At 60.2% G+C, this 54,772-nt stretch carries 61 protein-coding genes and 3 tRNA genes (2 of these 64 cut by a window edge); 52 read left to right on the forward strand and 12 right to left on the reverse strand.

The annotated features are described in order from the left end of the window. The 5 genes from trfA to VMV64_RS00650 all read right to left on the reverse strand — a co-directional run. Positions 1 to 303: the 5' portion of a plasmid replication initiator TrfA gene (trfA, locus tag VMV64_RS00630; RefSeq protein WP_325328009.1), read on the reverse strand. 582 nt of this gene lie to the left of the window's left edge; the window shows 303 of its 885 coding nt (coding positions 1–303); the start codon lies at positions 301 to 303; its stop codon lies beyond the left edge, outside the window. Further along, positions 300 to 614: a hypothetical protein gene (locus tag VMV64_RS00635; protein WP_325328010.1), complete on the reverse strand. Its 315-nt coding sequence runs from the start codon at positions 612 to 614 to the stop codon at positions 300 to 302. Before VMV64_RS00635 ends, trfA begins: the two co-directional genes overlap by 4 nt. A gap of 497 nt (positions 615 to 1,111) precedes the next feature. Beyond that, positions 1,112 to 1,187 (reverse strand) — tRNA-His (locus VMV64_RS00640). 21 nt (positions 1,188 to 1,208) lie between these two features. Beyond that, positions 1,209 to 1,285: transfer RNA gene (locus VMV64_RS00645), tRNA-Arg, on the reverse strand. A gap of 16 nt (positions 1,286 to 1,301) precedes the next feature. Continuing rightward, positions 1,302 to 1,378: transfer RNA gene (locus VMV64_RS00650), tRNA-Pro, on the reverse strand. A gap of 133 nt (positions 1,379 to 1,511) precedes the next feature. On the opposite strand from VMV64_RS00650, the gene VMV64_RS00655 reads away from it, so the two are divergent. From VMV64_RS00655 to VMV64_RS00695, 9 genes are all read left to right on the forward strand, one after another. Further along, positions 1,512 to 2,162, forward strand: a complete 651-nt coding sequence (locus VMV64_RS00655) for a TetR/AcrR family transcriptional regulator (protein ID WP_325328011.1) — start codon at positions 1,512 to 1,514, stop codon at positions 2,160 to 2,162. 29 nt (positions 2,163 to 2,191) lie between these two features. Next, positions 2,192 to 3,475, forward strand: a complete 1,284-nt coding sequence (locus VMV64_RS00660) for a TolC family protein (RefSeq protein ID WP_325328012.1) — start codon at positions 2,192 to 2,194, stop codon at positions 3,473 to 3,475. Continuing rightward, positions 3,472 to 4,527 (forward strand): efflux RND transporter periplasmic adaptor subunit, encoded by a 1,056-nt coding sequence (locus VMV64_RS00665; protein WP_325328013.1) that lies wholly within the window; start codon positions 3,472 to 3,474, stop codon positions 4,525 to 4,527. Before VMV64_RS00660 ends, VMV64_RS00665 begins: the two co-directional genes overlap by 4 nt. 3 nt (positions 4,528 to 4,530) lie before the next feature. Continuing rightward, positions 4,531 to 6,438: an efflux RND transporter permease subunit gene (locus VMV64_RS00670; RefSeq protein WP_325328014.1), complete on the forward strand. Its 1,908-nt coding sequence runs from the start codon at positions 4,531 to 4,533 to the stop codon at positions 6,436 to 6,438. Next, entirely contained in the window at positions 6,359 to 7,636 is a 1,278-nt protein-coding gene (locus VMV64_RS00675; protein WP_325328015.1) for an efflux RND transporter permease subunit, read from the forward strand. Before VMV64_RS00670 ends, VMV64_RS00675 begins: the two co-directional genes overlap by 80 nt. Further along, a complete protein-coding gene (locus VMV64_RS00680) occupies positions 7,620 to 8,786 on the forward strand; it encodes an efflux RND transporter periplasmic adaptor subunit (RefSeq protein ID WP_325328016.1) in 1,167 nt (388 codons plus the stop codon). The genes VMV64_RS00675 and VMV64_RS00680 overlap by 17 nt, the downstream gene beginning before the upstream one ends. Continuing rightward, on the forward strand, positions 8,783 to 9,979 hold the full coding sequence (locus VMV64_RS00685) for an ABC transporter permease (RefSeq protein ID WP_325328017.1): 1,197 nt from the start codon (positions 8,783 to 8,785) through the stop codon (positions 9,977 to 9,979). Before VMV64_RS00680 ends, VMV64_RS00685 begins: the two co-directional genes overlap by 4 nt. After that, positions 9,979 to 10,704 carry an ABC transporter ATP-binding protein gene (locus VMV64_RS00690; protein ID WP_325328018.1) on the forward strand — a complete coding sequence of 242 codons (726 nt, stop codon included), beginning with the start codon at positions 9,979 to 9,981 and terminating at the stop codon, positions 10,702 to 10,704. The genes VMV64_RS00685 and VMV64_RS00690 overlap by 1 nt, the downstream gene beginning before the upstream one ends. A 114-nt stretch (positions 10,705 to 10,818) precedes the next feature. Beyond that, a complete protein-coding gene (locus VMV64_RS00695) occupies positions 10,819 to 11,334 on the forward strand; it encodes a hypothetical protein (protein ID WP_325328019.1) in 516 nt (171 codons plus the stop codon). Between the two features lie 54 nt (positions 11,335 to 11,388). On the opposite strand, the gene VMV64_RS00700 is transcribed toward VMV64_RS00695, so the two are convergent. From VMV64_RS00700 to VMV64_RS00710, 3 genes are read right to left on the reverse strand one after another with little or no spacing between them, the layout of a single operon-like run. Continuing rightward, the gene (locus VMV64_RS00700) at positions 11,389 to 12,741 is read right to left on the reverse strand and encodes a sigma-54 dependent transcriptional regulator (RefSeq protein WP_325328020.1); all 1,353 of its coding nucleotides are present in this window, start codon (positions 12,739 to 12,741) and stop codon (positions 11,389 to 11,391) included. Beyond that, entirely contained in the window at positions 12,738 to 14,186 is a 1,449-nt protein-coding gene (locus tag VMV64_RS00705; protein ID WP_325328021.1) for an ATP-binding protein, read from the reverse strand. The genes VMV64_RS00700 and VMV64_RS00705 overlap by 4 nt, the downstream gene beginning before the upstream one ends. A gap of 1 nt (position 14,187) precedes the next feature. Then, a complete protein-coding gene (locus tag VMV64_RS00710) occupies positions 14,188 to 14,994 on the reverse strand; it encodes a PhnD/SsuA/transferrin family substrate-binding protein (RefSeq protein WP_325328022.1) in 807 nt (268 codons plus the stop codon). A 389-nt stretch (positions 14,995 to 15,383) separates the two neighbouring features. Here VMV64_RS00710 and VMV64_RS00715 point away from each other — a divergent pair, with 389 nt between their 5' ends. The 12 genes from VMV64_RS00715 to VMV64_RS00770 all read left to right on the forward strand — a co-directional run bounded on the left by VMV64_RS00715 (position 15,384) and on the right by VMV64_RS00770 (position 26,737). Next, positions 15,384 to 16,091, forward strand: coding sequence for a 4Fe-4S dicluster domain-containing protein (locus VMV64_RS00715; protein WP_325328023.1), 708 nt, complete (start codon positions 15,384 to 15,386; stop codon positions 16,089 to 16,091). Positions 16,092 to 16,100: 9 nt separating this feature from the next. After that, positions 16,101 to 16,961, forward strand: a complete 861-nt coding sequence (nrfD, locus tag VMV64_RS00720; protein ID WP_325328024.1) for an NrfD/PsrC family molybdoenzyme membrane anchor subunit — start codon at positions 16,101 to 16,103, stop codon at positions 16,959 to 16,961. Positions 16,962 to 16,980: 19 nt separating this feature from the next. Then, on the forward strand, positions 16,981 to 19,617 hold the full coding sequence (locus VMV64_RS00725; protein WP_325328025.1) for a molybdopterin-dependent oxidoreductase: 2,637 nt from the start codon (positions 16,981 to 16,983) through the stop codon (positions 19,615 to 19,617). A gap of 216 nt (positions 19,618 to 19,833) precedes the next feature. Further along, the gene (locus VMV64_RS00730; protein ID WP_325328026.1) at positions 19,834 to 20,613 is read left to right on the forward strand and encodes a molecular chaperone TorD family protein; all 780 of its coding nucleotides are present in this window, start codon (positions 19,834 to 19,836) and stop codon (positions 20,611 to 20,613) included. Continuing rightward, positions 20,610 to 21,008, forward strand: coding sequence for a hypothetical protein (locus VMV64_RS00735; protein WP_325328027.1), 399 nt, complete (start codon positions 20,610 to 20,612; stop codon positions 21,006 to 21,008). Before VMV64_RS00730 ends, VMV64_RS00735 begins: the two co-directional genes overlap by 4 nt. Then, positions 21,008 to 21,700 (forward strand): hypothetical protein, encoded by a 693-nt coding sequence (locus VMV64_RS00740; RefSeq protein WP_325328028.1) that lies wholly within the window; start codon positions 21,008 to 21,010, stop codon positions 21,698 to 21,700. Before VMV64_RS00735 ends, VMV64_RS00740 begins: the two co-directional genes overlap by 1 nt. Further along, entirely contained in the window at positions 21,697 to 22,149 is a 453-nt protein-coding gene (locus VMV64_RS00745) for a hypothetical protein (protein ID WP_325328029.1), read from the forward strand. Before VMV64_RS00740 ends, VMV64_RS00745 begins: the two co-directional genes overlap by 4 nt. Before the next feature lie 3 nt (positions 22,150 to 22,152). After that, a complete protein-coding gene (locus VMV64_RS00750) occupies positions 22,153 to 23,334 on the forward strand; it encodes a 4Fe-4S dicluster domain-containing protein (RefSeq protein WP_325328030.1) in 1,182 nt (393 codons plus the stop codon). Between the two features lie 60 nt (positions 23,335 to 23,394). Further along, positions 23,395 to 24,369, forward strand: coding sequence for a GTP 3',8-cyclase MoaA (moaA, locus tag VMV64_RS00755; protein WP_325328031.1), 975 nt, complete (start codon positions 23,395 to 23,397; stop codon positions 24,367 to 24,369). A gap of 5 nt (positions 24,370 to 24,374) precedes the next feature. Continuing rightward, a complete protein-coding gene (moaD, locus tag VMV64_RS00760) occupies positions 24,375 to 24,629 on the forward strand; it encodes a molybdopterin converting factor subunit 1 (RefSeq protein WP_325328032.1) in 255 nt (84 codons plus the stop codon). A gap of 51 nt (positions 24,630 to 24,680) precedes the next feature. Further along, positions 24,681 to 26,312 carry a methyl-accepting chemotaxis protein gene (locus VMV64_RS00765; protein WP_325328033.1) on the forward strand — a complete coding sequence of 544 codons (1,632 nt, stop codon included), beginning with the start codon at positions 24,681 to 24,683 and terminating at the stop codon, positions 26,310 to 26,312. Between the two features lie 17 nt (positions 26,313 to 26,329). Continuing rightward, the gene (locus tag VMV64_RS00770) at positions 26,330 to 26,737 is read left to right on the forward strand and encodes a hypothetical protein (protein WP_325328034.1); all 408 of its coding nucleotides are present in this window, start codon (positions 26,330 to 26,332) and stop codon (positions 26,735 to 26,737) included. A gap of 150 nt (positions 26,738 to 26,887) precedes the next feature. Here the strand turns inward: VMV64_RS00770 and VMV64_RS00775 are convergent, their stop codons facing one another. Next, the gene (locus VMV64_RS00775) at positions 26,888 to 28,288 is read right to left on the reverse strand and encodes a hypothetical protein (protein ID WP_325328035.1); all 1,401 of its coding nucleotides are present in this window, start codon (positions 28,286 to 28,288) and stop codon (positions 26,888 to 26,890) included. Positions 28,289 to 28,593: 305 nt separating this feature from the next. Between VMV64_RS00775 and VMV64_RS00780 the strand changes: the two genes are divergently transcribed. Beyond that, positions 28,594 to 28,797, forward strand: a complete 204-nt coding sequence (locus VMV64_RS00780) for a hypothetical protein (RefSeq protein ID WP_325328036.1) — start codon at positions 28,594 to 28,596, stop codon at positions 28,795 to 28,797. A gap of 39 nt (positions 28,798 to 28,836) precedes the next feature. On the opposite strand, the gene VMV64_RS00785 is transcribed toward VMV64_RS00780, so the two are convergent. Then, positions 28,837 to 29,208, reverse strand: a complete 372-nt coding sequence (locus tag VMV64_RS00785; RefSeq protein ID WP_325328037.1) for a ribbon-helix-helix domain-containing protein — start codon at positions 29,206 to 29,208, stop codon at positions 28,837 to 28,839. Between the two features lie 110 nt (positions 29,209 to 29,318). Here VMV64_RS00785 and VMV64_RS00790 point away from each other — a divergent pair, with 110 nt between their 5' ends. The 11 genes from VMV64_RS00790 (at position 29,319) to VMV64_RS00840 (ending at position 34,758) form a co-directional block, all read left to right on the forward strand. Then, entirely contained in the window at positions 29,319 to 29,846 is a 528-nt protein-coding gene (locus tag VMV64_RS00790; RefSeq protein WP_325328038.1) for a YeeE/YedE thiosulfate transporter family protein, read from the forward strand. A 3-nt stretch (positions 29,847 to 29,849) separates the two neighbouring features. Beyond that, positions 29,850 to 30,479, forward strand: a complete 630-nt coding sequence (locus VMV64_RS00795; protein WP_325328039.1) for a YeeE/YedE thiosulfate transporter family protein — start codon at positions 29,850 to 29,852, stop codon at positions 30,477 to 30,479. Positions 30,480 to 30,542: 63 nt separating this feature from the next. Next, positions 30,543 to 30,851, forward strand: coding sequence for a sulfurtransferase TusA family protein (locus VMV64_RS00800; protein ID WP_325328089.1), 309 nt, complete (start codon positions 30,543 to 30,545; stop codon positions 30,849 to 30,851). 3 nt (positions 30,852 to 30,854) lie between these two features. After that, positions 30,855 to 31,064, forward strand: coding sequence for a hypothetical protein (locus tag VMV64_RS00805; protein WP_325328040.1), 210 nt, complete (start codon positions 30,855 to 30,857; stop codon positions 31,062 to 31,064). A 102-nt stretch (positions 31,065 to 31,166) separates the two neighbouring features. Next, complete coding sequence (locus tag VMV64_RS00810; protein WP_325328041.1) at positions 31,167 to 31,442, forward strand: hypothetical protein; 276 nt, start codon at positions 31,167 to 31,169, stop codon at positions 31,440 to 31,442. 2 nt (positions 31,443 to 31,444) lie between these two features. Then, positions 31,445 to 32,398, forward strand: a complete 954-nt coding sequence (locus VMV64_RS00815) for a rhodanese-like domain-containing protein (protein ID WP_325328042.1) — start codon at positions 31,445 to 31,447, stop codon at positions 32,396 to 32,398. Continuing rightward, entirely contained in the window at positions 32,398 to 32,688 is a 291-nt protein-coding gene (locus VMV64_RS00820) for a hypothetical protein (protein ID WP_325328043.1), read from the forward strand. Before VMV64_RS00815 ends, VMV64_RS00820 begins: the two co-directional genes overlap by 1 nt. Before the next feature lie 11 nt (positions 32,689 to 32,699). After that, positions 32,700 to 32,990: a hypothetical protein gene (locus VMV64_RS00825; RefSeq protein WP_325328044.1), complete on the forward strand. Its 291-nt coding sequence runs from the start codon at positions 32,700 to 32,702 to the stop codon at positions 32,988 to 32,990. Positions 32,991 to 33,000: 10 nt separating this feature from the next. Further along, positions 33,001 to 33,186, forward strand: coding sequence for a hypothetical protein (locus tag VMV64_RS00830; protein WP_325328045.1), 186 nt, complete (start codon positions 33,001 to 33,003; stop codon positions 33,184 to 33,186). Positions 33,187 to 33,196: 10 nt separating this feature from the next. Then, the gene (locus VMV64_RS00835) at positions 33,197 to 34,129 is read left to right on the forward strand and encodes a sulfurtransferase (protein ID WP_325328046.1); all 933 of its coding nucleotides are present in this window, start codon (positions 33,197 to 33,199) and stop codon (positions 34,127 to 34,129) included. Beyond that, positions 34,078 to 34,758, forward strand: a complete 681-nt coding sequence (locus VMV64_RS00840) for a cytochrome c (protein ID WP_325328047.1) — start codon at positions 34,078 to 34,080, stop codon at positions 34,756 to 34,758. Before VMV64_RS00835 ends, VMV64_RS00840 begins: the two co-directional genes overlap by 52 nt. Positions 34,759 to 34,896: 138 nt before the next feature. Here VMV64_RS00840 and cysB read toward each other — a convergent pair whose 3' ends face one another. Then, the gene (gene cysB / locus VMV64_RS00845) at positions 34,897 to 35,838 is read right to left on the reverse strand and encodes an HTH-type transcriptional regulator CysB (RefSeq protein WP_325328048.1); all 942 of its coding nucleotides are present in this window, start codon (positions 35,836 to 35,838) and stop codon (positions 34,897 to 34,899) included. A 109-nt stretch (positions 35,839 to 35,947) separates the two neighbouring features. On the opposite strand from cysB, the gene VMV64_RS00850 reads away from it, so the two are divergent. The 9 genes from VMV64_RS00850 (at position 35,948) to VMV64_RS00890 (ending at position 45,099) form a co-directional block, all read left to right on the forward strand. Further along, positions 35,948 to 36,739: a sulfite exporter TauE/SafE family protein gene (locus tag VMV64_RS00850; protein ID WP_325328090.1), complete on the forward strand. Its 792-nt coding sequence runs from the start codon at positions 35,948 to 35,950 to the stop codon at positions 36,737 to 36,739. A 40-nt stretch (positions 36,740 to 36,779) separates the two neighbouring features. After that, positions 36,780 to 38,897, forward strand: coding sequence for a nitrite/sulfite reductase (locus VMV64_RS00855; protein WP_325328049.1), 2,118 nt, complete (start codon positions 36,780 to 36,782; stop codon positions 38,895 to 38,897). A 14-nt stretch (positions 38,898 to 38,911) separates the two neighbouring features. Beyond that, complete coding sequence (locus tag VMV64_RS00860; RefSeq protein ID WP_414718803.1) at positions 38,912 to 39,616, forward strand: phosphoadenylyl-sulfate reductase; 705 nt, start codon at positions 38,912 to 38,914, stop codon at positions 39,614 to 39,616. Positions 39,617 to 39,704: 88 nt separating this feature from the next. Next, positions 39,705 to 40,193, forward strand: coding sequence for a sulfurtransferase TusA family protein (locus VMV64_RS00865; RefSeq protein ID WP_325328051.1), 489 nt, complete (start codon positions 39,705 to 39,707; stop codon positions 40,191 to 40,193). 5 nt (positions 40,194 to 40,198) lie between these two features. Beyond that, positions 40,199 to 40,573: a DUF3579 domain-containing protein gene (locus VMV64_RS00870; protein WP_325328052.1), complete on the forward strand. Its 375-nt coding sequence runs from the start codon at positions 40,199 to 40,201 to the stop codon at positions 40,571 to 40,573. 105 nt (positions 40,574 to 40,678) lie between these two features. Beyond that, positions 40,679 to 41,584, forward strand: a complete 906-nt coding sequence (gene cysD, locus VMV64_RS00875; protein ID WP_325328053.1) for a sulfate adenylyltransferase subunit CysD — start codon at positions 40,679 to 40,681, stop codon at positions 41,582 to 41,584. A gap of 2 nt (positions 41,585 to 41,586) precedes the next feature. Further along, a complete protein-coding gene (cysN, locus tag VMV64_RS00880) occupies positions 41,587 to 42,837 on the forward strand; it encodes a sulfate adenylyltransferase subunit CysN (RefSeq protein ID WP_325328054.1) in 1,251 nt (416 codons plus the stop codon). Positions 42,838 to 42,907: 70 nt separating this feature from the next. Beyond that, positions 42,908 to 43,912 carry a class 1 fructose-bisphosphatase gene (locus tag VMV64_RS00885; RefSeq protein ID WP_325328055.1) on the forward strand — a complete coding sequence of 335 codons (1,005 nt, stop codon included), beginning with the start codon at positions 42,908 to 42,910 and terminating at the stop codon, positions 43,910 to 43,912. 152 nt (positions 43,913 to 44,064) lie between these two features. Then, positions 44,065 to 45,099 (forward strand): thioredoxin family protein, encoded by a 1,035-nt coding sequence (locus VMV64_RS00890; protein ID WP_325328056.1) that lies wholly within the window; start codon positions 44,065 to 44,067, stop codon positions 45,097 to 45,099. Between the two features lie 85 nt (positions 45,100 to 45,184). Here the strand turns inward: VMV64_RS00890 and VMV64_RS00895 are convergent, their stop codons facing one another. Beyond that, positions 45,185 to 45,508, reverse strand: a complete 324-nt coding sequence (locus VMV64_RS00895) for a helix-turn-helix domain-containing protein (RefSeq protein ID WP_325328057.1) — start codon at positions 45,506 to 45,508, stop codon at positions 45,185 to 45,187. Positions 45,509 to 45,735: 227 nt separating this feature from the next. Between VMV64_RS00895 and VMV64_RS17310 the strand changes: the two genes are divergently transcribed. The 10 genes from VMV64_RS17310 to VMV64_RS00940 all read left to right on the forward strand — a co-directional run. Then, a complete protein-coding gene (locus VMV64_RS17310; protein WP_414718801.1) occupies positions 45,736 to 45,882 on the forward strand; it encodes a helix-turn-helix domain-containing protein in 147 nt (48 codons plus the stop codon). 103 nt (positions 45,883 to 45,985) lie between these two features. Then, positions 45,986 to 46,417: a cytochrome c gene (locus VMV64_RS00900; RefSeq protein WP_325328058.1), complete on the forward strand. Its 432-nt coding sequence runs from the start codon at positions 45,986 to 45,988 to the stop codon at positions 46,415 to 46,417. A gap of 2 nt (positions 46,418 to 46,419) precedes the next feature. Beyond that, positions 46,420 to 47,343 (forward strand): MBL fold metallo-hydrolase, encoded by a 924-nt coding sequence (locus tag VMV64_RS00905; RefSeq protein WP_325328059.1) that lies wholly within the window; start codon positions 46,420 to 46,422, stop codon positions 47,341 to 47,343. A 121-nt stretch (positions 47,344 to 47,464) separates the two neighbouring features. Further along, complete coding sequence (locus VMV64_RS00910; protein ID WP_325328060.1) at positions 47,465 to 48,646, forward strand: MFS transporter; 1,182 nt, start codon at positions 47,465 to 47,467, stop codon at positions 48,644 to 48,646. Then, the gene (locus VMV64_RS00915) at positions 48,643 to 49,548 is read left to right on the forward strand and encodes a sulfite exporter TauE/SafE family protein (RefSeq protein WP_325328061.1); all 906 of its coding nucleotides are present in this window, start codon (positions 48,643 to 48,645) and stop codon (positions 49,546 to 49,548) included. The genes VMV64_RS00910 and VMV64_RS00915 overlap by 4 nt, the downstream gene beginning before the upstream one ends. A 740-nt stretch (positions 49,549 to 50,288) precedes the next feature. Then, a complete protein-coding gene (locus VMV64_RS00920) occupies positions 50,289 to 51,797 on the forward strand; it encodes a TolC family protein (RefSeq protein ID WP_325328062.1) in 1,509 nt (502 codons plus the stop codon). After that, positions 51,794 to 52,798 carry an HlyD family secretion protein gene (locus VMV64_RS00925; protein ID WP_325328063.1) on the forward strand — a complete coding sequence of 335 codons (1,005 nt, stop codon included), beginning with the start codon at positions 51,794 to 51,796 and terminating at the stop codon, positions 52,796 to 52,798. The genes VMV64_RS00920 and VMV64_RS00925 overlap by 4 nt, the downstream gene beginning before the upstream one ends. After that, entirely contained in the window at positions 52,795 to 53,658 is an 864-nt protein-coding gene (locus VMV64_RS00930) for an HD-GYP domain-containing protein (protein ID WP_325328064.1), read from the forward strand. Before VMV64_RS00925 ends, VMV64_RS00930 begins: the two co-directional genes overlap by 4 nt. After that, positions 53,655 to 54,590 carry an ABC transporter ATP-binding protein gene (locus VMV64_RS00935; RefSeq protein ID WP_325328065.1) on the forward strand — a complete coding sequence of 312 codons (936 nt, stop codon included), beginning with the start codon at positions 53,655 to 53,657 and terminating at the stop codon, positions 54,588 to 54,590. Before VMV64_RS00930 ends, VMV64_RS00935 begins: the two co-directional genes overlap by 4 nt. Next, positions 54,587 to 54,772, forward strand: partial view of an ABC transporter ATP-binding protein gene (locus VMV64_RS00940; protein WP_325328066.1) — the start only. The gene runs 771 nt beyond the window's last position; 186 of the gene's 957 nt are visible here — the first part of the coding sequence; it begins with the start codon at positions 54,587 to 54,589; its stop codon lies beyond the right edge, outside the window. The genes VMV64_RS00935 and VMV64_RS00940 overlap by 4 nt, the downstream gene beginning before the upstream one ends.

The raw sequence follows: 54,772 nt of genomic DNA on the forward strand, positions 1-54,772 counted from the left end.
TTCGATGCCAGTGAAGACGATCGACACCGTTTCATGGAGATGAAACAGTTGCTCGTGCTGCAGCATTCTGCGCGGCTTACTCTTGTTGCGAGCGGTGAACAGCGAACTACGAGCGTAATCGTTGGGAATGACGCGCTGACTTTGGTGAAGCGTCTCAGGAAAAAGTAGGTCGAGCTGGAACGGCTTGGCCGGGTTAATTCCCTTGCTATGGAGGTACGCCAGGCGCCAGGCCTTGTCACACTGATCGGTGGGGAGCGGTGTTCTCTTGCGCGCTGCGTCCTTTTCCTCTTTTGGGGTACTCATGCCTTGCCACCCATTGATAACTTGGTGGCCTGCTGCCGCCTAACACGTTCAGCCTTGGTCGGCGCGCCTCGTTTGCTTTTCGGCTTTGCCGGGCATTGAAGAGGATCAGGATCGGGGATGATTACAAGCGACGCGAGCCAGGCATCAACGTCCTGGGGGCGCCAAAGGTTGCGATTCGTGCCTGGAATGGCGCAGCGCGGCGGCAAGCTGCGTGGATTGCGGGTGAGATCGTGGCGAATGGTATGAACAGACTTGCGCATGATGCGCGCGAGGTCGTCCGTAGTGAGTAATTCACTTAGCAAAGCAGACATTTAGCACCTCAATGAATGCTCCTCCCACCAGTCGGTGGAGCAGACGAAGCGCTAAATAAAGATTTCGCGGAAACACCCCAGTGCGACCGTAATCCGCGTTTCCGGATCGCCTTTCAAGGGGATGCCGTTCATCCAGTCTCCCTGAGCAGGGAGAGCCGACATACTAGGCTGCGTACACTGAATACGCCAATGAGATTTAGAGGGACCATCCTTTATCCACGCCGTGGAGCCCTCTTTCACGGTGCAGCTATTCTCAGCTGCGGAGACTGGTCACGCAGCGCTGGATTGGCTTCAAACAGCATCCATCCTATGGCGGTAATTTGTCGATGTCAATACCAGAGTGCCAAAAGCACCAGAGCGTTAACCAGAGTACGCCAGCATTTGGCACAAATCCGGCACACTCACTGTGCCGGATAGTGGTTAATTGTGGTTAATTTTGGTTAAGGCTGTACAATAAAAAAAGCCCGCTAACTTAATGAATTAGCGGGCTTAATGCTTGGGGTGGCTGATGGGGCTCGAACCCACGACAACCGGAATCACAATCCGGGACTCTACCAACTGAGCTACAGCCACCACTGAAGAAACGGACCTAACTGGCCTGCCCGACAGGAATCGAACCTGTAACCCCCAGCTTAGAAGGCTGGTGCTCTATCCGGTTGAGCTACGGGCAGATTGTCGGACAAATCCTGGTCGGGGTGGAGAGATTCGAACTCCCGACATCCTGGTCCCAAACCAGGCGCGCTACCAGGCTACGCTACACCCCGAAGAGGCCGCATTCTACTTGGACCATGCGAAAAGGTCAATTGCAATCCGTTTTAAAGTTTGCCGTGTCATAACTTGACATGATGTTCTCCACCCACTAAGATAGTGACTGATTACTATCTTAGTGGGTTAAAGATGCCAAAGAATATCCCGATAGACAGTACTGAAAAACCCCGCAAGCGCCGCATGGGCGCGGAGGAGCGTCAGGAGGAGATCGTCCAGGTGGCAATCGACCTGGCTGCAAAAACCGGGGTGGAGTCGGTGACCACGCAAGATATGGCGGATGCGATGGGCTTGACCCAAGGTGCAATATTTCGCCATTTCCCGACCAAGGATGATATCTGGGTGGCGGCAATTAACTGGGTGCGCCGCCGCTTGATGAGCGTAGTGGAGGTCGCTGCAGCGCGTAGCGAGAATCCATTGGAGGCGCTGGAACGAATTTTTCTTGCCCATGTGTCGTTCATCGCCAAGCATCCGGCCATTCCGCGTTTGGTGTTCTCGGATTATTTGCTGCGCCGGGATGCCAGGCTGAAGCAGTTGATCCAGGAAATCATCACTGGCTACGAGTCCAGGGTTGCGGGTTTGCTTGGTCAAGCAAAAGCCGCTGGTCTTGCCCGGTCCGACCTCGATGAAGATAGCGCGGCAACCCTGTTTATCGGCATGATTCAAGGCTTGGTGCTGCAGTCCAACATATTTGGCGGTCGGCGTTCCCTGCTGGACGAGGCTAAGAAGGTTTTCCCGATTTACCTGAATGGAATCCGGTCATGGAATCCGGTCAAGGAATAATGAGGAACAAGTTTAATTGTGAGGAAGGCATGAAAATCCGGATAAAGCACTATCTCGTCCCCGCCGGTCTGGCCTTCCTGATTCTGGGGCCAGCAGTGCAGGCGGGCGAGTTGGGCGATCTGCTGCAGGCTGCCCTGCTGCATCCCCAGGCGCGCGCGGCAACCAGCCAGGCCGAGGCGGCGCGGGCGCAGAAGGATGCCGCGACCGGTCGGTATTTCGGCAGCGCTGCGCTGTCAGCCGGGTGGCACAATTATGAAGGCCAGCGCGTGGTGGGGGTTTATACCCCCGGTACGCCCGCCGTTCCTCTCATCTCCGACAGGATCAGCCAGACCGGGCTGGCCTACAGCTTGCCGGTGGACCTGTTCGGCGTGATCGCCGCAAACCAGGAACGAGCACAGTACGACCTGGATGCAGCCGAACTGCTGGCGCGCCAGCAAACCCTGCTCAAGCTGCACCAGACCGCCAGTGCCTATCTCACCCTGCAGGCGCTGCTTAAACAGCGCGAGGCGCTGGCCATTTACCGCCAGCGGGTCGAGGCCACCCACCAGCGCATCAAGAAGGAAGTGGATCTGGGCAAGGCGGCGGGTGTCGATGCCCGCTATGCCGAAAGCGAACTGGCTCGGCTGGTTGCCGACGAGGCCGTGCTCAACGGCGCGCTGATCCAGGCGCAGGCCGATCTTGAAGAAGCCGCCAGCCGCGAAAAATTCCTGCCGACTCGTGCCGATATCCATGTCCCTACCTGGGAAGACGCCATCCCCGATACCACTCTTCCAGCGCGGATCGCGCAGGCCCGCAGTGAGGCGGCGCGTGCCCAGGCCGATGAAAACCGCCGGGCGCTGCTGCCCGCGCTGAGCCTGGATGCCAATTATTTTCGTAATGTCGGCGGCGGCGACTACCGTGATACTTGGGCGGTGGGCGGCGTGGTGAGCCTGCCGCTGGGCGTGACCCAATACCGTCAGGCGGATGCGCAACGGCTTAATGCCCGGGCCGCCGCCGAGCAGAGCGAGGCCGCCGCGCGCGACAGCGCTCGCCAGTTGGAGAACCTGCGGGCCGCTTACGATGCGGCAGCCGCGGATGCCCTGGCGATGGAAAAGGAAGTGGCCTACCGCGAGCAGGTGGCAGCGGTGCAGCGGGAAATGCAGCGTCTCGGCAGCCAGACCCTGGAAAACCTGTTCAGCCACGAACGAAACCTGATCGACGCCCGCTACCGCCTGGCGCAAGCCAAGGCGCGCGCCGGGGCTGCCTGGTCTGCGGCCCAGGTGCTGACCGGATTGCCGACTGAAAACTATATTGCCCGAATGGATGCAAAATGAAAAAGAAAGCCGTCGTAGTGCTGATCCTTGTTGCCGTGGTGGGCGCCGGGGTTGCGCTGATCATGAAGAAGCGCCACCAGCTCGCCCAGGAAACAACCCCGCAGACGCTGCCGGTGGTGGTGACGACCCAAATCCTGCAAACCGGGCCGGTGGCGCTGACCCTGCGTACTACCGCCGATGTTCAAGCGGTGCGCGATAGCATGGTGGCGAGCCGGCTGACAGCCTACGTGACTGCCTTGCCGCTGTTTGAGGGCGAGCTCTTCAAGCGTGGCGACCTGCTGGCGCGGCTCGACATGAGCCCGCCAGGCCAGGGGCAAGCACAGGGTAGCTCGCTCGATGCCGATCTGGCTGCCGCCGAAAGCAACCTCAAGGCCGAGCAGGAACGCCTGCGCCGCTCCCAAGCCCTGTACCCGATCCAGGGCATCTCCCAGGAGCAGCTCCAGTCGGCCGAGGCCGCCTTTGCCGCTGCGCGGGCCCGCCATGCGGCGGCCAGGGAAAACCTGCGCAATGCCACGGTGATCGCGCCCTTTGCCGGCGTGGTCAGCCAGCGCCTAGTGCAGCCGGGCGACTTGGCCACGCCCGGCAAACCCCTGCTGAAGATCGTCGATACCACCTCCGGCAACCGTTTGCTGGTCAGCGTGCCGGAAACCGTGCAGCCGACGGCGCTGCGCGTCGGCGGCCAGACCCTGCCGCTGCGCCCGTGGCCGGAAGCCGGCCCGCAAGGCTTGCGTCGCTACGAAGCACGCACCCAGGATAGCGCCTTCATTCCCGGCGCGCGCATTGAAGTCCGGACGGTGGTGTTCGAGTCCAGTCAGGCCCTGTTCCTGCCCCGCGCCTGCCTGTTCAATGACGACGGGAAGTCCGCTACCGTGCTGAGGCTGCCGGACGACAAGAAGGTGGAGCCGTTGCGCATCGCGCTGGCGGCAGCGGGGGAGGAGGGCGCCGCCACGCTGGATAAGCGGCTCGCCGGCCAGCGCGTGGCCTGCGCCAGCCCCGATATCCTGACCCGGCTGGCTGCCGGGGTGTCGTTCCGCGTTCTGGGCGGGAAGTAAGCCATGCTGTTCAAATTCTTCCATGGCCGCCCTCTTCTGCTGAAAATGATTCTGGCGATTACCTCGCTGCTGGGCGTGGTCGGCTACCTGAACATGCCGCGCAACATGTATCCCGATGTGGAGCGGCCGCAGGTCACGGTGATCACCCAGTTGCCCGGTGCATCCGCGCTGACCGTGGCGCAGAAGCTGTCGCGCCCGATCGAGCAGGAGCTGTATGCCATCTCTCACGTGCGTGACGTGCAGAGCACCAACAAGAATGAAGTCTCGATCGTGCGCGCCGAGTTCAATTACGAGAAGGGGTTGGATGCGGCGCTGCTGGACGTGAATAACGCGCTCTCCAGGGTGCGCGGCAAGCTGCCGCCTGATGTGCCGCCTTCCAGCGTCTATGCGGTGGGCGGCTTCACTTCGCCGGTAATGGTGCTGGCGCTGTCGCCTAAGGCGGGCAGCGGCCTGACCCTGGCCCAGGTGCGCCTGCTGGCGGAAAACGATATCCGCACCGCCCTCGTCACCCAATCGGCAATTGCCAACGTGGAAGTGTTCGGCGGCTACGAGCCGGCGGTGCGGGTCGAGTTCGATCCCCTCAAGCTTGCCCGCTACCGCATTTCCCAGGCGCAATTGCAGGATCTGCTCAACAAGCTCAATCGCGACTGGCCGCTGGGCACCGCCCAAGGCAAGGACAGCAGCCTGACCCTCACGATCTACGGCGAGCGCGCCGATGTTGAAGCGTTGCGCCTGCTGCCGCTGATCCATGGGCTGACGCTGGGCGATGTGGCGGAGCTGAGCCTCGGCCATGCCGAACGTTATTCCGCCTACCACGGCAACGGCAAGCAGGCCATCGCGGTGGCGGTGATGCGCGCGCCGGGCGGCGCGGTACAGGCGACGATCGACGATATCGAGGCGCAACTGCCCGGCCTCAAGGCGCGCTACCCCAATATCGAGTTTGCCATAGCCGACACCCAGGGCGAGTTGATCCAGACCTCCAACGCCAACATGGTGGAGGCACTGCGCGACGCTATTCTCTTCACCAGCGTGGTGATCCTGTTCTTCCTTGGCAACTGGCGCGCGGTGGTGACGGCGCTGGTGTCGATCCCCCTGGTATTCCTTTCCACCCTGGCTATCCTGTGGCTGACCGGTAAGGAGCTGAACATCCTGGTCATGACCGGGATTATTCTGGCACTGGGGATGCTGGTGGACGACGCCGTGGTGGTGCTGGAAAATATCGAGCGCCATCTGGGCGAGTTGCATGAAGACGTGCAGACCGCGATCCGCAGGGGCACCGAGGAGGTGTTGTTCCCGGTATTCGTCGGCACCCTGGCCACGGCGGTGGTGATCGCGCCGCTGATGTTCGTCGGCGACTTTTCCCAGCAGATCTTCAAGCATCTGATCCTGGCGGTGGTGATCGCGGTATTCACCTCCTATTTCGTAGCGGTGACCTTCATCCCACGTCTTTCCGCTTTCTGGTACCGCAACGGCCTGCCGCCCAAGAACCGCCTCGAACTCTTTATGGAAAGACTTTACCAGCGCACCCTTGCGCCGGGGGCGGGACTCTATGCCGGTATGCTGCGTTTTGCCTTCAACGGCGGCTTTTTTCGCCGCATGATTCTCGTTATTCCCGCTTTCATGCTGCTAGTGTTCAGCTTCAAGACCATCATTCCGCTGATCGGCAGGGACGCGCTGCCGCCAATGGATACCGGGATCGTGCGGGTGCATGCGAAATTCAGTGCCAACGAGCCGGTGGATGTGGCGGAGAACCGGCTTAAGGAGTTTGAAGCACGCCTGATGCAGGACAAGAGGGTGCAACGGGTGCACCACCTTCGGCTCCGAAGCGGGGGTGATTTCCCTCGGCTCCGGCCAACTGCCGGCGGAGGCAACTCTCACCATCACCTATGTCAACCGTCTGGAGCGCAATGAAAGCAGCTGGCAGATCGAGGCGGACTTGCGCCGCCAGCTTGAGGCCCTGCCGGGGGTGACCATTGCCGATGCCTACGATTTCGGGGCGACCGCTCTTTCCACCATCAAGGCGCCGGTCGATATTCGCCTCTCCGCCGAAGACTGGCGGCTGTTGCCGGCTGCGGCAGAACGCGTCACAGCGGCTCTGCAAAAAGTCCCCGGATTGTCCTCGGTTTCAGTGAGCTGGGATGCCAACACCACGGAAGCCAGCCTAGTGCTGAACGAGGACAAGCTGCGCACGCTCGGCCTGACCCCCGATGTAGTGCTGGCCCAGTTGCCTCTGAAGGGCGCGGCCGTGGCCAGCATGAGCAAGCTGCCCACGGTAGGCGCCATCCCCGTTCGCAGCTATTTCAGCGAACCCTATCGATCGAACCCGGCCACCTTGGGCCTGCTGCCCATTCCCTTGCCGGATGGCAGCACGGTGAGCCTGGGCGAAATTAGCACCATCGTTAACCAGCCCGGGCTTTCCCTGCTCACCACCAATGGCAACCGCTACAGCCTGGATGTGCTGGGCTATCGCAATACGGCGCCGATAAGCGTGCTGAGCGAGAAATCCCTGGCAGCGGCGCAGAAAGTGCTGCCGCCGGGCGTGGAAGCCAGCGACAAGGGCGATAACGCAGCGGGATCAGATTCAAGCAAGCGTATGTTGACGGGTTTGGGGATGGGCATCTTGCTGTTATTTGGTGTGCTCGCCCCGGCCTACGGCAGCGTTGCCCTGGCCCTGTTGTCGATCATTATTCTGCCGCTTTCAGCCATCGGCGCGGTGTGGGGGCTGCTGGCCTTCAATAAAGCGCTGGCCTTGCCCGCCATTCTCGGCATCGTCCTGCTGTTTTCCATCATCATCAAGAATTCCATCCTGATGGTGGATTTCATCCAGGAGCGTCGCCGAGAGGGCAGCGGCGCATTCGAGGCGGCGATGGAATCGATCCGGCTGCGCTATCGCCCGATCCTGATGACCGCCTTCGGCACCATCGCCGGCATGATCCCGATCGCCATGCAGCGCGCGGTAGGGCTGGAGCGCCTTTCGCCGCTGGCCGATGCGGCGATCGGCGGGTTGCTGCTGGGGACAGTGCTTTCCCTGTTCTACCTGCCGATGTTCTATGTGTGGGTGTCTGAAAAAAGCGTTTCAAGAGAGGCAGAACATGAAAGTGGGCTTTAAGCGTTATCTCGTTCCCGCCGGCGTGGTGGTGGGCCTGCTCGCCGTTGCCTGGATCGCCATGACGTATGGGCCGATGGCGGTGCCAAAGGTGAAAACGATCGAAGCCGGTTTGGGTGATTTGCACCCGTCGGTATTTGGTGTCGGCACGGTCGAAGCGCGTTTAGCCTACGCCATCGGCCCGACTCAGGCCGGGCGGGTGTTGAGCGTACGGGTTGATCATGGAGACAGCATTAAGGCCGGTCAGATTTTGGCAGAGATCGATCCTGTCGATCTTGACGAACGCATGAAAAGCGCTGGTCTGGCGGAGCAGCGGGCGCGGCTCAATGTGCAATCGGCCGAGGCACAAATCAGGGAAGCGGCGAGCCGCCACAAACAGGCGCAGGCCAATGCGCAGCGCTATCAGGATCTGGTGGCGAAGCATTTCGTCAGTCAAGAGGCGGCGGAGTCGCGGCGCAACGACGCGGATATCGCCCAGGCCGCGCTGGATGCGTCGAAATCCAATCTGGAAGCCATACGTCGCGACATGGCCAAGGCCGGATCGGAGCGGGATGGCGTGGCGCTGCAACGCGCCAACCTCAAGCTGGTCAGCCCGGTTGACGGCATCGTCATCGCCCGCGAGGCCGAGCCCGGCAATACCGTGGTGGCGGGGCAGGCCGTGCTGCGGGTGATCGATCCCGCCAGTCTGTGGGTGAGGGCGCGCATGGATCAGTCCAGTTCGCGCGGCCTTCAGCCAGGACTTCCGGCGGAAATTGTGTTGCGCTCGCGTCAGGGCGTTGTCCTGAAAGGGCGGGTGGCACGGGTCGATATCCAGAGCGACAGCCTGACCGAGGAGCGACTGGTGAACGTCGTCTTCGACCAGAAGCCAGGCGAGATTTTTGTCGGCGAACTGGCCGAAGTCACGGTGAAGATGGCCTCCTTGAACAATGTACTGTTCGTGCCCAGCGCCGCAGTCAGGCGGGTGGAGAATAAAAACGGCGTGTGGCGGGTGGAGGCTGGCAAGGTGCGGTTCTCCCCGGTGACCATCGGAGTGCAGACTCTGGACGGTCGCACCCAGATTCTGAACGGACTGAAGGCGGGTGACGCGGTGATCGTATACAGCCCGGTGGACCTGGAAGAAGGCAAGAAAGTGAAGGCAGGCAAGGCGGCATGATCAACCTTGCCTACCGCGACATCGCCAATGGTTTTGGCCGCTATCTACTCACCAGCTTCGGGCTGGGGCTGCTGATCGGCGCGACCCTGACCATGGCTGGGGTTTATCGGGGCATGGTGGACGACGCCAAGGCGCTGATCAATGGCAGCGCCGCCGATATCTGGGTGGTGCAGCGCTATACCCTTGGGCCCTACGCTGAATCCTCCACCCTGCACGACGATGCCTGGCGTAGCATCGCCGGCTTGCCCGGGGTGGCGGAGGTGGGCAATGTGGCCTATCTCACCATGCAGGTGAAGCACAAGGACAAGGATGTGCGGGTGATGATCGCCGGCTTCGAATCGGGCAAGCCGGGCGAGCCGATGCGGCTAGTGGCGGGCAGGCCGGTGACACGCTCTCATTATGAAGCGGTGGCGGACGTCAAGACTGGCTTCCAGGTCGGCGACAGGGTGCGCATCCGCCGCCACGAATACATCGTGGTGGGGCTGACCAGCCGGATGGTGTCGTCGGGCGGCGACCCGATGCTGTTCATTTCGCTTAAGGATGCCCAGGAAGTGCAGTTTCTCAAGGATAACGACGCCATCGTCGGCGACCGCGAACGGCTGGCTGCCAACCCGCAGTTGAATCGTCCTGGCATACCCGGCTTGCTCGGTGCGCTGGAGGCCGACCGGTTTTCCAACCATAACGTCAATGCCGTGCTGGTGCGCGTAGCGCCCGGCACGGACGCGCGCCTGGTGGCAGACAGCATCCTGCGCTGGAAGCGTCTGCAGGCTTACACCCGCGCAGACATGGAGCAAATCCTGGTGGCCAAGCTGATCGCCACCTCGGCCAAGCAGATCGGCCTGTTCCTGGTGATCCTGACGGTGGTGAGCACCGCCATCGTCGCGCTCACCGTGTATACCATGACCATGAGCAAGATCAAGGAAATCGCCGTGCTCAAGCTGATCGGCGCGAAAAACCGGGTGATCGTCTCGATGATCCTGCAGCAGGCGCTGGGGCTGGGCGTGATCGGCTTTGTCATCGGCAAGACGGTGGCGACCTTCTGGGCGCCGATCTTCCCGAAATACGTACTGCTGGAAATGGGCGATGCCGGCCGCGCCTTTGCCATCACCATGGTGATTTGCACTCTGGCGAGCATCCTGGCCATTCGCGCCGCGCTCAAGGTGAGCCCGGCGACGGCGATCGGAGGCGGTTGATGGCTGAGCATACAGAGAAGCCCGCAATCAAGTTGGAGGGACTGGTCAAGCGCTACGGCAGCGGCAGCGCTGCGGTCGAGGCGCTGAAAGGGGTGGACATGGAAGTCTATCCCGGCGAAGTGGTCGGCCTGCTCGGCCCCAGCGGTTCCGGCAAGACCACTCTGCTGCAATGCCTGGGTGCGGTGATCGACCCGACTGCTGGGCGCATCACGCTGGGCGGCGATGTTACCTTCGACGACGGCTGGAAAATTTCCGATCTGCGCGAATTGCGCCGCGACCGCATCGGCTTCATTTTCCAGGCGCCGTATCTGATCCCCTTTCTCGATGCCACCGAAAACGTTTCCCTGTTGCCGATGTTGGCAGGCAAGCCGAACGGCGAGGCGAACGCCCGCGCTCTGGATCTGTTCAAAGTGCTGGATGTGGCGCACCGCGCTGGGGCGCGCATTTCCGAGCTGTCCGGTGGCGAGGCGCAGCGCGTGGCGATCGCCCGCGCCCTCGCCAACAACCCGCCGATCATCCTGGCCGACGAACCGACTGCGCCGTTGGACAGTCAACGTTCCCTGACGGTGATGCGCATGCTTAATGAATTGGCGGCGCAGTATCGAACCGCAATCATCGTCGTCACCCACGACGACAATATTATCCCGACATTCAAGCGCCTCTACCGCATCCGCGAGGGCAAGGCACACGAGGAAGCGGGGGAGGGAAGGGCGTTCGACGTGTAGTACTGAAAAGGCGATATCCGTGCGAGATAAAAAGGAGGAGTAAACAAGTTGAAGGGGTGAGCAAGACCAGAGGAAACATCGATTGACAATTATCTGACGTAACCAGGAGAAAATATGCATTCATCATTTATCAAGGCAATTCGCCTCGTGGCAGCAACCGGGATCGTACTGAGCTTGACCGTGGCGGGCCGGGCGGCGACGGCGCAAGACCACGACCATGAGCAAGGCGCATCGTCCGGTGCGCCGTCGGTCCTTTCGCTCAATCAGGGCAGGAAATGGCCGACCGATGCCAATCTGCGCCAGGGCATGGGCCGCATCCGTGATGCGATAGAAGAGCCGATGCCGGCCATTTATGCCGGCAAGGCCGATTCCGTCCAGTTCGAAATCCGGGCCAGACGGGTAAATGAACAGATCGCCTTCATGGTGCAGAATTGCAAGCTGGACAAGGAAACCGATGCCATGCTCCATCTCGTGCTGGCGGAGATCATCGCCGGCGCGGAGGCGATGGAGGGAAAAAACAAAGAATTGGATAGGCGCGGCGGCGCCGTGAAGGTGATGCATGCACTGGAAAACTACGACCGCTATTTCGATCATCCTGGCTGGCGGCCATTGACACCGGGCAAATTCTGACCATCACGATAGCGCCTTTAACATGCACGACCACGCAGGTTAAAGGCGTATCGATCAATCCCCGTCTATGCCCTTGATGTCTGCCTGAATCTCCAGCTTCTTTATTTTTTCCCACAAATTCTTGCGGCTGATACCGAGTGCGGCGGCGGTATTTCCCATATGCCACTGGTGGCGGTCAAGCGTGTTCACGATGTAACGGCGTTCACAGGCTTGCAGGTATTGATTGAGGTCGGCTTCGGGCACGGCGGCGAGGCTTGGGGGCAGCAGGCCATCTTCGAACAAGTCGTCAGCCTTCAATGTCTCGTCATTGTTCAGGATGTAGGCTCGTTCAATGGCGTGCTTCAGTTCGCGCACGTTGCCGGGCCAGGGGTAATCCAGCAGTGCCAGTTCGGCGCTGGGCTGGAGGGATTTCTTTTTTACCGCATGCTGTGCCGCGAACTGCTCCAGGAACAGATCGGCAAACCACAGAATGTCTTCCTTGCGCTCCCGCAAGGGTGGAATCCTGAGCTGGATCACGTTGATGCGGTAAAAGAGATCTTCGCGGAATGTTCCCTGTTGTACCATCTGCTTCAGATCCCGGTGGGTGGCGCACACCAGGCGCAGATTGACGGGAATCGGTGCCTCGCCGCCGACGCGCACGATGTTTCGCTCCTGGATGACGCGCAATAGCTTGACCTGCATTGCCAGCGGCATTTCGCCGATTTCGTCGAGGAACAGCGTGCCGCCGTCGGCCTGTTCGAACAGGCCCATCTTTGTGCGGGCGGCGCCGGTGAAGGCGCCTTTCTCATAGCCGAACAGCTCGGCTTCCATCAGGCTTTCCGTGATCGCGCCGCAATTGACGGCGACAAAGGGTTTTCCGGCGGCTTTGGGGTCGCTGTTGTGCAGCTCCAGCGCCACTTTCTCCTTGCCCACGCCGGATTCTCCCGCAATCAGGATGGTGCTGGCGTGCAGTGCCAGGCGTGGCAGCATGTCGGTGATGCGGCGCATTGCAGCGGACAGCCCCAGGCCCGGTTTTGTGCTTCGGGAAGGGCGTGCCGATGTGGCCAGGACGCGGATCTTGTCCATCAGTTGGTCGAGGTCGAACGGCTTGGTGACGTAGTCCGCCGCTCCCTGTTTGAGCAAGCTTACCGCGGTGTCGATCGAGCCGAAGCCGGTGATGAAGATGAAGGGCGGCAGCGTCACGCCCGATTTGAGCAGGCGGGCAAACATCGCGTCGCCGGAGAGGTCGGGCAGGCGGATGTCGCTGATCGCCACGGCATAATTCTTCTTGCCCAGGCTTGCCAGGGCGCTTGCCGCAGTCTTGTGCCAATCGCAGGTGTAACCTTCCAGTTCGAAGCGGTCGCACAGGGATTCCCCCATGATCTCGTCGTCCTCCACCAGGCACAGGCGGGGCAGCTCGGCGCTCATGCCGCACGCTCTTCCAGCGGCAAGGTCACGATGAACCGGGTTTCCCCGGGCTGGCTTTGCACCATGATTTCTCCCTTCAGTTGCTGCACGATCTGGTAGGTGACCCACAACCCCAGGCCGTGCCCACCCTCGCGACCGGTGGCGAACGGCTCGAACAGATATCCCAGCTGTTCGGCCTCGATATGCTTGCCGTCGTTCTCGACCAGCAAGGTCAGTCTGCTGCTGTCCCGGTAAATATGGCAGTGCACGCGGCCCCGTAGTTCCACCGCCTGAGTCGCGTTGAGCAGCAGGTTAATCAGGATTTGCCGCACCAGGGTCGAGGGCAGCGGCAGAGTGTCCAGAATGTCGTTTTCCCACGCCAGTCCGGCCGTTTTTCTGTGGACATCGGGCAGCACCAGGGTGCGGGTATCCTCGATGTCCTGTACCGTGAGGGGGTGGCCCTGGAATTTGGCCTCCACCAGCAGGGCGGCAATAATGTCCTTGATCTGGAGCAGACCCCGTTCCAGCAGCGAGATGGTTTTTGCGGTCTGGGGGTCGGCGTTGTCGTGCTTTTTGAAGGTGCTGATCGCATTCAGCATGCCGCCCAGGGGGTTGTTGATCTCGTGGGCGATGCCCGCTGCCAGCCGCCCCACCGCCGCCAGCCGCTCGGAAAAGAACATCTGCTTTTCCAGGTTCTCTTTGTGCTTCAGTTCGCCCAGCATGCGCCTGAAAGCCACGCCGACCTGGCCGATCTCGTCCCTGGATTCATACAGGTTGCATTCCAGGCTGTCAGGCAGGGTTTGCCCCACCTTGCCCATGCACTTGGCAAGTTGGGTCAGGGGGGCCGCCATGCGCCAGGCCCAGTACCAACTCATCGGCAACAGCACGGCCAGTGCCAGCAGTGTCATGATCACGGCGCGCCGGGCGATGTCATAGAAGCGCGGCAGGAACATCGACCTGGAATACCCCATCACCAGCGAACCGAGCGCCACGCCATCGGAAATGATGGGGGTCACCATGTAAAATTTGTCCGATCCGGCCAGTTCCACCGCTTTCGGCTCGGTGCCGCGATAATCGGTGATCGCCTGCTGTAGATGGGCAAGGTCCGGGCTGACGCGGGCAGGGTCGGAAAGCATGGGGTATTGCATGGGATGGGTGGAAACGTAAACCTGCTGGCGCGCATCCAGCACCAGGATTTCTTCCGCCTGATTGACGTTCGCATGCGGTGTAGCCTGGAACGGCGAATTGATGATTTCATAGGCGCGCCATACATCGTCATGCACGATGGCCGGGGTGAGCGTGTGGGCCAGCGCCCGTCCCATGCTCCCGGAATTCAGCAGCACATCCCGCTTCAGGTCGTCGTAGGCGCGGAACATCAGGGAGGCGGTGACCACCAGCGCGGTAAAGATGATCAGCACGCTGCCGCGCAGGGGGATCTTGTAGTTGAAGCTGAGATCGCGAAACATGTCACTTCTCCGCAATAGCGCGCATCATTCGGGCGATGCTGTCGTACATGTGCTCGTCCCCCGCCACGAAACCGTCCAGGTGCAGGTTCCGCAGCAGTTTCGCCCCTTCTTCGTCCTGCGGCATGGCGAGCAGCGTTTTGCGCATCGCCGCCGTATCCGCCGGCGCAACCGTCTTTCCTACCACGAAGGGCGGGAAGCCGAATTCCGCGGATTCCCTGACGATGCGGGTTCGCGTCGTTAATTCAGGGTGCTGTAGCGCCAGGGTGTCCCATACGTAACTTTCCACCGCGCCACCCTGGGCTAGGCCGGCGGCCACCGCCTCCACCACCTTGCGGTGAGACCAGGTGAAAAAGGTTTTGCTGAAGAAGGTGCTGGATTTTTCCTGTAACTCGTGCAATTCATAGGCCGGCACCAGGTAGCCGGAATTGGAGTCGGGGTCGGAAAAGGCGAATACCTTGCCCCTTAAATCCGCGATGGACCGGGTTTGCCGGTCCGAGGCGGGTACGATCAGGTAAGAGCGGTAGACTGGTTTGCCCTGGTACACCGGCACCGCCAGCAGATTCATGGTCTGCTTGTTGCGTACGTAGGGATAGCCGCACAGCCAGGCAAAATCCAGCTTGCCGCTGCGCATGAGGTCGGTAATTTCACGGTAGCTGGCGCGCTGGACAAACACCACCGGCCGCTTCAGGTGGCTTTGCAGGTACACCCGCCAGGTATTGACGAAGGCGGTCTGGTCGTCGAGGAATACCGGCGTCAGGCCGATCCGGATCGGTACATCTTCCCCCGCCGCCCACGTGTTCGCAGCCATGAATAAGGCCCAACACAGCACCAGCCATCGCATTCCCCATCGCACCTGAAATACCTCCTTACTTGACTTGTCGTGATGTCGAGTGTAACGCAAATTGCCCTGCGCGATAAATACGCTGTTTCAGCGTCGAGATGGGCGGAAGCGGCGGCTATTACCGTCTGGTAATACCGCTGCTGTCGGCAGGGGTGATTGTTATTACCATGGGGTAACAATGAGTAGCGTGCTGGATCGTATATTAGATAATATCTAATTGATATTGATAGTATTGTAAAACATGGCACAGGTATTGCTTATTGGTGGTTGGCTGCAACCTGATTTTATTTGCGGCGGGACATCGGGCGCAACGGCATAAACGCTGTTGGCCATACACAACAGGAGGAGATGCGCTTATGAGTGAACTGCGAACTTCATCAATCGAAACCAGGGGAAAGGCAGGCCTGAAGCGGTACGCCATGGTGATCGACCTGCGCCGCTGCATCGGCTGCGATGCCTGCATGGTCGCATGCAAGGCGGAATTCGATGTGCCCCTGGGCGTTTTCAGAACATGGGTTCCGTACAAGGTGGTAGGCACCTATCCCAACGTGCGAAAGCATTTCATGCCACGCCTGTGCAACCACTGCGACGATGCGCCCTGCGTGCGTTCCTGTCCGGTCGGCGCGACTTACAAGGTGGAGGACGGTGGCTTCATCCTCCAGCACTACGACCGCTGCATCGGCTGCAAGGCCTGCATGGCGTCCTGCCCCTACAATGCCCGTTTCATGCTGCCGAAACATCGTACCTATACCGATATCACCAGCGTGGTGGACAAGTGTACCTTCTGTCACCATCGGGTAACACAGGGGCTGGCACCAGCGTGCGTGGTGACCTGCATCGGACGGGCGCGCATTTTCGGTGACATCAACGACCCCAACAGCGAGGTGTCGAAACTGGTGTCTACCCTGCCGACCCAGGTACTGCGTCCCGAGGAAGGCACCAAGCCGCACGTGTTCTACATCGGCCTGGACCGCAACAATTCCGAGTTTGGTCGCGCTGTTTACAACCCGCTCGATGTGCTGGAAGAGGATAGGCGGGCTTTCAACAAGAATCACGAGGGATAGGAGCAAATCATGGGTGACTTCAATATTTTCCATCACATGCCGTGGTCGAGTACCTATTCGATCTACTTCTTCGTCATCGGCATTTCTGCGGCGCTGTTTTTCTTTTCCACTCTCTCCTGGTTCCGCCAGGAATTCGAGCCGCTGCGCAAGAGCGCCTTCTATGTCTCCTTCGGGCTGATGGTGCTGGGCGGATTGCTGCTGATCGGCGACCTGTCCAAGCCGCTGCGATTCCTCAACATGCTCAATCCAGCCTACCTCAACTTCGCTTCGCCGCTGGCTTGGGGCGGACTGAATTTGCTCTTGTTCGGGGCGGTATCGGTGGCTTATTTCTGGATGATGCGCAAGAACGACGAAACCAACAGTCGACGGCTGGCCATTATCGGGGCTCTTCTCGCCTTGGGCTTGCCGGTCTACACCGGCTTCGATCTGACCGTGCACCAGAACCGTCCGGTGTGGAACACGCCGTTGATGCCGATATTGTTCGTGGCCATGTCCCTGGTTTCCGGCGCGGCGGTGGCGTCTTTCCTGGCGCCTGGGAAGCCCGAGAAACTGCTCGTCATGCTGCGTCGTTTCATGCTCTGGTCGGCAGGTGCGGTGGGCGTCATGCTGGTGTCGCTGCTCGGCACCACCGCCTATGGAGGCTCGGGCCAGGAACTCACCTTCATGTTCATGACCAGCGGCACGCTCGGCACGATTTTTATCGGCGTCGGCATCCTGCTCGGTACGGCGGCGCCGATTGCACTGCTGCTCGCGCCTATTGGAAAACAGCAACAGGGCATAATGATCGCCGCGGTACTGATACTGGTGGGCGGAATGGCATTGCGCTACTCGATTCTGGTCGGTGGCCAGATCGTCCAGACCTATTTCTAAAGATCAGGGAGACCAAACCATGTTGAATTTCAAAATCTCGCGGCGCGCCTTCCTCCAGGCCAGCGCCGCTACTACAGCCGCCGCGGCGGCTTCGCCGAAGTTGCTGCGCGCCATGGAAACCGAACTGGGAGGCAAGGATTTCAACCCGGTCGGCTACGCCGAGCGCAAGGCGATTCCCATTACCTGTCACGTCTGCAACATCCAGGACGGCGCCTTGGCCTATGTGGAAAACGGTCGCATCGTCAAGCTCGAAGGCAACCCGGAACACGTTTCCACCCGGGGCAGACTGTGCGCCAAGGGCAACTCGGGCATGTGGTACAGCTACGACCCGGACCGCATCCTCTACCCCTTGAAGCGGGTTGGCGCGCGCGGCGAAGGAAAGTGGAAGCGCATCACCTGGGACGAGGCGCTGGCCGAGATCGCCCAGAAGCTCGACGCCGCCCTCAAGGAAGATCCCAACACCATCATGCTGAAGTACGGTCGCAACCGCTCCGGCGGCGTCATCGACCGTTTCATGAATACGCTGGGATCGGCCACCGTCGTCAACCACACCTCGGTGTGCGAATCCTCGAAGAAGATCGGCATGGAACCCACCTGGGGGCCTGACATCGAAACGCCGGATTTTGCCAACGCCAAATACATCCTCAACTTCGGCTCCAACATCATGGAAGCGGCCTACTTTCACAACCCGTATTCCCAACGTCTTGCCGACGGCATGGCAGACAACAAGGCCAAGCTGGTTACTTTCGACGTGCGCCTGTCCAACACCGCCGGGCGCTCCGACGAGTGGATTCCGGTGTTTCCCGGCACCGACGGGGCGGTGGCTCTGGCCCTCGGCCACGTCATCCTGCGCGACGATCTGCAGGATAGCGACTTCATCGAAACCTGGACCAATGTTACCGTTGCCGAACTGAAGGCGCATTACAAGCAGTACACGCCGGAATGGGCCTCCAAGCTGTCCGGCGTGCCGGTGGAGACGATCGAGCGCATCGCGCGGGAATTCGCCACCACCAAGCCGGCCACCACCTACACCTACCGCGGCCCGGCCAAGCACCTGTATGGCTCCTACAACGAGAAAGCCACCATGATGCTGCCGATCATGACCGGCAACATCGAGGTGCGCGGTGGGTATTGCATGCCGCGCGGCATGGGCTGGCCTCAGCCGCAACCGGAACCGCCCAAGCCGGCCAAGCCATCCTACCTGTCTCACCCGGACGAGTACCCGCTGGCCCACCACAAGGTGAGCCATCTCACGCCGTTCTGGATTGCCGAGGGCAAGCAGAAGATCAACGTCTATTTCTCCTACCAGGACAACGCGGTATATACCAACCCGGGGTCGGACGCAGTGTGGGGCAAGCTGTATCGTGATGAAAAGCTGATTCCATTCTACGTTTCCATGAGCCCCTTCATGGGCGAAGAAACGGCGCTGGCGGACATCATCCTGCCCGACTGCCCGTATCTCGAGCGCTGGGAGCCGGAGTCCATGCCCAATTCCCTATGGCCGTGGCTGGGCATCCGCCAGCCGGTGATCAAGTCGCTGGGCGAATCGCGCGAGAACCGCATCATGATGCGCGACATCATTCACAAGCTGGATCCGGACGGCACGCGTGGCATGAAGAAATACTGGGATTTCAAGGATGGCGAGGACTACATGCGCCACCACTTCGACAACGTGCCGGGGCTGAAGGAAGCCGGCGGGCTGGACTTCCTGAAGAAGCACGGGGTATGGCCGATTTATGGCAAGCTTGATCCGGCCACCGGCAAGATCGTGGACAAAACCGGACGCGAGATCCAGCCGGAATACGGCCTGCACAAGAAGGAACTGTCCGCCGCTGATATGACCGGCGCCGTGGTGGAAAAGAACGGCTCCATCATGAAAAACGGCAAGGCCATCGGCATCAAACGCAAGGGCAAAAACTACGCCGGCTTTCCAACCCACGACCGGATCATCAACGTGCGCGTGGACGAATGGGCGAAATATGGCTTCAACCCCATGCCCACCTTCAAACAGATTCCCTGGCACAAGGACATGAAGGATGACGAAATGATCCTCACCACCTACAAGATCAACGTGCACAAGCAGTCACGCACGGCGGCGGTGAAGTGGCTGGCGGAGATCATGCACAGCAACCCGGTGTGGATGAACACCGAAACCGGCAAGAAGTTGGGTGTGAAAACCGGCGACCTGGTGCGGGTGGAAAGCAAAGTCGGCCATCTGGTGACCAAGGCCTATGTGTTCGAGGGGATCCACCCGAAGGTGGTGGCCATTCCAACCGCCTTCGGCCACTGGGCTTACGGTCGGCTGGCGCAACTCAAGCTGAAGAGCGAGAAGGCCGGTGCCTGGGGCGCGCAGGACGATCCCGACCTGAATAACGTGTGGTGGGAAGACAAGGGTGTTCATCCTAATCAGATCATCCCTGTGGTGGCCGACCCCATTGGCGGCTCCCAGGGCTGGTACGATACCGTGGTAAAAGTGACCAAGGCCGGGCCGAACGACAAGTACGGCGACGTCCAGGCCTCGTGGGAGAAGCACGTAGAAGCCTTCAAGGAAACCATGCGTTACGCTTACACCGGCGACCTGCACCGCAAGATGCACCCGGAAATGGCTTCCTGGGGCGGGCCGGGGAGCGTCAAGCACAAGGAGGGTGGCCATTGAGGTTTTGTAGCTTGGGTTGAGGGATCAGGAAATAGGAGAACCCTCGCGTAGCGAGACAAAAATCTTAGCCCATTGCCCCTAGCCCCTTGAGATGTTACAGAGTTTTTACCTGAGCAGGTGGAGTGCCCCGGTCAAGGTCCTCCGTTCGTGACCGGGTTTTTAGAGTCCCGGTCATGATCCTCCGTTCGTGACCGGGGTTTTTTTGAGAGGATTCCCATGCAGAACCAGAATGCAGCACTTGCCGAACCGCTGGAAGATACGCTATCACCGCTGGAATTGCGCGCCCGCGTCGGTTTTTACCAACTGCTGGCCGGTGCTTTCGTCGAAGAGCCGGGGTGCGACTACCTGGCCGCCCTGCGCACGCCGGAAGCCATGGCTGCGCTGGCCGAGTTGGGGTTGCAGTTCGACGCAGATTTTACCGATGCTCCCCTGGGCGAGCTTCAGGATGTTCTGGCTTGCGAATACGCCACCCTCTTTACCACCGCCGGCGGTTGTCCGCCGGTGGAGTCGTCGCGCCTCACCGGGCGTTTCCAGCAGGAACCCTTCCACGAGGTGAAGGCGATTTATCAGCGTTGCGGATTCGAACTGCAACAGGGTAAATTTGCCGTGTTCGAGGACCAGCTCGGGATTGAGCTGTCCTTCGTGGCAGTGCTGCTGGAAAACCAGGCAGCAGCACTGGAAAGCGGCGATATGGCTGCCGCCAGGCGGCTGGAAAAGGAAGTCAAACGTTTCTGGGCCATCCACCTGGGGCGTTGGGTGCGCGGCTATGCGACGCTGCTTGCACGGGTGACGGAGCATTCCTTTTACCGCGAAATCGCCCGCCTGTTGCAGGGTTTCGCCGAGGAAGAGCTGGCCCTGCTCAATGTGCGGGTGGACGACGCGGACGGCGGACGCGAGGAGGTGCCGAAAAGCGAAATCCAGGTGCTGTTCAATCCCGATGAACCCGTGTGCGGTGGCTGCGACCATGGCAAGGAGCAAAACAGGACTTTCGCATGAACCATGAATTCGCCTGGGACGAACTGGCGCTGCTGTGGGATGGCAATAATTTCGGCGCCGTCCACGACTGGCTGGGGGAGCGCTGGAATCACCTGATCCAGACCCGTCCGGGCGGGCACGAAGACCCGGACGCCCAGTTCCTGCAAGGCCTGGCGTTTGCGGCGCTGGCCTTTCACTTTACCCAGAACCACAATCAGGACGGCGCAGCGCTGCTTGCCGAGGATGCCCTGGCTATGCTGCCACGATTCCTGCCTTCTTGCCGCGGGGTGGAGATCGCGCCCGTCCTGGAAAATCTGAACACCTTGCTTCCGCTGCTTGAGGGACTGGACCACGAGGCCGATTGCCCCATGCAGCCTTTCGTTTTCAACAAATTTTCCTATCAGGTGATAAATTAATGAGCGGACCCATACCGGAAATCACCCTTTGCCGTTGGGCAAAACCAGAAGATGGGCCCTTTGCCGAGCCGGTTTTCATCTTTGACGGCGATAACCTTCCCGAAGATCTGACCCACGTCTCGGTAGTCCTGCGAGCCGCCGGACGGGAACGTGTCCGCGAGTTGATGGCTCGGGGTGCTGCGCGGTTGCTGCTGGGCGAGGCCGCACTGCTGGACAGCAGTCTGATCGAAACCCTGAGCAAGGAGTTCGGTGCTGAGAAGGTGGGGGTATGGGTTCCTGTGCGGCGCCTGGAGGTCAGCTGGGCGCTGGACATCACCTCCAACGCCGACTTCAGATGCGTCACTCCCTCCTGTGCCAAGCCGGCCTGGGAAGTGCTGAAAAGCGACGGCAGCCGCAGCGGCACCGATGCCGGCTGGTGGCTGGGGCAAATGCTGGAGCGCGGCGCTTCGCTGGCGCTGCTCGGGGTGGATATCGCCGACGACACCGGCCTCAATCTTTGCGCCGAACTAATGGAGCAGTTCGGCACCCGGCTGTGGTTGACTCCTCTGACGAATCCTGGGGCGGATTTGCTGCCATGGATACGGTACGGTCAGGCAAGAAATCTGGCCATTCCCGATATCGAACATTACGACGAAGCAGCGATGCTGGCCCTGCGCCAGGCACTGGAACCCGCAGTAGAGGAAGCGGCATGAGAAACCCGGCGAGATATTTGATCGTATTGGCATGGGCCTTGTCTGCGCCGGCATGGGCCGCCGGTACGGCGTTACTGGACGGCGCCCAACTCAGGGAAGTGCTGAAGAAAGACCAGCCCTGCTGCGTGATCGACGCCCGCAGTGAAGGCAGGCGCAAACGGCAGCCCATTCCTTTCGCGGTGACCTACAACGAAGGCGTCAAGCCCAAACCGGGCGGCTATGCAGTGGTGGTGGGCGACAACGACCCTCAGGCCCTTGCGACTGCCCAAAATGTCTCAAAAAACAGCGGGCAGGACGTGTATGCGGTGAAAGGCGGCTACGCTACCTGGAAGCAGGTGCAGGCGGGCGGGAATAAGTCCTCCTCTGGAGCAGAAATTGTCGCTCCGCAACGCTTCACAATTCCCAGCAATACCTGCGAACAGGGGAAGGCTCTCCACGAGTACAAATAACCCATGCTGACCCAGCCCGAATATCGTGCCACCCGCTGCACCCGCTACCGCTACCGTTACAGCGAGTGCAGCCGCTGCGCCGAGGCATGCCCCCACGAGGCGGTGGAACTTTCCGACGAGGGCATCCGGATCAGCGCGTCGGCGTGCCGGAACTGCGCCCTGTGTGCCGCCGCCTGTCCCACGGAAGCCCTGCTGGCAGACAACCTGCCCCGCATCGAGGTGTTGAAACGCACCGCCAAACTACCCGAAGTGACCTTCGCCTGCGCCCCTTCCGAACTCAATGGCGATGAAATCGTGCCTTGCCTGGGTGGGCTGGATGCGGCGATGCTGGCCTACCTGACCAGCCGCGGCGTTGCCGTCACGCTGGCCGGCACCCAGCATTGCGCCGAGTGCTCCCATGGTGTGCGGGGAGAAGCACGGCTGGGACTCCATCTGGAAGCGGTAGAGGCGCTGCGGGGTATTGTCGGCAGCCAAAAGTGGGCCGAAATCAGCGTGCCTGACGAGGGCGAAACGGAACCGGGCAAGGCCGGGCACGATCCCTCCCGCCGCCACCTGTTCCGTCGCTTCGTTGGGCGCGGAGCGGACCAGCTGACGCGTCCGATTTCCGCCACCGAGGTGCAGCCCGTTCCGCTCAAGGCAATCCGCTTCGCCGCGCCGTTTTCCACCGCCGGACGGGAATTGCTGCAAATCCTGTTCGAAGCCGCACCGCAAGATCATGTTCCCTTGCCTGCCTATCCGGCGCTTTACGCCGCCAAGGTCGGCATCCAACCTGGCTGCACCGCCTGCGAGGCCTGCGCCCGCGCTTGTCCCACCGGCGCAATGCAAATCAGGGAGAGCGGCACGGCCTGGGAACTGGGTTTCCAGTTCTCCCGTTGCGTCGGCTGCGGCGTGTGCGTCGAGGTCTGCCAGCCGCATGTGTTGCATTTTCAGGACGAAATGGAAAACCTTGCCAAGGCACCTGAACCGGTGATCCTGCACGCCCTCGGCAAACAACGCTGCACCCGCTGCGACCGCTTCTTCATCTCGCCCGCTCCGGGCGGAAATTTGTCCGATCTGCGAAGGGGACGATGCGGATTTTTCGTCCATTTTTGGCTAAAGGAAAGCCTGATGTTAACCGTGCCTATGAACAATTTCCAGATATGCAGGTTGGTGCCAAGGCCGCAGGCCGAAGCCCAACATCGGTGACCGCCATTATGTTGGGCTTCACTTCGTTCAGCCCAGCCTACATGAGAATTGCATGGAGTCATGATGCTATATGACAGCCACGGACGCCGCATCGAATACCTGCGGCTCTCCGTCACCGACCGCTGCGACCTGCGCTGCACCTACTGCATGCCGGAAGGCTTCAAGGGCTACGAAGAGCCGGCCAACTGGCTGACGTTCGACGAAATCGAGCGGGTGGTGGGGGCTTTCGCCCGTCTTGGCGTGCAGAAGATCCGGCTGACCGGCGGCGAACCGCTGCTGCGGCGGAACCTGGCCGAGCTCGCCGGTCGCCTCTCCTCACTTCCCGGCATCGCCGACCTGTCCCTTTCCAGCAACGGCACCCAACTGGCAAAACACGCGCAGGCCCTGCGCGCCGCCGGCATCACGCGGCTCAACGTCAGCCTGGATACCCTCGACCCGGCCCGCTTCGCCGCGATCACAGGGCGGGATGCGCTCGCTTCCGTGCTGCACGGCCTGATGGCCGCAAAAGAAGAGGGCTTCGGCCCGATCAAGATCAACATGGTGGTGATGGCGGGCATCAATGACCATGAGGTCGACGATATAGTCGCCTTCTGCGGCGAGCGAGGTTTCGTGTTGCGGCTGATCGAGACCATGCCGATCGGGGAAACCGGCAGAAACGCCGGGTTCGTTGCGCTCGGCCCGATCCGGGAGCGCCTGCGGTCGCGCTTTGGCCTGGTGGACGGCGTCGTGCCCGGAGGCGGTCCCGCCAAATATCTGGTATCCCCCGATGGTCGTTTCCAGATCGGTTTCATAACACCCATGTCGCAGCACTTCTGCGAAACCTGCAATCGCGTTCGTTTGAGCGTCGATGGCACGCTCTATCCCTGTCTCGGCCAGAACGACAAGGTGGATGTGCGGGCTTTGCTTCGTTCCGGTTGCAGTGATGAGCAATTGGAACAATTGCTGCTCGAAGGGATTGGGCGCAAGCCGTTCAAACATGAATTCGATGAGGATCCGGCAAAAGTCGTCCGTTTCATGTCTTCAACAGGAGGTTAGCGATTATGGCTGTCAGAGTGCTTTATTTCGCTTCACTGCGCGACGCGCTGGGGCAAACGGAGGAAAAAACCGTGTTGCCGGACTCGGTCGCGACGATTGCCGAACTTCGCGCCTATCTGGCTTCTCGTGGCGGCGAATGGACCCGGCTGGTTGCGTCCAGTAACCTGCGTTGCGCGGTAAACCAGGAAATGGCGTCCCTCGGGATGGCCGTCAAAGATGGTGACGAGGTGGCATTCTTTCCACCGGTCACAGGCGGTTAAGGATCCTTTGAGATCGGCCGGTCTTGACAACACGCTTAGAGGTCATCGAACATGAATCATCTGCTCAGCAAGGCTTATAATGTCAAAATCTGGATTCGGTTGGTCGTCACCATCTGGTTGATGCTGGTGGTCGCCTGGAGCGGAATAGTGTACTGGGCGTCGTGGGAGCAGCGCCGCGCCGCCATCGAACAGGCACGATATTTCGCCGACAGCGTCCATCAGATGACGCTGGCCGGGCTGACCGGCATGATGATGACCGGCACCGTGGCGCAGCGCGCCATCTTTCTCGACCAGATCAAGAACTCCAACGATGTTAACGAATTGCGCGTGCTGCGCGGCGATCCCATCATCAAACAGTTCGGCACGGGCATGGCCGGGGAAAACCAGCGCGACAACGCCGAGCGGGATACGCTGCAAAGCGGCAAACCCTTCTACCAGGTGCAGCAGGAAGGTGCGGGCGAAGTGCTGCGAGTAGTGCTTCCTGCCATTGCCAAGAGCAACTACCTGGGCAAGAACTGCCTGATGTGCCACATCGTGCCGGAAGGAACAGTGCTCGGCGCGGTCAGCATGAAACTGTCGCTCAAACGCGCCAACGACTCGACGCAAAACTTCACGATCAAAATCCTGGCGGTAGCAGTGGGCACCAGTATCCCGCTGCTGTTCGCCATTTACCTGTTCATCACCCACTTCGTCACACGGCCGCTGCGGGAGATGACCCAAAGCATCCACAACATCGCCGAGGGGGAAGGTGATCTGACGCGCCGCCTGCCCGTGCGCGGCCGCGACGAAATCGGACAGGCTTCGGCGATGTTCAATCGCCTGCTGGAAAAGCTGGGCAATTTGATCGGCCAGATCAGCAACTCCGCCGGACAGGTCTCCGAAGCCTCGCACCAGATGTCTGCGAACGCCGCGCAAATTGCCGAAAGCTCGGAGCGACAGAACGAAAAATCCGCCAGCGCAGCCGCCGCGATGGACCAGATGACCTCCGGCATCGCCGCGGTGGCGGGCAGTGCCGAGGAGGTGCAGCATGCTTCCGACGAAAGTCTGCGCCGAACCGAACAAAGCGACGAGAAACTGGCGCAACTCCTGGCACAAATCCAGATGGTGGAAAATGCCTTCCGGAAAATCGCCGGCACGGTCGATGAATTCATCGGCAGCACCCAGTCCATCAGCGCCATGACTGGTCAGGTCAAGGACATCGCCAATCAGACCAACTTGCTGGCCCTGAATGCCGCCATCGAGGCGGCTCGTGCCGGGGAGGCAGGGCGTGGTTTCGCTGTGGTGGCAGACGAAGTGCGCAAACTGGCGGAAAAGTCTGCCCAATCGGCGCAGCAGATCGACGGCATCACCCAGGCCATCGCGCAACAATCCGGCGCCATCGAAACATCCATCCAGGAAGGCATGACGGAACTGCGCACCAGCAACGACTCGATGCGCGAAGTCAGCGCGGTGCTGGCGGAAGCCAGGCAATCGGTCGTCAGGGTGAACGAGGGGATGAATGCCATCCGCGAAGCCACGATCAATCAGCGCTCCGCGAGCCAGTCAGCCACCGGCAATGTGGCGGCCATTGCCGCGATGGCCGAGGAAAACACCCACGCCATCGAGCAGGCCGCCCGGGCTGCGGAGCATCTGGAACAGCTTGCGAATGCCCTGCAAGACGCGGTAAGCCGGTTCAAATATTGATATTGAGGGAGGACGTCATGGAATGGGAATTCACGCCGCAACAGGTGGTAAAGGGTGAAGTGGACTATGGTCTGGAAGCATTCCGGCGTGATCTGATGCAGGAAGTGTCCCTGAATGTGCCAGGTATCGGGGAAGAACAGTTGAACGCAGTTTTCGCGCTCGCCTACGATCTTTGCTACTGGCTTGCCACCGGCAAGGACTACGACGAGTTCGAGGAGCGGTTCGAGGATCTCAATATGCTGATGTTCTTGCGTGCCCTGCGGGAGCATGGCCAGGGCAACGTGGAGATGCTTGGCGCCATCCTGCAGCGCATGATCATGGACGGGGTAGAGGCGGGCATGCCGCTGGACAAGGCAGTTGCTCATGTGGCAACGAAGCATCAGGAGGCCGAGAAAATGGGGATACAAGGTAGCAGCCCTGCCTGAACTTACTGCAACGAAGTAGGAGCGTAATATTCTTCCAACCTGACTCGTCGGTAGGAGCTTGAATCAAATTGAGAACGCCTCCTGGCATATCATCGCCAAGAGGCGTTTTTAAATGAGACAGGGCTTCGGAAGCCGCTGTGCCACCGAGGCTTAAAATTCCGCCTGCAACCGCGTGAACAACGCACTCTTATTGCGGTTAACACCCTCACCCTGGTTGAAGGTGGCGCCGCCGATCACCCCTTTGCTGTAGCCGCTGACCCCGTCTTTCAATTTTGCAACTGCCGCGCCGAAATCAAGGGCGAGGAATTTATTGAAGCGGTAGTTGCCCATGAGCAGATAGTCGGTGCCCACGTCGCTGCTTCGTCCGGTTGGGGTCTTGGTGTTGCCGAACCAGCCTGCCGCCACGTAGCCACTGAGGTCCTGGGTGATGGGGAAGGCGTATTTCGCCTGGACGGTGGAAAGACCGTAGCCATTATTGGAAATATTGACCGAATCCCCGTCAAAGCCTGTGTCAGTGGGTCCCTGGATGGTAAGAATGCCGGTGTACCCCCAGTAACCATTGGTTTTAGCCAATGCCTGGGTGGGCAAAAAGCCTGTCCCATCCGATTTCCCCGAAGCATGGGTCGCCAGCAGACCGAATTTGCCCGGCCCGGCCCCGCCGGCGAGTTCAAGTTTTACCGCCGTACCGCTGCCATTGCCGACACCTGTTGCCAGCAGATCTTTGTCGGTTCTGGAGGCCAAGATAAAGGCATTGACCATCAGACCTCTCCCCACCTCAACCTGCCCGCCCAAGCCAAGGTTGCTGTGGTTGCGCTGGATGGCCGCCGGATCGCCGGCGCGGACGAATGAACCACCGAGGTTTATCTGGTTCTTGCCCGCCAGCGGCAAGACATAGTCCAGCTGGTAGTGCGCCAGGTCGTTGGTGTTGGTGTTGGTTTCGCTCTTCTTCTTGAGGCTGCTGGCAAAAGCACGGAGCTTGCCGACGCCAACCGGCGCAATCGCCGACAGCGCTACCGGATTGTAGTTCCAGTCACTTGAAAACAAGGTGTCGCCAAAATAATCCCCCAAGGGGACGATGCCCGCCTGGAGGTTAATGCCGCTCTTGGTCGTGTAATCCATCACTGCGTGGCGGACGGCGAGGTTGTTTCCGCGTGTGCTGTTGTTGGTGGTGTCGATGTTATCCGTGGTGTGGCCCAGTTCCATTTGCAGGTGGGTCTTGAATTGTTCGTCGAACTTGATATCCACGTTTTGACGAATCCGCGCCCGGCTCGCGTTCTGACTGCCTTCCCCTGAAACGTCATTGTCCACCGAATAACTGTTGATGCGGTATTGGCCGCCAAAGCTTACCTCTGGGCCGCTCCCGGTTTTCTGGGGTGCATTGGCGATGGCAGTGGTGTTGGCGCGGAGTTGCGCTTTCAGCGCGTCCATTTCTTTTTCCAGGGCTTCCAGTTTCTTGAGTACTTGAGCATCCGGAGTGTCGGCCGCCATGGCGGGCTGTGCCGACAAGCCCACCAGCAAGCTGAAGGCTGTGGCGCTGAATGCTTGGGCCACTCTGCTGCCTGAGTACATATTTCGGTCGCCTGCATACGTTAATTGCATCGCTTTCTTCATCTGATATCTCCCCACGGTTGATGAGCCTCTTAAGTGGCCGGATAAAAAGCCGACCAAGCACTCTTTAAGCAAGTCCCGTACCAATACATAACACATTGTTATGTATATACATTTTTCTTGTGAGCAAGGCTTGCAATTACCGTTTGGTTATATTCAACAGAGAAATATATTACCTTACCGTAACACGTCGACCCTCGGCATGATGTATCTGGCCTTTATGGGCGACTCCCTGTAGGAGCATTACTATGATGAACCGCGTGAGCATTATCTTCTGCGCTGTTTCGTTGATTATCACTGCGGTGGTTCTCGGCGCAGGCTGCAACCTCGCCGCCATGCAGCGCATGATCATGGACGGGATGGAGGCGGGCTTACCGCTTGAAGAGGCGGTGGCGCAAGGGGCCGCCCATCACCAGCAGATGGTGCGCCAGGGGAATTTCAACTGCGGCTGACTCCAGGCATCTGTAAGTCTTTCGGCCCCGCCGCCCCCCTTACCGCGGTATCGCCTGATTGTCCGAGATGCTTTTGATGCTGGCGTTCAGCGCCGCTTCCGGCGATGTGTCCGCCGTGGCGTAGATGTTCATGTACTTGAGGCAGATCACCCGCAGGCAGGATGACAGATTCTTGTCGTTGGCCACCAGGCAGTTGTCCAGTACATTTTCCAGCAGGCGCGGCATGGCGAGGTGACATTCACTCGCCATGGCTTCCAGCACATTCCAGAAGGCGCGCTCCAGCGATACCGTGGTGCTGTGGCCGTGGATGCGGAAGCCGCGTTTTTCCGGGATGAACTCGCTGATCTGCGCCGTGGTGCAGGCGTTGAACATGTGATCCATGACATGGTTGATCTCGTTGTAGATAGTCATCGTCGTTCGATTCTCACGGTTGTTTGCAATAAATACTACCACCGCCAAATCCGGCAGGGCTAGAATTCCATCACATACAAGTGTAAACGCCTTCTACCTTACAAGGTTCAATGGGGCTGCACAGAAAAACCAAGGAGACGTTAGTTATGGAATTTTTCCGCAAGACGCTGGACCCTGTGATCGCGATGGCGACCATCGCGGTGCTGGATATTTTCCTGTTTCTGGTTATCGGCGGATGGACCGTGGGCGGCGGCGAAACCATGATGACCGGTCTCATCGCCCAATGGTTCATGGGTGACGACCTGAAGCGCATCCCCTTCTGGGAGCTGGTGTTCCCGCCCCACGCCGACTATTGGAAAATGTACATCAGCCTCGGCATGTTCTTCGGCGCGTTTGTCGGTGCCGTGGCCAGCAAGGAGTTCTACCTGCGTATGCCGCGCCATTTCCAGGAGTGGATGTTGATTACCATAGGCGGCCTGCTGATGGGCATCGGCATCCGCATGGCCTATATCTGCAACGTATCGACCTTTTTCGGCATGATGCCGGAAATGAACATGGGCGGCTACTTGGCCATGTCCGGCATCCTCGCTGGCGCCTGGGTCGGTTCCCTGATCTACAAAAAAGTCCTGGAGGGTTAAATCATGTCACCTATCGCAGAATGTATGCTCGCGTTTTTGTTTGGCTCGGTGGTCGGGTTGCTGATGCAGCGATCCCGTTTCTGCAACACAGCGGCACTGCGTGACGCCATCATGTTCAAGACCTATCGCAACACCAAGGCGCTGCTGGTGGCAATGATGATCCTGAGTATCGGCTTCACGGCTTTCATGACCGTGGGTGCAGGCCATCCCCTGGAATTTGATGTGGGGCTCAATACCTTTGCCGGGTTGTTCCTGTTCGGTATCGGCATGGTACTGGCCGGCGCCTGTACCGTATCCACCTGGGTCAAGACCGGTGAAGGCAATTTTGGCGCCTTGTGGGCGCTGTTGTTCACCTTTGTCGGCATGTTCCTCTTTTCCCTGGTGTGGTCATTGAACTACTGGCCGCCGGCACCGGCGAGCATGACCGGCGACCCTAACCTGCCGGCGCTGCAACTGGGCTTTGCCAATGCCCGCACGCTCCAGGACAAGCTGGGCATTCCCGCCGTGTTCTTCGGGCTGATCCAGGCCGGTGTTTTGTATGCCATCTATCGCGCCATCCTGCGCAAGGAACGCGCCCAGCACACTCAGCACGAGAAACACCAAAAGGAAGTTGCCGTCGAGCACAAAAAGTGATTTTTGGACAACCGAACGACGCCGGTCATGGCCGGCATTCAGAATAAATGAGGAGACTTGAAAATGGGATTGTTTGGATCGAAAAAGGTTAACACCGAGGCTGCCGCAGGCGGTGGCGAGGCAACCCTGAGCAACGGGCACACGGTAAGAATCGCCCGGCGGGTGGATTGCATGGGGGATTCTTGCCCGCGGCCGCAATTGATGACCAAAAAAGCGGTAAACGAGATGGGCTCAGGCGATGTGGTCGAGGTGGTGCTGGACAACCCGTCGTCGGTAGAGGCGCTGCCACCGATGTGCGACGAACTTAACGCCACCCATCTCGAAACCATCAAGGAGCCGAATTGCTGGCGTGTTTACATCCAGAAGGACTGAGCCATGATTGCAAGACTATTGATGCATTTTCTTGTCGCCCTGTCGGCAATGATCGTCGTCGCCGGTTTGGCCTATGTCTATGTCAAGCCGCCGGAGAGCATGCGGGTCGACCGCGACGGTGTGCCGTATTTCACGCCGCCGGTAGTCAACCCCATGACAGGCGAAGCTATTCTGGTCGAACAGTTGGTAAAACATTATAAGGGAGGCCGCTAATGAGTCTGGACTTTGAAACGACTATCCAGATCATCATGTTCTTTGTCGCTGTCGGCATGATGTATCTGGCCTTTCTGGGCGATCCCTTGTAGGAGCTTAACCATGATGAATCGCGTGAGCATTATTTTCTGTATTGTTTCGCTGATTGTCACTGCTGTGGTTCTCGGCGCAGGTTTCAACCTCGCCGCCATGCCGCGCCAGACCGTCGCGGCGGCGAAAAAGCCGGTTCCGCCCGAAAGCCTGCCGGACATCGACATGCCCGGTTTCGGCAAAGTCTCCGTTCTGGATCTGGTGGGCTATTACATCGAGAATCCACCGGCCATTGCAACGGCTGCCGGAGGCGCGGCGACATCCACCAAGCGTTTCGGAGGCTGCTGAACATGAGTCGACGGCTCATCGTGGCGGGGGCATGCCTGGTTCTGTTGGCAGGGACAGCCCGTGCGACCGGTGATTTCGCTTATGTGCGCGATGCTGCGGCACTGCTTCGGGAAGGGAGCGTGGTGGTGGACACGCGACCGGTGGAAGCCTGCAAGCTGCGCAGCCTGGCTGGCGCCACCTGCCTGCCTGCCGCCGACCTTCTCGGGCCGCATCGACGGCTGCCTGGCGAACGCGACCTGCTTTGGCTGTTGGGGACTGCCGGACTGAAGGGTGATGAAATGGTGCTGGTGGTGGGGCAGGATGCAACGGCACGGGATTTTGTTGCCGGATTGCTGTACATATCTGGACAGCGCCGCCTGCGGGTGCTGACGGAACCCATGGGGCGACTGTTGGAGAGCGGCATCGGGACTGGGCCTGGGCGTGAACGGAGCTTTGCGCGCGAGAAGGTATTCGAGGCGACCATGCGGGATGGACTGGTGGTGCTGCGCGACGAATTGCGTACCATGAATCCGCCTATGTTGCTGGATGGCCGGGCGGAAGCGGAATATTGGGGTGAGGTGGCGCGCAGCACACGCAGCGGCCATCTGCCGGGTGCGGTGAGTCTGTCGGGGCTGACGCTACGGGCTGCTTTGGCTACGCCTGCAGCCAGGCCGGTGCTGCCGGAAGGCGAACCGGTTGCCTACGGCCATGATGCCTACGAGGGGCTAGCCTATCTCACCCTGCTTACCGCCGGGTACAGCGTGCCTGCCCGACTTTATCTGGCCGGCTGGGCCGAGTGGGCTGCCGACGGCTCACTGCCCGTGGATGCGGCGGCTTACCCAGAGCAATCTGCCATTCGGCCCGCCGAGGCGCTTCCGGTAGTCAAGCAGGACGGGATGGTGATGGTGGGTATTCTGGTGCTGGCTCTAACTGCCTTTTCGGCTGGCTGGTGGTTAAAACGAAAGAGGGCAATCTGATGGATATTCTGTTTCACGTAAGTACGGCGGAGGGCGGGCGTTTCCTATTGCCTTTGGCCCAGAGCTGCCAACGAGTCGGCTGTACCTTCGGCGCTTTCTTCACCCATGAAGGGGTGCAGGGGCTGAAGGATGCGGCGCTGCAAATGACACTAAGATCCGCCACCCAGGCCGTGGTGTGCGAGGAATCCTGGCACCGGTTCTGCGGCGATCTACCCTGCCCGGTCGAGCAGGGCAGCCAGACGGTCAATAGCGCCATGATGGGCGAAGCCCGGCGCGTGGTTAGTCTATAAAGAGGATGAGCATGGATAATGAAAAGAAAGAGAAAGGACTGCTGGTGCTGGCGCGGCGGCACCACGGCGAGGCCATGCGCGTGGCCGCCGGTCTCACTATCTTCGGCCACCGGGTGGCGCTGGTCTTCATGACCGGCCCGGTGGCCGAGACGGCGGAAAATGCCGCCAACGCCGAGCTGCTGGAGCTGACCGGCATCGAACCGCAAACCACCGTAGCGGAGATGGCCGATCAACTGCCCTTCCTGGACGCAGACGGCCTCGCGCACGCCTTCGGCGCAGCCGATGTCGTCCTGAGCCTTTGAGAAAGCAAGAATGAAAATATTACAACTGAATACCGGTCTGTTTCCTGACGCCCAGACCGTGATCGCCGCCCTGCGGCAGATGGAGGCGGCGCACAGCGTCGTATCCATTGATTTAAGGCGCCAGGACATGGAAAACGAGGCATGGGACAAGGCGGTTGCCGCCATCCTGGCCTCCGATCTGACAATAACTATCTGAGGAGATGAACATGAAAAATCTGCTGACTCGATGGAATGGCCTGCTGGCCGTCGTATTCATTCTGTTTCTGGGAATGATGCAAACAGCGCTGGCTGCCGACCCGCTGGTGGACGCGGCTTGGGTGAAAGCCAATATCGGCAAGCCCGGCGTGGCGTTCGTGGACATTCAGCCGACCGCAGACTACCTGCGTGGTCACATCACCGGTGCGGTGAACACCGATTTCGGCAAGTCCGGCTGGCGTGAGGAACGTGCCGACAAAGTCCCTGAAATGCTGCCGGAAAAGCTCGACAAGCTGACCGCCCATATCGGCAGTCTCGGCATCGACAACAACACTCACGTGGTGCTGATTGCGCCGGGTGGCTCCAACCTGGACATGGGTTGGGCGACGCGCATCTACTGGACATTCAAGGTACTGGGTCACGACAACGTGTCGATTCTGAACGGCGGCATGAATGCCTGGGCAAAGGACAAGACCAACCCTATCCAGACCGGTATGACTAAGGCCGAGCCCAAGGTTTTTACTGTCCACCTGCGCAAGGATCTGATCGCCACGGTTGAAGATGTAAAAGCGGCTAATGCCAAGGGTGTGCTGCTGGTCGATAGTCGTCCCGAAGACCAGTTTGCCGGCATCAACCGCAATCCCAAGGCCACCGAAAGCGGCACCCTGGCGGGCGCGAAGAATCTGCCCAGCGGCTGGACCACGGAAAATGGCGGCGGCATGTTCCGCTCCAAGGCGTTGCTTGAGCAGCTTTACAAGGTCGCCGGCGTGCCTACCAGCGGCGAGCAGATCACCTTCTGCAACACCGGCCACCTGGCTTCTATCGGCTGGTTCGTTTCCAGCGAACTGATGGGCAACAAGAAGGTCAAGCTTTATGACGGTTCCATGGTCGAATGGACCATGACCAAGGCCGGCCCCGTCGAACACAAGGTGAAGCTGCAATAGGTAATCTGAAACATTGCATCCTGGTTTTGGCGGCTGCGGCAACGCTCTCGGGCGGCGCTATGGCTCAGGACGAGCACTCGCGCCAGCTGGCCGCCGGACTGGCGGTCATGGCGGGAGACGTCCGTCAGCTTGCGGCCAGCGCCAAAACGCAGCGGCGGGAGGGCTTGCGCGTGCGTCTGGCGGGCGATCTGTCTTCCCTGCCGCTGCTGCTGCGACGCGTTGGCGGCGATGCCGCTTCGGTGCCGTCCCTGCGGGCCGCACTGGCGAAGGAAGACTGGCGTTCGCTGGAGCGGGGGCTTGCCGCCCTGCGTCAGCATTACCCCCTGGATCTTCGCACCCTGCTGCCCGCCGCGCCCACACCGGAGCGGCTGCGCCTGGGCGAGGCGATTCATCGCCAGACCTGCGCCGGTTGCCATGATGCGTCAACCACCGACACGAACCTGCCGGCGCTCAACCTGTTCGAGCAGAGCAGGCACATGCCCAGGGAGGAGTTTGCCGCGCGCCTCATCATCGGCGTGCGTGGAGACGTAAGCACCGCCTATCGCAACCCCTTCAGCGACCTGGAACTGGGCGCGCTGATTGCGTACTACGGATCGACTAATGGTAAATCGGTTCCGTGGCTTCGTTGATTCCAAACCGGAACAAAAATGGTGGGTAATGGGGGATGAGTGATGGTCGAGTGATTTTCATCACTCATTCCTCATTACCCATTTCTCAGTGTCGTGCTGCCTTGCCGCTGATCCGCACTTCCGGTCGGGTGCCGTATTCTACAGCTCGAAATCCACCCCGCCGCCGCGCATGGTGACGTCCACTACCTCGCGCGTCAGATGCGGCGCGAACAGGTGGATGAACTCGTACACATAGCCGCGCAGGTAGGCGCCGTGCCGCAGGCCGATGCGGGTGGTGCTGGATTCGAACAGGTGGTCCGCGTCCAGCATGCGTAACCCCTTGTCTCGCTGCGGGTCAAACGCCATCCGGGCAACGATGCCGATGCCGAGGCCGAGTTCGACGTAGGTCTTGATCACGTCCGAGTCGATGGCGGTCAGCACCACCTTGGGCGCAAGCGCCTTGCGCTCGAAGGCCCGGTTGATGCGCGAACGGCCGGCGAACGCGGTGTCGTAGGTGACAATCGGATAACGCGCGATGGCTTCCAGCGAGAGCGTTTTCTCCTTCAGCAGCGGGTGCTTCGGTGGGGTAATGACGCCGTGGTGCCACTGGTGGCAGGGCATGCTCACCAGTTCCTTCACTTCGGCGATGGTTTCCGTGGCGATGGCGATGTCCGCCTCGCCCGATATCACCATCTGCGCCACCTGGGTCGGATTTCCCTGGTGCAGGACGAGATTCACCCCGGGATAACGCTGCGCGAAGGCCTTGACCGTCTGGGGCAGCGCATAGCGGGCCTGGGTGTGGGTGGTGGCGATCACCAGGCTGCCGCTGCCTTCATTGCTGAAGTCCTTGCCGGCCAGTTTGAGATTTTCCGCCTCCCGCAGGAGGCGCTCCGCAATGGCGAGTATCGCCTTTCCCGGCTCGGTGATTTCCACCACCCGCTTGCCGTTGCGGACGAAGATGTCGATGCCCAGCTCGTCTTCCAGTAACCGGATCTGCTTCGACACGCCGGGCTGGGAGGTGTGCAGCTTTTCCGCCGCCGCCGAGATATTCAATCCCTGTTTCACCACTTCGCACAGGTAGCGCATCTGTTGCAGCTTCATGATGTTTCCTTCATATAACCATAAGTTATTTAATAATAACTTTATATTCTTTTTATTTCAATTCCAGGATTGATACCATGCCGTTCATAAGGAATTGGGGAGAACGTACATGGACTGGATCTACACATTGGCTGGCTTGGGCGTCGGCTTCACGGTCGGACTCACGGGGGTGGGCGGCGGCGCGCTGATGACGCCGCTGCTGGTGCTGGGCTTTGGCATTTCTCCCGCAGTGGCCGTCGGTACCGACCTGCTCTATGCCGGCCTGACCAAGTCGGGCGGCGTCTGGGTCCACAGCCGGCACGGGACGGTGCAATGGAAGATCGCCGCATGGCTCGCAGCCGGGAGTGTGCCCGCATCGCTGGTGGTGGTTGGCCTGCTGCGCTGGTTCCCGGTCGACAAGAGCGTATTCGAAGCCATCATCACCGGCACGCTCGGTTTTACGCTGATCCTGACCGCGCTGGCTCTGCTCTTCAAAGATCGCCTCAAGGCGTGGTCGCCTTGGTCGCGGCGGCGCGGCGCAGTGTCTGACGAAATCAAGCCGCCCCGGCGGGTTGCCGCGACTATCGCCATCGGCGCGGTACTCGGTGTGCTAGTCACGCTGACCTCGGTCGGCGCCGGCGCTCTGGGAGCCGCCGCACTGTTTTTTCTCTACCCGCGGTTGAGCGCAGTACAGATTGTCGGCACCGACCTCGCCCACGCGGTGCCGCTCACGCTGGTGGCCGGCGTGGGGCACTGGTACCTCCTGGGCACCGTGGATGCCACGCTGTTGGTATCGCTGCTGATGGGGTCGCTTCCGGGTATCTGGCTCGGCAGCCATCTCGGCGTCTCAATCCCGGAAAAGACGCTGCGGACGGCGCTGGCCGGCATGCTGATGCTGATCGGCGGCAGGCTGATTCTTTAATGAAACAAAATTGATTGTTTACCCCAAGCAGGAGAGCGTCATGAGCAAAAACAAATCATTGGTGAACTTCGACGAGATCGAACGCTTCGCTGGCGTGCAGCAAGCCTTCCAGTCCGGTGCCATGGACGCCGAGCGCTACATGGCCACGCGCATGTTGTTCGGGGTGTATACCCAGCGCCAGGAAGGCTACCACATGATTCGCGCCAAGCTGCCCGGCGGACGCGTCAGGCGGGAACACCTGGGTGCCCTGGCCGACATCGCCGAGCGTTATTCAGAGAATCATCCCCTGGTGCATGTGACCACGCGCCAGGATATCCAGCTGCATTTCATCCCCGTGGACAAGGCGGCTGAAGTGCTGCAGGAACTGGGCAAGGCCGGTTTGACCACGCGCGAGGCCTGCGGCAACACCATCCGCAACGTGACCACGTGCTCCCTGGCTGGCGTGTGCCAGAAGGAACATCTGGATGTAACGCCGGTGCTCGACGGACTGGTCGATCACACCCTGCGCCATCCCCTGACCCAAAACCTGCCGCGCAAGTTCAAGATCAGCATTTCCGGTTGCGAATCCGATTGCGCCCAGTCCCTGATGCAGGATCTGGGGTTTGTCGCCGTGCGGCGTGAAGATGGCCGTTTTGGCTGGAAGGTGCTGGCGGGGGGCGGCTTGGGTCACAAGCCACATGAAGCCGTGGTGGTGGAAGAGTTCGTCGGGGACGAAGACCTGCTGGTGGCCGCCGAGGCGGTGATCAGCCTGCACAACCGCTACTCGGACAGGAGCAAGCGCGCCAAATCGCGCATCAAGTTCCTGGTGGATCGTTTTGGCGAAGAAGGCTTCGTGGAGCAATACCGCAAAGAGCGTAAGCGTGTGCAACTGGCCCTGGCCGGAAAAACCCTGGCTCTAGTGGAATGGACGGGCGGCAGGCGAGACGAGGCGCCGGGCGCCGCCACGCCGCGCCGGATTTTCAAGCAAAAGCAGGTTGGCCTCTATACATTCCCGGTGAACCTGCCCTTGGGCGCCATTACTGTCGAGCAATTGCGCGGCCTGAAGGATATTGCAGAAGCCCTGGATGTGACGGAAATCCGCACGACCACGGATCAGAACCTGCTGTTCCTGAACGTGCCCGAAGCCAAGCTGTCGGCACTGAACGAGGGTTTGCAGAAGTTGAACCTGCGCATCGCCCGGGCCGGCGACGACGTAGTGGCTTGCTCCGGCACGACCACCTGCCCCCTGGGTTTGACGGCTTCGCCTCATCTGGCGGAAAAACTCGGCGGCGGATCTTCCGACCTGCGCATCCGCGTATCGGGCTGCGTCAACGGTTGCGCCCAGCCGGAAGTGGGGGACATCGGCCTGTTCGGTGAAGCCAGGCGTGTTTTCGAGCGACTGGTTCCCTATTATCAGATCACCCTGGGTGGCACGGCCTGCCAGAATGCCTACAGCCGGGGTAAAAATCTGGCGATAGCGGGGCCGGCGGTTCCGGCCCGCCGCGCCGCCGAGGCCGTGCAGCGGATCGAGGCCGATTACGAGGCGCACAGGGAAGCAGGGCAAAACTTCATCGACTGGTCCCGTGCCCGGCCAGAAGGTCATTTCTATGCCCTGCTGTCAGATCTCTTGGAGATCAAGGAAGGCGAAGTGGATGCCCTGGCCAGGGATATCGGTAGCGATATTGCCTTTGCCGTGCAGACGGGCGCCAATGAGTGCGCAGGTCCGCGTAAGTTGAATGTGGCACCCGCTTTTACCCAGTCTGCCCATGAGCGCAACTATCGGGATATCTTCATGGCCCAGCGCCGGTATGCCAAAGCCCTGGAAAGCGCCGAGGCCATCCTGCTCCATCTGGGCAAGACCCTGCTGCCGGTATCGTTCGGCGGTGCACCTTTACCCGTGGCCGGTCTGGGTGATCTGGCCTTCCGAGCCAATTCGCCGCGCTCGCCCCAGCCACGACTGGGTGCGCAGCTTGAATACCTGGCGGAAAAACTCGACCGGCTCAAGGTGGAGCCGCCGCCGGATGCGCTGGCTACGTTGTTCGAGGAAGTGGACGCATGGACCCTGAAGGTGGCGGAATACTGGGTCGCCAACGACTGCGGGCTGGACCTGCAACCCTGGCTGCCGGCGGTGCGGCAGGCAGTTCGTACCGAAGATGCACCGCGTGTGGCAGTGATTTGATCATGAACAAGGAGATGAAAATGAGTCTGGAAGTCAGAGTGGAAAGCGCAATCGCGCTGTTGAACAAAATCGCGGACGAATATGAGCCGACGGTCTTTGCCAACAGTTTCGGCGCAGAAGACATGGTGCTGACCGACCTCATCGCCAGGCATGTGTCCCGCATCGGGATCATCAGCCTGGACACGGGACGGCTGCACCAGGAAACCTATGACCTGATGCAGAAAACGGCAGAGCATTATGGCATCTGCATCCAGGTATTCTTCCCGCGCCACGACCTTGTGGAGGGCTACCTTGCCGAACACGGCTCCAATGCGTTCTACGGCAGCGTGGAACTGCGCAAGCAGTGCTGCAACATCCGCAAGGTGGAGCCCTTGAAGCGCGCCCTGGCGGGCAAGAAAGCCTGGATCACGGGCCTGCGCCGCGAACAGGCGCCGACGCGCAGCGACCTGGCGGTGTCGGCGTTTGACGAAGCCAACGGGCTGCAGAAGTTCAATCCGCTGCTGGATTGGTCGCTTGACGAGGTGTGGGGCTACATCCGCGAACATGGCGTGCCCTACAACGCGCTGCACGACCGCAGTTTCCCCAGCATCGGCTGCGCGCCATGCACGCGCGCCGTCGCGATGGTCGAGGATATCCGCGCCGGAAGGTGGTGGTGGGAATCTCCTGCCACCAAGGAATGCGGATTGCATGTTGTGGCGGCAATGAAGAAAGCAGCCTGATCGCCGATGCAGTGCAGGGCTGTGATGGTTCGGCCGCCCAAGGGTGGTGGCCGCTAATGTAAGGCATGATTGAAGGAGATTGGCAAACATGGAAAATGAAACTCTGATCAAACCGAATATCGTTGTGGACATGACGGGGCAGGTTTGCCCCCATCCCCTGCTGGGCGCGAAACGGGTGCTGGATGACATGAAAACCGGCGAAGTCTTGCTGTTGAAATCGGATTGCCCCGGCACGCGGGATGACCTGTTTTCCTGGGCGAAGGCGACGGGAAACGAGGTCATCCACTCCGAGAAGCAGCCCGGCGGCGCGACCGAATATTTCGTGCGTAAGGGAAAAAAGGCGGCGATCGCGCCCAACGTAACCCTGGACGTGACGGGACTGATCTGCCCCGGCCCGGTGATCGAAGCGAGGAAGATTTTCAACACCATGTCCCGGGGGCAGGTCATGAAACTGGTCAGCACCTGCTCGTCCACCCGGGACGAGGTAGGCACCTGGTGCGCAGCGACCGGGAACGTGTTGCTGGAAACCCAGGAAACCGGGCCGGGCGTATGGACCTTTTTCATCCGCAAGGGATGAAGGCGATGAGCGAACAGTTTGTGGCGGACTGCATGGCGAATAATTCGTGCAATGCTGTGCTCATTCTCGGTGTGACACGCTCGGGACGCGCTTTCCGGCCTGGCGATTGGGTTGACAGGCTGGCTGGGCGGTTTTCCACCTTCGGGAAGGACAAGCTGTTGAAGTATTCCCCCTGCGTCAGGCCGATCACCGTCGAGGGGATGCGCGGCTTGCTGGTGGATATCAGGCTGGTGGAAAGCGATCCGGCCGCGTTCCGTTTTGTGATGGATTTCGCTGCCGACAACGATCTGACGATCCAGTGCCTCGGTGGTGCCGCCAGGAATGATTCCGGGTTGGACGAGGTTGCGGCTTTGCGGGATGCCGGTTCGAAAACCAGCTAGAGGACTTTAACGACGTGATGTTCCTTTTCTCAAGGCTGCCGTTCCACGCATCACGGTGTGCATGGCTCATATGATGATTTGTTTCAACACGAAAGTACGTGATTTATGAGCAACCATACCTTTACCCATCTGGACACGCTGGAAAGCGAATCCATCCACATCATGCGCGAGGTCGCGGCGGAGTGTAAGAATCCCGCGCTGCTGTTTTCCGGCGGCAAGGATTCCATCGTGATGCTGCGCCTGGCGGAGAAGGCGTTTCGTCCGTGCCGTTTCCCATTCCCGCTGGTGCATATCGATACCGAGCACAATTTCCCCGAGGTGATCGCCTTCCGCGACAAACTGGCCGCTGGTTTGGGCGAGCGACTGATCGTGCGTTCGCTGGAAGATTCCATCAAGAAGGGTACGGTCGTGCTCAAGAGTGAAATGCAGTGCCGCAATGTGTTTCAGTCGGTGACTCTGCTGGAAACGATCGCCGAATTCGGTTTCGATGCCTGCATGGGCGGCGCGCGTCGCGACGAGGAAAAGGCGCGTGCCAAGGAACGCATCTTTTCGTTCCGCGACGAGTTCGGTCAGTGGGACCCGAAGAACCAGCGTCCGGAGCTGTGGGACATCTACAATACCCGCGTCCATCCGGGCGAAAACATCCGCGTGTTCCCGATCAGCAACTGGACGGAAATGGACATCTGGCAATACATCGAGCGCGAGAAGCTGGAGATTCCAGACATTTATTATGCCCACGAGCGCGAAGTGATCCAGCGTGCCGGCGGCATCATGCCGGTGTCGCATCTGGTACAGCCGCAAGCAGGTGAAGTAGTGGAAAAGAAAATCGTGCGTTTCCGCACCGTGGGCGACATGACTTGCACCTGTCCGGTGGAATCTCGTGCCAGGACCGTGCAGGAGATCATCGAAGAGACCGCCACCACCCGCATCACTGAACGCGGTGCGACGCGCATGGACGATCAAACTTCCGATGCTTCGATGGAGTTGCGCAAGAAAGAAGGATATTTTTAATTATGAGCAACGCTACACAACTACTTCGTTTCATCACCGCCGGCAGCGTGGACGATGGCAAGAGCACGCTGATCGGCCGCCTGCTGCATGATTCAAAATCCATTTTTGAGGATCAGTTTTCGGCGATTTCCAGGACCAGTGAGAAACGCGGCATGGCCGCGGTCGATTTGTCCTTGCTGACCGACGGCTTGCAGGCCGAACGCGAGCAGGGAATCACCATCGACGTGGCGTATCGCTACTTCGCCACGCCCAAGCGCAAATTCATCATCGGCGACACGCCGGGGCATGAGCAGTACACCCGCAACATGGTGACTGCAGCCAGCACCGCCAACCTCGTGGTCATCCTCGTTGATGCGCGCAAGGGCGTGCTGGCCCAGACGCGCCGTCACACCTATCTGGCCAGCCTGGTCGGCATCCCGCACATCGTGCTGGCGGTCAATAAAATGGACATGGTCGATTACTCCGAAGCCAGATATAACGAGATTTGCGTGGAGTATCTGAAATTCGCTGCACAGCTTGGTTTGCACAACGTTACCAGCGTGCCGTTGTCCGCGTTGGTCGGCGATATGCTGGTGGATCGCGGCGACAATCTGAACTGGTACCAAGGTACGACGCTGATGGACTTGCTGGAAAGCATCGAGATCGATCACGACGTGAACACCACTGATTTCCGTTATCCGGTGCAGTGGGTGTGCCGTCCGCAAACCGACGAATATCACGACTTCCGTGGCTTCATGGGACGCATCGAAGCGGGTGAAGTGTCGGTGGGAGATGAGATCACTGTGTTGCCGGGCGGACGCAGCAGTCGTGTCAAAGAGATTGTCACCTACGACGGCAACCTGCAAACTGCTTACGCACCGCAATCCATCACCATCACGCTGACTGACGAGATCGATATTTCGCGTGGCGATATGTTCGTCAAGGCGGATTACCTGCCGACTGTCGCGAAAGAATTCGAAGCGATGCTGTGCTGGTTGTCCGAAACGCCGCTCGACAAGAATCGCAGATACCTCGTCAAGCACACTACGCGCACGGCGAAGTGTTTGTTCTCGCGTCTCGATTACCGCGTGGATGTGAACACGCTGGACCAACACGAAACCACTGCACTCAATATGAACGACATCGCGCGCGTGGCGATGAAGGTTCAACAACCGCTGGTGTTCGACCATTACCAGCGCAATCGCGCCAGTGGTGGCTTCATTGTTATCGATGAAGCGACTAACAACACGGTGGCAGCCGGGATGATTATCTGACGGGCAGTTTGGTCAAATACCCAGATAATGAGCATAGGTCTTACTTTTTTATTTTTATAAGGGGATAGCAATGCACAACGGCACGACCATTACTCAGTTCATCATCGAAGAACAACGTCATATCCAGGGTGCGTCCGGTGATTTCACCTCCCTGCTGAACGATGTTGTCACCGCCTGCAAGGTGATTTCCAACGTCGTCAACAAGGGCGCCCTGATCGGCGTCATGGGCAGCGCGGAATCTGAAAACATCCAGGGCGAAACCCAGAAAAAGCTGGATGTGATCACCAACGAAATCTTCATTCGCTCCAACGAGTGGGCCGGCCACCTTGCCGCCATGGCCTCCGAGGAAATGGAAGAGATCTACCCGATCCCCGCCCGATACCCCCGCGGCAAGTACCTGCTGGTGTTCGATCCCCTGGATGGTTCCAGCAACGTGGACGTGAACATCTCCGTCGGCACCATCTTCTCCATCCTGCGCTGTCCGGGCGAAAGCCCCGAGCCATCCACGCAGGACTTTCTCCAGCCGGGCGTGGAGCAGGTGTGCGCCGGCTATGCCATCTACGGCTCCTCCACCATGCTGGTGCTCACCACCGGCCACGGCGTGAACGGTTTCACCCTGGACCGGGACATCGGCGAGTTCATCCTGACCCACCCCAACATGACCATCCCCGCGGACACCAGGGAATTCGCCATCAACGCCTCCAACCAGCGCTTCTGGGAAGCGCCGGTGCAGCGCTACGTGGAAGAGTGCCTGGCCGGCAAGACCGGCCCGCGCGGCAGGGACTTCAACATGCGCTGGGTTGCCTCCATGGTGGCAGAGGTACACCGCATCCTGACCCGCGGCGGTGTCTTCATGTACCCCAAGGATACCAAGGATCCTGCCAGGGCCGGCAAGTTGCGCCTGTTGTATGAAGCCAATCCGATGTCATTTATCGTGGAGCAGGCGGGCGGCGTCAGTTCCACCGGGCTCGAGCGTATCCTGGATATCCGGCCGGAAGGTCTGCACCAGCGCGTGCCGGTGATACTGGGTTCGAAGAACGAAGTGGAGCGCGTGGTCGCCTACCACAAGGCCTGAGCCTCGCTTCCAGGCTGGGAACAAACGTAGGGCCGAGCCGGAAGGCCCGGTTTTTTACGCCCAGCATGGGCAAGATATTGGACCCTTGCCAAGGAGCCGCAGCATCGTCATGCTTCCAGTTTTGCACCCCAGCAATCAATGGAGGAGACAACATGCTGAAAATCCTGATTCTCGCCCTTGTCATGCTGTTCGGGAGCCATTTTGCCGGCGCCGCTGACGAGATCGAACTCGCGCCCGGCATGGTGAACCCCGGCTACCACGAGGCGCCGGCCTGGTTCAAGGAATCCTTCCTCGACCTGCGCGAAGACGTGAAGGAAGCCACCCGAGCCGGTCGGCGCGTGATGCTCTATTTCTACCAGGACGGCTGCCCCTATTGCGCCAAACTCCTGCAGGACAATTTCGGCCAAAAGGCCATCGCCGACACGACCCGCCAGAATTTCGACGTCATCGCCATCAATATCTGGGGCGATCGCGAGGTGATCGACATGGCGGGCAAGGCGGCGCCGGAGAAAGCCTTCGCCAAGTCCCTGCGGGTGCAGTTCACGCCGACCTTGCTGATGCTGGATGAAAAGGGCGAGGTGGCGCTGCGCCTCAATGGCTACATCCCGCCGCACAAGTTTGCGGCCGCGCTCGACTTCGCCGGTGGGCGCATGGAGAAGAAGCAGAGTTTCACCGACTATCTGGCGGCGAACGTAACAGAGCCCGCCAGCGGCAAGCTGCATTCCGAAGCCTGGCAGTTGAAGCCACCCATGAAGCTCGCTGGGGCCAGGAAAGGCGGCAAGCCGCTTCTGGTGCTGTTCGAGCAAAAGGAATGTGCCGCCTGCGACGAACTTCATGGGGAGGCCTTCCCCCGCTCCGATGTCGCGGCCTTGCTGCGTAAATTCCAGGTGGCACAAATTGATCTGGCCTCGCGCGAGCAGGTGCAGACACCCGGCGGCGAGACCCTGACGGCCCGCGACTGGGCGCGCAGGATCGGCGTCTTCTACACGCCCAGCCTGGTGTTCTTCGATGCCGGCGGCCGCGAGGTATTCCGGGTCGAAGGCTACCTGCGGCCTTTCCATCTCGCATCTTCCCTGGATTACGTGGCCTCCGGCGCCTACCGAAGCCAGCCCGAATTCCAGCGCTTCATCGAGGCGCGGGCAGCGGCGCTGCGGGCAAAGGGGGAGCAGGTCGAGTTGATGAAGTGAGCCACGCTAGGTGATGGGTGAGGGGGATGGGAGATAAGCGATGCGTAAGCGCTTGGCCACTACGTTTCTACACCCCTCACCCCCTTCAGTTCCGGCTCGTCTGGCTTAGGTGTTTGGTTCCGTGTGCCTTTCCCGGCACCGAGATTTCCAGCTTGCGCATCTTTTCCCACAGGTTTTTGCGGGTGATACCGATGGCGGTGGCGGTTTCCTTGATGCGCCACTGGTGAGCGGTCAGCGCCTGTGCGATGTAGTGCCGTTCTGTGGCGCGGAGGTGATTGGTGTGGCTGCCCGTGGCTGCTTCCCCGTTGCCGCTTGGAGCGGTTGCCTGGCCGAAGAGGTTTCTGACCGTGAGAATGGGGTTGGGGGAGAGGATGCAGATGCGTTCGATGCAGTGCCGCAATTCGCGCACGTTTATTATTACACTGCGATTTGCACGGCAGAGGGAACGCTGTTAACCATTCCGGCAAAGGTGTTCCGTACTTTTCTGTAGGGTGGCAGCAGTTTTGCCTTCGCTTGGGCCATGGAACTGCGGGAAATTTGCGCACTCTGCGGAGACATTTTGAGCGGCTTAGCCTGATAAGGCGCTCTCGATCGTGTGCTGTATTATCTTCTGACTGAAAGCGACGAAGGAGCGGGGTGATCCATTTACCCGGGTCGCTCAAAGCGTGGGCGGCAGAAATGAACTTGGCCCACGAAACACTGTACCGAACGCTGAACGAAATGGAAGCGCGCGGGTTGATCGAAAGGCAAGGCCAAATACTGAGGTTGCTGAGAAATGCTTGAACACCACTCTCCCGATTTGCTGAATATGACCAAAGTCATATCCGGTATGCGGGAGCCTGATTTAACATGAGCTTCCCGATCAAAGCGCCGAGGAAGCAAGAAAATGAAAAATTCGTTTAAAATCGTATGCGTGCTGGCGTTGATTGCCGCCATCCCGCCTTCCGCCGGAGCGGCAGAAGATGCCCGCGAGAAGGTCAATTTTCCCGAGATGATGAAGCAGCATCAGCTTTCCAACATGCGTGACCATCTGGCTGCGCTGAATGAAATTCTGTCGCTGCTGGCGAAATCGGAACTGGACAAGGCGGCGGACATCGCCGAACACCGGCTTGGAATGACTTCGATGGTCGCGCACAACGCCTCGCACATGGCGCCGTACATGCCCAAGGGAATGCAGGATATCGGCACGGAGATGCATCATGCCGCAAGCCGTTTCGCCATGGCCGCGCAGGAAGGCGATCTCTCCCGCGCCCTGGATAGCCTGTCGAAGGTGACGCAGCAGTGCGTGGCCTGCCACTCAACTTACCGCGTTCAATAAACATGATGATCCGCCTGACCAGAATCGTTCTGTTCCTCTCCTGCCTGGCGATGGGCGATGCTTTTGCGCTGACCCTCACGCCGGTCAAGGTGGCGCCCGACGTTTACGCCTTCATCGGCGAAACCGGCGGGCGCACCTATGAAAATTACGGTATGAACGCCAACACCGGATTCATCGTCACCACTGGCGGTGTGGTAGTGGTCGACAGCGGAGCCGGATATCTGGCCGCCCAGGCCATGCACCGCGCCATCAAGCGAGTGACCCGGCAGCCGGTGAAATATGTGGTGAATACCGGCGGCCAGGACCACCGCTGGCTCGGTAACGGCTATTTCAGGGAGCAGGGTGCGGAAATCATCGCCGCGCGACCGGCACGTGCCGACATGGAACAGCGGGCCGGGGCGCAGCTCGAGGCACTGCGGGCCGATCTGAAAGAACGGCTGGACGGCACCAGGCTGGTTTATCCGGAGCGGTTGTTCGAGCAGCGCGAAACCCTGCGCCTCGGCGGCACAGAAATCCGGCTGCTGTTTTTCTCCGGCGGCCACACGCCGGGCGACAGCGTGGTGTGGCTGCCAAAACAGAAGGTGCTGTTCGCTGGCGACCTGGTTTACGTCGATCGCCTGCTGGGAGTGCTGCCCTTCAGCAATAGCCGCAACTGGTTGGCCTCCTTCGAGGACATGGAGAAGCTCAGGCCCGGCAAGATCGTGCCCGGCCACGGCAGGGTGTGCGATATCGACCTGGCGCGACGCGATACCCGCGATTACCTGCGCCTGCTACGCGGCCACATGCAGAAGGCGTTCGACGGCGGGGCGGACTTGCAGGCGGCGATCGACAGCCTCGACCAGGAGGGTTTCGCCCGCCTGCAGAATTATGAAACATTGAAAGGCGGCAATGCCAGCCGTGTTTACCTGGAGATCGAGGCGGAATAGGCAAGGCAGTGTAGTATAGATGCTTGCTCAAAGGCTCCGAGAGCGAAACCAAGTAAATGGGAATCCGATGATTCAGAAACCCTCGCTGCTTAACGTTCCTTCATGATGGAGGTGCGCTGAGATGCTGAAGTCTTTGTTCGCTTTGCCTTCCACCGTGTGGTTGCTGGGGCTGGTGAGCTTCTTCAACGATTCGGCCGGTGAACTGGTCTATCCGCTTATGCCCCTGTATCTTGCCTCGGTGCTGATGGCAGGACCCAAGGCGCTGGGCATCATCGAGGGTGTCGCCGAAGCGACGGGCAGCTTGCTCAAGCTGTTTGCCGGCGTGCTGGCGGACAAGACGCGTTCCACCAAATATTGGGTGGTGGGCGGCTATAGCTTGGCCGCGCTGGGCAGGCCGCTACTCGCCCTGGCCGGCTCCTGGCCGGTCGTACTGGCGCTGCGCTTTTCCGACAGAGTGGGCAAGGGGCTGCGTTCCTCCCCGCGCGACGCCATGCTGGCGCTGAGCGTGGCACCGCATCAGCGCGGTCTGGCCTTCGGTTTTCACCGTGCCCTGGACAATGCCGGTGCGGTAGTTGGGCCGTTGCTCGCCGCCTGGCTGCTCTACCGCGGCATGCCGATCCGCGACATCCTGCTGTGGACCCTTGTGCCAGGGGTGATGACGGTCGGCCTGGCGCTGTGCATCCGCGAGCCGCACCGCGAGATGCCACTACACAAGCCGGCTTTCAGTTGGACGATGCAAGGCTTTCCGCCGGTTTTCAAACGCTACCTGCTGGTGCTGGCGCTGTTCACCTTGGGCAATTCCTCCAACATGTTCCTGCTGTTGCGCGCTCGGGAAATGGGGTTGGCCGAATCCCAGGTGCCGCTGCTGTGGGCGCTGGCGTCGGGCATGGCGATGCTGTTTTCCACGCCGCTGTCGGCGCTGTCGGACCGCCTCGGCAGAACCCGATTGATCGTCGGCGGCTGGACGGTTTACGGCCTGTTCTATCTGCTGCTCGGCCTGAACGGACAAAATCTGTGGCTGTTGTGGCCGTTGTTCGCCTTCTATGGGCTGTTCATGGCCGCAACCGAGGGTGCGGAAAAGGCGCTGGTCGCCGATCTCGCGCCCAAGGAACTGCTCGGCACCGCCTACGGCTGGTTCAATCTCACCGCCGGCGTGATGCTGCTTCCTGCCTCTATGCTGTTCGGCTGGCTGTGGCAGACCTTCAGCCCGGAAACGGCGTTCGGATTTTCCGCGGGTTGTGCCATCCTGGCGGCGCTTTTGCTGAAGTTCTGGGTTCCGACACAATCCGGGCGTACGAAGTGAATTCGTTCACGGCGACTTTCTCCGTTTCCGGCGTGACCACCTGGCTGTGGCTGCCGCCGCTGGTGGCGTTCATTATTTCTTTTTTTACTTCCATGGTGGGCATCTCCGGGGCGTTTCTGCTGCTGCCGTTCCAGATGAGCATCCTCAACTATACGGCGCCCTCGGTCAGCGCCACCAATCTGGTCTACAACCTGGTCGCCACGCCCGGCGGTGTTTACCGCTACCTGCGCGAAGGCCGCATGGTGTGGCCGCTGGTTTGGGTGATCGTGACCGGCACCCTGCCGGGCATCGTCATCGGCTATTATCTGCGGGTCATGTATCTGCCTGATCCGCGCGATTTCAAGCTGTTTGCCGGATTGGTGCTGCTGTATATCGGCTATCGGGTGCTGGCTGAATTCCTGCCCCGGCATGAAAAAACTCGGACAGAGGCGATCAGGCCCCAGCCCGTGACGGCGATCCGCATGCTCCAGTTCTCGCTGGCCAGGGCGAGTTTTACCTTCGGCGAACAGGTCTTTTCATTCAGCGTGCCGGCCATGTTCCTGCTGGCGCTGGTTGTCGGCGTGATTGGCGGTACCTATGGCATCGGTGGCGGCGCCATCATCGCGCCGTTCTGCGTGGCCTTGTTCGGCCTGCCGGTGCATGCTATCGCCGGGGCGGCGATAGCCGGCACGCTGTTCACTTCGGTAGCCGGGGTGGCGTTGTACAGCCTGATTCCCGCGCCGGCGGGAATGGTGACCCAGCCTGACTGGGGGTTAGGCCTGCTATTCGGTCTGGGCGGTTTCGCCGGGATGTACTTCGGTGCCCGCTGCCAGAAGCATGTTCCGCAAAGAACGCTCAAGCTGCTGCTGGGCGTACTGCTGATGCTTCTGGCGGGACATTACACGGACGCTTTTTTCCGCTGACTGCGCGTGCTGCCTTGATCTTCATCGTCATGCTGTCGCTGGTAAGGGCCTGGGCAGCGTGAGGATAGCCTCGATGCCGCCGCCGGCCATGTTTCAACACCCGTTCGCCCCAGGCAGCTCTTCAAGGCCGCAGGCTTGCACGGATGGCAATATCCATAATCCGTATGCTGTCACGTGTGGAAACCATGGTTATTCTGCAGTGGGTGCGGTCGGCTCGAATTTGTCTGCTTTTTAAACCTGATACGGCGCTGCGCTATTCATGATTTGGGTGGTGTAGCAGCCATGACCATTAGTCATTCACGTTCAGCAGAATACTCAGTCCGGATCATCAGCGATATAGCGATATCCAGCCATCACTTCTGACCTTCGTTTGATCTAAGATCAATTTACCGAACCGAAGCAAAGCGATAGCTACCCACCATCCGATTTGCACCCGTTTACTGACTTCAATCCGCGAGCACCGGATTCACCGTGCCGGACTTCAAGTTCCATTCTCGCCCCGACAGTGCATATGCTACCGGCGTGAGGACATGGTTACCGCAAGTGGGTTTAAAACAAATAAGTATTTGGATACTTATTTGTGGTGGGTGTATTCGGAAGTAAATATATTCTAATTTAAATATCTTATTGTATGAAATAAACAACGGTAAATGTTGACAAAGTCAATTTGCGGAATTAAGGTAGTAATTGGTTACTTACTTAAATCCAGGCAGAAAGCAAAATTCAGGATGGATCCGATTATGAAACCCTTGTCACGGTTGCTGCTGTTCACCCTTCTTATTTCCGCCGGAAAAGCGGCTTTTTCGGCGGATCCATTGTCCCTGTGGGAGGCGATGGAACGGGCCGCGCAATCCAACCCGGCAATCAAAAGCCAGCAGGTCGAGGTCAGCAGGCAAACGCTGGAGCAGGACATCGCCCGCAGCCAGCATCTGCCCAAGGTCGACCTGAACGCGGCTTACACCCGCTATGCCTACCCCACCTTCGTTACGCCGATCCGCGAGGCGGGCGTCTTCCCGCCGATGGACAGGGATATCGCCAATCTCGGCCTGGCACTGACTATGCCCCTTTACAGCGGCGGCAAGCTGGTGGCCGGGGAGGCGCTGGCCGCGCACAACCGCGAGGTTTCCGTTCAGGCACTGCGCGCCGGCGGGCAGGACTTGCTGTTCAATGTCGCCGCCACCTACACCAAGGCGCTGCATTTCCGCCAACTTGGAAAAGTGCTGGATGCCCGCATCAAGGCACTGCAGCAGGAGGAAAAGGACATCGGATTGCGTATCCGGGAGGGGCGCGCCGCCCGGCTTGAATTGATTCGGCTCCAGACTCAGCTGTCCCAGGCGCGCTACGACAAGGTGTCCGTCACGCAGGGCGAGAAGGATGCTCTCTCGCTGCTGGCCTCTTTGCTGGGTGAGAGCGGTCCGGCACCGATTCTGTCCGAGCTGGGCGCAACCGCCCCGGTTCTGCCGGTTTCGGCCGAAGAGGCGATGGGCCGCGCCTTGCAGCAGCGCCCGGATATTCTAAGGCTCGATGCCATGGGCAAGGCGGCACAGCAAAAAACCGCTATTGCCCGCGGCGACCGGCTGCCGCAAATCAATCTGGTGGCCAAGGCGCAGGAAAGCGCTGGCGGCGACTGGAAAGGCTACGACGACTGGCAGATGGGCGTGCAGCTGTCCCTGCCCGTGTTCGATGGCGACATCCGTAAGCGCCGGGTGGAACAGGCGGGTCTCGAGCAGCGGCAAAACGCCTTGCAGCAGGAAGACGCGCGCAACCGGCTCGCCAGCGAGGTCGAACAGGCTTTTGGCGCTCTGACCGAATCCCGCGCCCGGCTGGAAGCGGCCACCCAGGGCGAAAGCGAAGCCAGCGAAGCGCTGCGCATCGAAACCCTGCGCTACCATAGCGGGGAGAACACCATCACTGACCTGCTCGGCGCCGAATCCGCCCTCTGGGCCGCCACCGCGAGCCGCCTCCAGGCGGGGTACGACATCAGCGTGAGCCAGGCGCGACTGTTGCGCGCCATCGGCGAGCTCGCGCCAGACAGCTTCAGGCCGCCAGCCGCGGGCAAAAAATCGGGCGCGGAGCATTCCTCGTCCGGAATTGACCCGCATACCCTCACCCAATACCTCTCATGGCACCGCTGTGGCATGGATTGCGACGACGAGCCGATCGCCCTGAACGCTTATGTTTCACCCCGTCAAAGGTTCACCGCAACGGGCCTTCCGGGGCACTCTATCCAGCAAGGAGCAAGACTATGAACAAAAAGATCGTAATCGTCGGTATCCTCGCCGCAGGCATCGGCGCCGCCGTGCTGTGGAAATTCGCGCCATGGGCTGCGCGGCCGGACGAAGGCACGGTATTCGCCTCGGGCACGGTGGATGCCACCGAAATCGCAGTCTCCTTCCGCGTGCCGGGCATTCTGATCAAGCGGCCGGTAGATGAAGGCAGCGGCGTCAAGCCGGGTGAACTGCTGGCCGCGCTCGACGAACGCGAGACTGTCGCCCGGTTGCACCAGGCGGAAGCCGCGCAGCAGGCCGCCCAAGCGCGCCTGAAAGATCTGGAACAGGGCTACCGCCCGCAGGAAATCGCTGAAGCGCGCGCCCAGGTCGAACAGGCTCGCGCCAACCTGAGCAATCTGCAAGAAGAAGCCCGGCGTTCCGAGGCGCTCTTCCATGGCGGCGCCACCAGCCAGCAGCGGCGCGACAAGGACCGCACCGCTGCCGACGTGGCCGCCCAGCAACTAAGCGCCACGCAGGAACGGCTCAAGTTGCTGCAAAGCGGTTACCGCCCCGAGACCATCAACGCCGCGCGCGCGCAATTCGAGGAAGCGCAGGCCGCGGTCGCCGCCGCCCATGTTGCCTTGGAGGATTTGCAGGTAACCAGCCCAGTGGATGGCGTGGTCACCCGCAAGCATGCCGAAGTGGGCGAAACCCTCGGTGCCGGGCGCCCGGTGGTGACGGTCACCGATATTTCCAGGCCCTGGGTGCGGGTCTACATCCCGGAAAACCAGATCGGTAAAGTGCGTCTGGGAGCCGTCGCCAAAATCAAGGTTGACACCTTCCCCGAGCGGAAATTTGCGGGCAGGGTGAGCTATGTTTCCTCACAGGCTGAATTCACCCCCAAAAACGTTCAGACCCAGGAAGAACGGGTGAAGCTGGTATTCGCGGTGAACGTGACGCTGGATAACCACGACGGCACGCTCAAGCCCGGTATGCCGGCTGATGTTTATATTGCGGCTGAAGGTGGGGCAACCCGGTGATTCCTGCTGCCAAGCTCTTCGATCATGACAGGCAGATGCTGCAGCGTCTGGAGCGGCGCGACCGCAATATGCTGCTGCTCTACTTGTTTTCTGGCGCAGTGATAGTGGTAGTGGGTGAGGCAGCAGCTTTATATCTGGACATGGTTGATCGTTTCGGATTTATGCCTCTGCTGGTGCGCGGCATCGTCTACCTGCTGCTTACCACAGCCATATGGGCCGCCTTGCTACGAGCAAACCGGCGCACGGCGGTCGGTCTGATGCAGGAGAAACGCCAGGGCTATGAATCTATCCTGCTTGCCTACGATAGCGCTCTCGCGCTCAAGGATGCCTACACCGGCGGCCATGGCCGCAGGGTGGCGCGTTACACCCGTCTGATTGCCGAGGCCATGGGCTTGCCGGAAGCCGAGATGGGCTCGGTCAGCGAGGCGGCGCTGCTGCACGATCTGGGCAAGATTGGGATTCCCGATCGCATCCTGACCAAAGCGGAAGGTCTCACTATCGGGGAATTCGCCTTGGTGCAGAAACATCCTGCCGCCGGCGCCGACATTCTCCACTCGATTCCACCACTGCGCCGCCATGCTATGGCGGTGCGCTATCACCACGAGCGCTTTGACGGCAGCGGCTACCCGGACGGATTGCGCGGCACGGACATCCCCCTTGCGGCACGCATCATCGCGGTGGCCGATGCCTTCGACGCCATGAGCAGCAACCGCAGCTACCGCAGTGGCATCAGCGCGGATCGGGCGCTGGACGAAATTGCCCAGGTCGCGGGCAGTCATTTCGATCCCGAAATCGTCGCCGTGATTACTTGCAAACCCGCTCGCGACGCATTGTTCGCGGCGCACGGAGAGATGTCATGAACGATGTTGCCATTCGGGCCAGTGGACTGGGCCGCTCCTTCGGTGAAATGTGGGCGGTGCGCGGACTCGACCTGGAAGTGAAGCGCGGCGAAATCTTCGGCTTGGTGGGGCCGGATGGTGCCGGCAAGACCACTGCCATGCGTCTTCTGACCGGCATTCTCGCCGCCAGCGAAGGCAGCGCGACAGTGGCGGGCTTTCCCATCCAGGGCGGCGAGGAACAGATCAAATCCCGCATCAGCTACATGTCGCAGCGCTTCGGTTTGTACGGTGACCTCTCGGTGGAGGAGAACCTGCGATTCTATGCCGACCTGTACGAAGTTTCGCGGCGCGAGCGCGAGCCGCTGGAAGAGCGCCTGCTCGGCTTCTCCTACCTGACGCCGTTCAGAAAGCGCCTGGCGCGTGACCTCTCCGGCGGCATGAAGCAGAAGCTGGGACTGGCCTGCGCCCTGATCCACAAGCCGGAAATCCTTTTCCTCGACGAGCCCACCAACGGCGTTGATCCGGTGTCGCGGCGCGATTTCTGGCGCATCCTCTACGCCATGCTCAAGGAAGGGGTGACGATCTTCGTTTCCACCGCCTACCTCGACGAAGCGGAGCGCTGCACCCGCGTCGGCCTGATGCACCGCGGCCGCTTGATCCAGTGCGACACACCGCAGAAACTAAAAGAAGGCATCCCCGGCCTGCTGCTGGAACTGGAAACCGAGCAACCTCGCGTCGCACGGGAGGCGCTTGCCGGACAACTGGGCTGGAACCGCATCAGCCTGTTCGGCGGCAAGCTGCACCTCTATGCCGGCGACGAGGCGGAAGCGGAACAGGCCAAGGCTATCCTGCAACAGGCCGGCATCGCCGTACTGGCGGAAAAGGCGATCACGCCGACGCTGGAGGACGTGTTCATCTATCAGGTGTCCCAGGAACCGGAGGAAGAGGCATGAGCACGGAATACGCCGTGGAAGTGCGCGACCTGAGTCGGGTGTTCGGCGATTTCGTCGCTGTCGACCGCATCTCGCTCACCGTGGAAAAGGGCCAGGTGTTCGGCTTTCTTGGGCCTAACGGCGCAGGCAAATCCACCACCATCCGCATGTTGTGCGGCCTGCTTTTACCCAGTTCAGGCGCG

It is taken from the genome of Sulfuricella sp., from assembly GCF_035531155.1.
Taxonomy (GTDB): Bacteria; Pseudomonadota; Gammaproteobacteria; order Burkholderiales; family Sulfuricellaceae; genus Sulfuricella.

Excerpts from the sequence above, each read along its gene's own strand:
- VMV64_RS00890 (WP_325328056.1), top strand. The coding sequence starts at position 44,065 with ATGCTGAAAATCCTGATTCTCGCCCTTGTCATGCTGTTCGGGAGCCAT.
- VMV64_RS00935 (WP_325328065.1), top strand. The coding sequence starts at position 53,655 with ATGAACGATGTTGCCATTCGGGCCAGTGGACTGGGCCGCTCCTTCGGT.
- VMV64_RS00670 (WP_325328014.1), top strand. The coding sequence starts at position 4,531 with ATGCTGTTCAAATTCTTCCATGGCCGCCCTCTTCTGCTGAAAATGATT.
- moaD (WP_325328032.1), top strand. The coding sequence starts at position 24,375 with ATGGCTGTCAGAGTGCTTTATTTCGCTTCACTGCGCGACGCGCTGGGG.
- VMV64_RS00785 (WP_325328037.1), bottom strand. The coding sequence starts at position 29,208 with ATGACTATCTACAACGAGATCAACCATGTCATGGATCACATGTTCAAC.
- VMV64_RS00840 (WP_325328047.1), top strand. The coding sequence starts at position 34,078 with ATGGACCATGACCAAGGCCGGCCCCGTCGAACACAAGGTGAAGCTGCA.
- VMV64_RS00900 (WP_325328058.1), top strand. The coding sequence starts at position 45,986 with ATGAAAAATTCGTTTAAAATCGTATGCGTGCTGGCGTTGATTGCCGCC.
- VMV64_RS00795 (WP_325328039.1), top strand. The coding sequence starts at position 29,850 with ATGTCACCTATCGCAGAATGTATGCTCGCGTTTTTGTTTGGCTCGGTG.
- VMV64_RS00700 (WP_325328020.1), bottom strand. The coding sequence starts at position 12,741 with ATGAGCGCCGAGCTGCCCCGCCTGTGCCTGGTGGAGGACGACGAGATC.
- VMV64_RS00825 (WP_325328044.1), top strand. The coding sequence starts at position 32,700 with ATGGATAATGAAAAGAAAGAGAAAGGACTGCTGGTGCTGGCGCGGCGG.
- VMV64_RS00745 (WP_325328029.1), top strand. The coding sequence starts at position 21,697 with ATGAGAAACCCGGCGAGATATTTGATCGTATTGGCATGGGCCTTGTCT.
- VMV64_RS00715 (WP_325328023.1), top strand. The coding sequence starts at position 15,384 with ATGAGTGAACTGCGAACTTCATCAATCGAAACCAGGGGAAAGGCAGGC.
- VMV64_RS00865 (WP_325328051.1), top strand. The coding sequence starts at position 39,705 with ATGGAAAATGAAACTCTGATCAAACCGAATATCGTTGTGGACATGACG.
- VMV64_RS00925 (WP_325328063.1), top strand. The coding sequence starts at position 51,794 with ATGAACAAAAAGATCGTAATCGTCGGTATCCTCGCCGCAGGCATCGGC.
- VMV64_RS00815 (WP_325328042.1), top strand. The coding sequence starts at position 31,445 with ATGAGTCGACGGCTCATCGTGGCGGGGGCATGCCTGGTTCTGTTGGCA.
- VMV64_RS00710 (WP_325328022.1), bottom strand. The coding sequence starts at position 14,994 with ATGGCTGCGAACACGTGGGCGGCGGGGGAAGATGTACCGATCCGGATC.
- VMV64_RS00905 (WP_325328059.1), top strand. The coding sequence starts at position 46,420 with ATGATGATCCGCCTGACCAGAATCGTTCTGTTCCTCTCCTGCCTGGCG.
- VMV64_RS00750 (WP_325328030.1), top strand. The coding sequence starts at position 22,153 with ATGCTGACCCAGCCCGAATATCGTGCCACCCGCTGCACCCGCTACCGC.
- VMV64_RS00920 (WP_325328062.1), top strand. The coding sequence starts at position 50,289 with ATGAAACCCTTGTCACGGTTGCTGCTGTTCACCCTTCTTATTTCCGCC.
- VMV64_RS00885 (WP_325328055.1), top strand. The coding sequence starts at position 42,908 with ATGCACAACGGCACGACCATTACTCAGTTCATCATCGAAGAACAACGT.
- VMV64_RS00735 (WP_325328027.1), top strand. The coding sequence starts at position 20,610 with ATGAACCATGAATTCGCCTGGGACGAACTGGCGCTGCTGTGGGATGGC.
- cysD (WP_325328053.1), top strand. The coding sequence starts at position 40,679 with ATGAGCAACCATACCTTTACCCATCTGGACACGCTGGAAAGCGAATCC.
- VMV64_RS00705 (WP_325328021.1), bottom strand. The coding sequence starts at position 14,186 with ATGTTTCGCGATCTCAGCTTCAACTACAAGATCCCCCTGCGCGGCAGC.
- cysB (WP_325328048.1), bottom strand. The coding sequence starts at position 35,838 with ATGAAGCTGCAACAGATGCGCTACCTGTGCGAAGTGGTGAAACAGGGA.
- VMV64_RS00680 (WP_325328016.1), top strand. The coding sequence starts at position 7,620 with ATGAAAGTGGGCTTTAAGCGTTATCTCGTTCCCGCCGGCGTGGTGGTG.
- VMV64_RS00835 (WP_325328046.1), top strand. The coding sequence starts at position 33,197 with ATGAAAAATCTGCTGACTCGATGGAATGGCCTGCTGGCCGTCGTATTC.
- VMV64_RS00850 (WP_325328090.1), top strand. The coding sequence starts at position 35,948 with ATGGACTGGATCTACACATTGGCTGGCTTGGGCGTCGGCTTCACGGTC.
- VMV64_RS00870 (WP_325328052.1), top strand. The coding sequence starts at position 40,199 with ATGAGCGAACAGTTTGTGGCGGACTGCATGGCGAATAATTCGTGCAAT.
- nrfD (WP_325328024.1), top strand. The coding sequence starts at position 16,101 with ATGGGTGACTTCAATATTTTCCATCACATGCCGTGGTCGAGTACCTAT.
- VMV64_RS00665 (WP_325328013.1), top strand. The coding sequence starts at position 3,472 with ATGAAAAAGAAAGCCGTCGTAGTGCTGATCCTTGTTGCCGTGGTGGGC.
- VMV64_RS00820 (WP_325328043.1), top strand. The coding sequence starts at position 32,398 with ATGGATATTCTGTTTCACGTAAGTACGGCGGAGGGCGGGCGTTTCCTA.
- VMV64_RS00685 (WP_325328017.1), top strand. The coding sequence starts at position 8,783 with ATGATCAACCTTGCCTACCGCGACATCGCCAATGGTTTTGGCCGCTAT.
- VMV64_RS00690 (WP_325328018.1), top strand. The coding sequence starts at position 9,979 with ATGGCTGAGCATACAGAGAAGCCCGCAATCAAGTTGGAGGGACTGGTC.
- VMV64_RS00810 (WP_325328041.1), top strand. The coding sequence starts at position 31,167 with ATGATGAATCGCGTGAGCATTATTTTCTGTATTGTTTCGCTGATTGTC.
- VMV64_RS00765 (WP_325328033.1), top strand. The coding sequence starts at position 24,681 with ATGAATCATCTGCTCAGCAAGGCTTATAATGTCAAAATCTGGATTCGG.
- VMV64_RS00855 (WP_325328049.1), top strand. The coding sequence starts at position 36,780 with ATGAGCAAAAACAAATCATTGGTGAACTTCGACGAGATCGAACGCTTC.
- VMV64_RS00805 (WP_325328040.1), top strand. The coding sequence starts at position 30,855 with ATGATTGCAAGACTATTGATGCATTTTCTTGTCGCCCTGTCGGCAATG.
- VMV64_RS00780 (WP_325328036.1), top strand. The coding sequence starts at position 28,594 with ATGATGAACCGCGTGAGCATTATCTTCTGCGCTGTTTCGTTGATTATC.
- VMV64_RS00740 (WP_325328028.1), top strand. The coding sequence starts at position 21,008 with ATGAGCGGACCCATACCGGAAATCACCCTTTGCCGTTGGGCAAAACCA.
- VMV64_RS00790 (WP_325328038.1), top strand. The coding sequence starts at position 29,319 with ATGGGGCTGCACAGAAAAACCAAGGAGACGTTAGTTATGGAATTTTTC.
- VMV64_RS00730 (WP_325328026.1), top strand. The coding sequence starts at position 19,834 with ATGCAGAACCAGAATGCAGCACTTGCCGAACCGCTGGAAGATACGCTA.
- VMV64_RS00660 (WP_325328012.1), top strand. The coding sequence starts at position 2,192 with ATGAAAATCCGGATAAAGCACTATCTCGTCCCCGCCGGTCTGGCCTTC.
- VMV64_RS00770 (WP_325328034.1), top strand. The coding sequence starts at position 26,330 with ATGGAATGGGAATTCACGCCGCAACAGGTGGTAAAGGGTGAAGTGGAC.
- VMV64_RS00635 (WP_325328010.1), bottom strand. The coding sequence starts at position 614 with ATGTCTGCTTTGCTAAGTGAATTACTCACTACGGACGACCTCGCGCGC.
- VMV64_RS00800 (WP_325328089.1), top strand. The coding sequence starts at position 30,543 with ATGGGATTGTTTGGATCGAAAAAGGTTAACACCGAGGCTGCCGCAGGC.
- cysN (WP_325328054.1), top strand. The coding sequence starts at position 41,587 with ATGAGCAACGCTACACAACTACTTCGTTTCATCACCGCCGGCAGCGTG.
- VMV64_RS00655 (WP_325328011.1), top strand. The coding sequence starts at position 1,512 with ATGCCAAAGAATATCCCGATAGACAGTACTGAAAAACCCCGCAAGCGC.
- moaA (WP_325328031.1), top strand. The coding sequence starts at position 23,395 with ATGATGCTATATGACAGCCACGGACGCCGCATCGAATACCTGCGGCTC.
- VMV64_RS00725 (WP_325328025.1), top strand. The coding sequence starts at position 16,981 with ATGTTGAATTTCAAAATCTCGCGGCGCGCCTTCCTCCAGGCCAGCGCC.
- VMV64_RS00860 (WP_414718803.1), top strand. The coding sequence starts at position 38,912 with ATGAAAATGAGTCTGGAAGTCAGAGTGGAAAGCGCAATCGCGCTGTTG.
- VMV64_RS00695 (WP_325328019.1), top strand. The coding sequence starts at position 10,819 with ATGCATTCATCATTTATCAAGGCAATTCGCCTCGTGGCAGCAACCGGG.
- VMV64_RS00910 (WP_325328060.1), top strand. The coding sequence starts at position 47,465 with ATGCTGAAGTCTTTGTTCGCTTTGCCTTCCACCGTGTGGTTGCTGGGG.
- VMV64_RS00830 (WP_325328045.1), top strand. The coding sequence starts at position 33,001 with ATGAAAATATTACAACTGAATACCGGTCTGTTTCCTGACGCCCAGACC.